Source organism: Kitasatospora sp. NPDC032757 (assembly GCF_055579305.1).
On sequence record NZ_JBVINN010000015.1, the window covers coordinates 111,919 to 159,867 of the forward strand.

The 47,949-nt window shown below is 73.5% G+C and carries 38 protein-coding genes and 1 pseudogene; 22 read left to right on the plus strand and 17 right to left on the minus strand.

Features of this window, described 5'->3' with window-relative positions; all coding sequences use genetic code 11:
• The first annotated feature begins 453 nt into the window (after positions 1-453).
• The 4 genes from ACZ5WK_RS19020 (at position 454) to ACZ5WK_RS19035 (ending at position 5,086) form a co-directional block, all read left to right on the plus strand.
• Positions 454-1,221: a uracil-DNA glycosylase family protein gene (locus ACZ5WK_RS19020; protein ID WP_465548547.1), complete on the plus strand. Its 768-nt coding sequence runs from the start codon at positions 454-456 to the stop codon at positions 1,219-1,221.
• Positions 1,221-2,801 (plus strand): amidohydrolase family protein, encoded by a 1,581-nt coding sequence (locus ACZ5WK_RS19025; RefSeq protein ID WP_465548548.1) that lies wholly within the window; start codon positions 1,221-1,223, stop codon positions 2,799-2,801. Before ACZ5WK_RS19020 ends, ACZ5WK_RS19025 begins: the two co-directional genes overlap by 1 nt.
• Positions 2,798-4,378 (plus strand): S41 family peptidase, encoded by a 1,581-nt coding sequence (locus tag ACZ5WK_RS19030; RefSeq protein WP_465548549.1) that lies wholly within the window; start codon positions 2,798-2,800, stop codon positions 4,376-4,378. Before ACZ5WK_RS19025 ends, ACZ5WK_RS19030 begins: the two co-directional genes overlap by 4 nt.
• Positions 4,379-4,606: 228 nt before the next feature.
• A complete protein-coding gene (locus tag ACZ5WK_RS19035; protein WP_465548550.1) occupies positions 4,607-5,086 on the plus strand; it encodes a hypothetical protein in 480 nt (159 codons plus the stop codon).
• A 724-nt stretch (positions 5,087-5,810) separates the two neighbouring features.
• Here ACZ5WK_RS19035 and ACZ5WK_RS19040 read toward each other — a convergent pair.
• Positions 5,811-6,431, minus strand: a complete 621-nt coding sequence (locus tag ACZ5WK_RS19040; RefSeq protein ID WP_465548551.1) for a TetR/AcrR family transcriptional regulator — start codon at positions 6,429-6,431, stop codon at positions 5,811-5,813.
• 82 nt (positions 6,432-6,513) lie between these two features.
• Here ACZ5WK_RS19040 and ACZ5WK_RS19045 point away from each other — a divergent pair, with 82 nt between their 5' ends.
• Together ACZ5WK_RS19045 and ACZ5WK_RS19050 are read left to right on the plus strand one after the other, a co-directional pair.
• Positions 6,514-7,338: a dienelactone hydrolase family protein gene (locus ACZ5WK_RS19045; RefSeq protein ID WP_465548552.1), complete on the plus strand. Its 825-nt coding sequence runs from the start codon at positions 6,514-6,516 to the stop codon at positions 7,336-7,338.
• Between the two features lie 333 nt (positions 7,339-7,671).
• Positions 7,672-8,163 carry an FBP domain-containing protein gene (locus tag ACZ5WK_RS19050; protein WP_465548553.1) on the plus strand — a complete coding sequence of 164 codons (492 nt, stop codon included), beginning with the start codon at positions 7,672-7,674 and terminating at the stop codon, positions 8,161-8,163.
• 198 nt (positions 8,164-8,361) lie between these two features.
• Here the strand turns inward: ACZ5WK_RS19050 and ACZ5WK_RS19055 are convergent, their stop codons facing one another.
• From ACZ5WK_RS19055 to ACZ5WK_RS19065, 3 genes are all read right to left on the minus strand, one after another.
• Positions 8,362-8,748, minus strand: a complete 387-nt coding sequence (locus ACZ5WK_RS19055) for a hypothetical protein (RefSeq protein WP_465548554.1) — start codon at positions 8,746-8,748, stop codon at positions 8,362-8,364.
• 166 nt (positions 8,749-8,914) lie between these two features.
• The gene (locus ACZ5WK_RS19060; RefSeq protein WP_465548555.1) at positions 8,915-10,492 is read right to left on the minus strand and encodes a phytoene desaturase family protein; all 1,578 of its coding nucleotides are present in this window, start codon (positions 10,490-10,492) and stop codon (positions 8,915-8,917) included.
• 106 nt (positions 10,493-10,598) lie between these two features.
• Entirely contained in the window at positions 10,599-11,654 is a 1,056-nt protein-coding gene (locus ACZ5WK_RS19065) for a magnesium and cobalt transport protein CorA (RefSeq protein ID WP_465548556.1), read from the minus strand.
• 252 nt (positions 11,655-11,906) lie between these two features.
• Here ACZ5WK_RS19065 and ACZ5WK_RS19070 point away from each other — a divergent pair, with 252 nt between their 5' ends.
• From ACZ5WK_RS19070 to ACZ5WK_RS19110, 9 genes and pseudogenes are all read left to right on the plus strand, one after another.
• Positions 11,907-12,686, plus strand: a complete 780-nt coding sequence (locus ACZ5WK_RS19070; RefSeq protein WP_465548557.1) for an SDR family oxidoreductase — start codon at positions 11,907-11,909, stop codon at positions 12,684-12,686.
• Between the two features lie 25 nt (positions 12,687-12,711).
• The gene (locus ACZ5WK_RS19075) at positions 12,712-15,603 is read left to right on the plus strand and encodes a BTAD domain-containing putative transcriptional regulator (protein ID WP_465548558.1); all 2,892 of its coding nucleotides are present in this window, start codon (positions 12,712-12,714) and stop codon (positions 15,601-15,603) included.
• Positions 15,604-15,638: 35 nt separating this feature from the next.
• Positions 15,639-16,865 (plus strand): FAD-dependent monooxygenase, encoded by a 1,227-nt coding sequence (locus ACZ5WK_RS19080; protein ID WP_465548559.1) that lies wholly within the window; start codon positions 15,639-15,641, stop codon positions 16,863-16,865.
• 253 nt (positions 16,866-17,118) lie between these two features.
• On the plus strand, positions 17,119-18,423 hold the full coding sequence (locus ACZ5WK_RS19085) for an aminotransferase class I/II-fold pyridoxal phosphate-dependent enzyme (RefSeq protein ID WP_465548560.1): 1,305 nt from the start codon (positions 17,119-17,121) through the stop codon (positions 18,421-18,423).
• An 87-nt stretch (positions 18,424-18,510) separates the two neighbouring features.
• Positions 18,511-18,729, plus strand: coding sequence for a hypothetical protein (locus ACZ5WK_RS19090; RefSeq protein WP_465548561.1), 219 nt, complete (start codon positions 18,511-18,513; stop codon positions 18,727-18,729).
• Positions 18,730-19,093: 364 nt separating this feature from the next.
• Complete coding sequence (locus tag ACZ5WK_RS19095; RefSeq protein WP_465548562.1) at positions 19,094-19,480, plus strand: hypothetical protein; 387 nt, start codon at positions 19,094-19,096, stop codon at positions 19,478-19,480.
• Positions 19,481-19,862: 382 nt separating this feature from the next.
• Positions 19,863-22,244 carry an FUSC family protein gene (locus tag ACZ5WK_RS19100; protein ID WP_465548563.1) on the plus strand — a complete coding sequence of 794 codons (2,382 nt, stop codon included), beginning with the start codon at positions 19,863-19,865 and terminating at the stop codon, positions 22,242-22,244.
• Between the two features lie 240 nt (positions 22,245-22,484).
• Positions 22,485-22,634: pseudogene (locus ACZ5WK_RS19105) on the plus strand (hypothetical protein); the annotation flags it as partial.
• Between the two features lie 169 nt (positions 22,635-22,803).
• Complete coding sequence (locus tag ACZ5WK_RS19110; RefSeq protein WP_465548564.1) at positions 22,804-23,427, plus strand: FkbM family methyltransferase; 624 nt, start codon at positions 22,804-22,806, stop codon at positions 23,425-23,427.
• Between the two features lie 21 nt (positions 23,428-23,448).
• On the opposite strand, the gene ACZ5WK_RS19115 is transcribed toward ACZ5WK_RS19110, so the two are convergent.
• Positions 23,449-24,612, minus strand: a complete 1,164-nt coding sequence (locus tag ACZ5WK_RS19115) for a low temperature requirement protein A (RefSeq protein WP_465548587.1) — start codon at positions 24,610-24,612, stop codon at positions 23,449-23,451.
• A gap of 186 nt (positions 24,613-24,798) precedes the next feature.
• The gene (locus ACZ5WK_RS19120) at positions 24,799-25,308 is read right to left on the minus strand and encodes a nuclear transport factor 2 family protein (RefSeq protein ID WP_465548565.1); all 510 of its coding nucleotides are present in this window, start codon (positions 25,306-25,308) and stop codon (positions 24,799-24,801) included.
• Positions 25,309-25,434: 126 nt separating this feature from the next.
• On the opposite strand from ACZ5WK_RS19120, the gene ACZ5WK_RS19125 reads away from it, so the two are divergent.
• Positions 25,435-26,343 (plus strand): LysR family transcriptional regulator, encoded by a 909-nt coding sequence (locus ACZ5WK_RS19125; protein WP_465548566.1) that lies wholly within the window; start codon positions 25,435-25,437, stop codon positions 26,341-26,343.
• A gap of 84 nt (positions 26,344-26,427) precedes the next feature.
• On the opposite strand, the gene helR is transcribed toward ACZ5WK_RS19125, so the two are convergent.
• The 3 genes from helR to ACZ5WK_RS19140 all read right to left on the minus strand — a co-directional run bounded on the left by helR (position 26,428) and on the right by ACZ5WK_RS19140 (position 30,749).
• Entirely contained in the window at positions 26,428-28,590 is a 2,163-nt protein-coding gene (gene helR / locus ACZ5WK_RS19130) for an RNA polymerase recycling motor ATPase HelR (protein ID WP_465548567.1), read from the minus strand.
• A gap of 385 nt (positions 28,591-28,975) precedes the next feature.
• On the minus strand, positions 28,976-30,169 hold the full coding sequence (locus ACZ5WK_RS19135; RefSeq protein ID WP_465548568.1) for an alpha/beta hydrolase family protein: 1,194 nt from the start codon (positions 30,167-30,169) through the stop codon (positions 28,976-28,978).
• Positions 30,170-30,392: 223 nt separating this feature from the next.
• Positions 30,393-30,749, minus strand: a complete 357-nt coding sequence (locus tag ACZ5WK_RS19140) for a hypothetical protein (protein WP_465548569.1) — start codon at positions 30,747-30,749, stop codon at positions 30,393-30,395.
• Positions 30,750-31,088: 339 nt separating this feature from the next.
• On the opposite strand from ACZ5WK_RS19140, the gene ACZ5WK_RS19145 reads away from it, so the two are divergent.
• The 4 genes from ACZ5WK_RS19145 to ACZ5WK_RS19160 are packed head-to-tail and all read left to right on the plus strand — an operon-like array spanning position 31,089 to position 35,347.
• Positions 31,089-32,366, plus strand: a complete 1,278-nt coding sequence (locus ACZ5WK_RS19145) for an ABC transporter substrate-binding protein (RefSeq protein ID WP_465548570.1) — start codon at positions 31,089-31,091, stop codon at positions 32,364-32,366.
• On the plus strand, positions 32,363-33,295 hold the full coding sequence (locus tag ACZ5WK_RS19150; RefSeq protein WP_465548571.1) for a carbohydrate ABC transporter permease: 933 nt from the start codon (positions 32,363-32,365) through the stop codon (positions 33,293-33,295). The genes ACZ5WK_RS19145 and ACZ5WK_RS19150 overlap by 4 nt, the downstream gene beginning before the upstream one ends.
• A complete protein-coding gene (locus ACZ5WK_RS19155) occupies positions 33,292-34,125 on the plus strand; it encodes a carbohydrate ABC transporter permease (protein ID WP_396320436.1) in 834 nt (277 codons plus the stop codon). Before ACZ5WK_RS19150 ends, ACZ5WK_RS19155 begins: the two co-directional genes overlap by 4 nt.
• Positions 34,126-34,159: 34 nt before the next feature.
• Positions 34,160-35,347: an ABC transporter ATP-binding protein gene (locus ACZ5WK_RS19160; protein WP_465548572.1), complete on the plus strand. Its 1,188-nt coding sequence runs from the start codon at positions 34,160-34,162 to the stop codon at positions 35,345-35,347.
• A gap of 121 nt (positions 35,348-35,468) precedes the next feature.
• Here ACZ5WK_RS19160 and ACZ5WK_RS19165 read toward each other — a convergent pair whose 3' ends face one another.
• From ACZ5WK_RS19165 to ACZ5WK_RS19190, 6 genes are all read right to left on the minus strand, one after another.
• Complete coding sequence (locus ACZ5WK_RS19165) at positions 35,469-38,030, minus strand: ABC transporter permease (protein ID WP_465548573.1); 2,562 nt, start codon at positions 38,028-38,030, stop codon at positions 35,469-35,471.
• A gap of 110 nt (positions 38,031-38,140) precedes the next feature.
• Complete coding sequence (locus ACZ5WK_RS19170) at positions 38,141-38,917, minus strand: ABC transporter ATP-binding protein (RefSeq protein WP_465548574.1); 777 nt, start codon at positions 38,915-38,917, stop codon at positions 38,141-38,143.
• 287 nt (positions 38,918-39,204) lie between these two features.
• The gene (locus tag ACZ5WK_RS19175; RefSeq protein ID WP_465548588.1) at positions 39,205-39,831 is read right to left on the minus strand and encodes a response regulator; all 627 of its coding nucleotides are present in this window, start codon (positions 39,829-39,831) and stop codon (positions 39,205-39,207) included.
• A gap of 47 nt (positions 39,832-39,878) precedes the next feature.
• Positions 39,879-41,606, minus strand: a complete 1,728-nt coding sequence (locus ACZ5WK_RS19180) for a sensor histidine kinase (RefSeq protein ID WP_465548575.1) — start codon at positions 41,604-41,606, stop codon at positions 39,879-39,881.
• A 196-nt stretch (positions 41,607-41,802) separates the two neighbouring features.
• A complete protein-coding gene (locus tag ACZ5WK_RS19185; protein ID WP_465548576.1) occupies positions 41,803-42,975 on the minus strand; it encodes an FAD-dependent oxidoreductase in 1,173 nt (390 codons plus the stop codon).
• Between the two features lie 244 nt (positions 42,976-43,219).
• Positions 43,220-43,960, minus strand: a complete 741-nt coding sequence (locus tag ACZ5WK_RS19190) for a hypothetical protein (protein WP_465548577.1) — start codon at positions 43,958-43,960, stop codon at positions 43,220-43,222.
• A gap of 388 nt (positions 43,961-44,348) precedes the next feature.
• Between ACZ5WK_RS19190 and ACZ5WK_RS19195 the strand changes: the two genes are divergently transcribed.
• The gene (locus tag ACZ5WK_RS19195; protein ID WP_465548578.1) at positions 44,349-45,035 is read left to right on the plus strand and encodes a hypothetical protein; all 687 of its coding nucleotides are present in this window, start codon (positions 44,349-44,351) and stop codon (positions 45,033-45,035) included.
• 508 nt (positions 45,036-45,543) lie between these two features.
• Here the strand turns inward: ACZ5WK_RS19195 and ACZ5WK_RS19200 are convergent.
• Both ACZ5WK_RS19200 and ACZ5WK_RS19205 read right to left on the minus strand, forming a co-directional pair.
• Complete coding sequence (locus tag ACZ5WK_RS19200) at positions 45,544-46,203, minus strand: rhomboid-like protein (protein WP_465548579.1); 660 nt, start codon at positions 46,201-46,203, stop codon at positions 45,544-45,546.
• Positions 46,204-46,211: 8 nt separating this feature from the next.
• Positions 46,212-46,529 (minus strand): hypothetical protein, encoded by a 318-nt coding sequence (locus ACZ5WK_RS19205; RefSeq protein ID WP_465548580.1) that lies wholly within the window; start codon positions 46,527-46,529, stop codon positions 46,212-46,214.
• Between the two features lie 368 nt (positions 46,530-46,897).
• On the opposite strand from ACZ5WK_RS19205, the gene ACZ5WK_RS19210 reads away from it, so the two are divergent.
• Positions 46,898-47,278 (plus strand): TipAS antibiotic-recognition domain-containing protein, encoded by a 381-nt coding sequence (locus tag ACZ5WK_RS19210; protein ID WP_465548581.1) that lies wholly within the window; start codon positions 46,898-46,900, stop codon positions 47,276-47,278.
• The last annotated feature ends 671 nt before the right edge of the window (positions 47,279-47,949 follow it).

The window sequence follows — 47,949 nt, forward strand, 5'->3', positions numbered from 1 at the left end:
CGGGCATTGTGCCGAAGGGCGGACGCGATGCCGGTCTTGCCGGTCGGGCGGCGGGCACCGATGGCCGGGTTGCGCCAGGTCGCCATCCCGGTGTGGGAGTTGAGATCCAGGCCGCCTGCTTCGAGAGGCGATCTTCGCGGCCGTGTCGGAAAGGGCGGCCGCGGGATCCGGTCACGGGATCCGGCCGCGACGCGGCGGTTTGCGGGGACGGGAGTCGTGTGATCCATTGGAAGGACACCGGATCGCCCGACACGCCCCGGTTCGACCCGTCGGACCACCCGGGTGCGGCGCTCCCCTCGAACCACCCGAGCCCCGACGGGCCGTGGCGCCGGACCCGTGGCGTCCGCGGCCGTCCGCGCCGCCGCAGCCCCCCGGACCGCCGCGGAGGTCACGGGGTCGTCAGGGCGCAGGCGGGCGGGGCGCGCGATCCGACCGGTGAGGAGGTGCTGACCGATGCCGGAGTTCGACCGCGGACCGACGACCGAGTTCGCGACGCTGCTCGCCCAGGTGCCCGACCCGCCCGTCGCCGAAGCGTTCTGGTCCGACTGGGGACCGATCTTCTACCGCGGCCGGCTCGACGGCTCGGCCCGCGTGCTGATCGTGGCCTCGGACCCCGGACCGACCGAACGGATCGCCGGGCGCAGCCTCGTGGGCAACGCCGGCCAGCGGGTACAGGGCTTCCTCGCCAAGCTGGGGCTGACCCGCTCCTACGTCTGCCTCAACGCCTGGGCGTACGCCGTCCACCCCGCACAGGCCCTGGCGATGAAGGAGCGGCTCGCCGACCCCGCGCAGGCGCAGTGGCGCAACGAGGTCTTCGGCCGGGCGGTGGGCACGGACCTGCAGGCCGTCGTCGCCATGGGGTTCATGGCCCAGGAGGCGGTGCGGCTCTGGAGCGACCGGCCCCAGGCCACGCTGGTGAAGGTGCCGCACCCGTCGAGTCATGACCCGGTGGCGTTACTGGATGCCTGGCGCGAGGCGGTCACGACGTTGCGCCCGGTGGTCGGGCCGGACGACGACGGGGACAACACCGGGCCCAACTACGGCGCCGCCTTCGAGGAGTCGGACTACAGCCCGATCCCCAGACGTGACCTGCCCTTCGGCGCACCGGCGTTCCTCGGTGACGACGCCTGGGTGCGCGCCACGCCGGGCGGGGTCCAGAACTCCGTCAACCGTCCCTCGCCGGACGACGGGCACACGCTGGTCTGGAAGGCGCCGGGCTGATGGCACTGGTGCTGCTCGGCACCGTGGTCACCTTCGACGGCGACCACCGGATCCTCGACCCCGGCGCCGTGTACGTCGGCGACGACGGCCGCCTGGACGCGGTGCAGCCGGCCGGGGCGGACTCGCCCGTGGGCTTCGCCGAGGCACCGCGGATCGACACGGGCGCCCTGATCCTCCCGGGGCTGGTCGACCTCCACAACCACCTCGGCTACAACACCCTCCCGCTGTGGGAGGCCGTCGGCGTCCCGTACCTGCACCACGACCGCTGGGTCGACGAGAAGCATCCGCCGGACTACTCGACGACGGTCACCTGGCCCGCCAGGGTGCTCGGCCAGGCCGCGCCCGAGGCGCTGATCAAGTACGTCGAGGTCAAGGCGCTGATCGGCGGGACCACGTCCATCCAAGGGCCGCCCCACTCGACCCGCCCGGTCGACGGCTGGCTGCTGCGGATCATCGACAACGAGAAGCTGCCAGCGGGGCGCGACCTGGTGCTGACCTCGGCGCTCCAGCTCGACGCCGACGTGCTGCGCGAGGAGCGGGCGCCGAAGCTCGACGGGACCCGTCTGCTGATCTACCACGTCGCGGAGGGCCGGCGCGTCGAGGAGGTGGACCCGGTGAGCCCGCAATCGGTCGTCCACCGCGAGTTCTCGGACCTCGAACCCTGCCTGAAGCCGGGGCTGATCGGTGTGCACGGCACCGCGCTGACCTCCGCCGAGTTCACGAGGTGGCGCGACTCGGTGGCCGCCATCGACGCCGCCGAGCGGGGCACCGTCGTCTGGTCGCCGTTCTCCAACTACTGGCTCTACCACGAGACGACGGATGTGGTCGACGCTGCGGGGAAGGGGCTGCGGATCGCGCTGGGGTCCGACTGGTCGCCGTCGGGGACCAAGCACGTGCTCGGCGAGCTGAAGGTCGCCGACGCCCTCAACAGCCACGAGTTCGGCCGCCACTTCGACGACCGGGACCTCTGCGACATGGTCACCGCCAACCCCGGCGACGCGCTGGCGACCGCCTGGGGGCCGCAGGTGGGGCGCCTGGAGCGCGGCAGCGCCGCGGACCTGCTCGTGCTCCAACGTCACGACCCGGCCGGGGACGTGTACCGCAACCTCATCGACGCGGTCGAGCGCCACGTGCTGCTGGTGCTGGTGCGCGGCCGGCCGTGCTACGGAACGTCGGCACTGATGACGGCCGCCGGGGCGACCGGCACCAACACGACCCCGGAAGCCGGGCCCGGGCGCAGCGTGGCGGTGCGCCAGCCGGGCCGGGCCGACGCCACGCTGGACTGGCGAGGCGTCAAGCAGGCGCTGGCGAAGGTCCGCCACGACCCGGTGGGCGCCTGGCGCGGTGCGCAGATCGCGCTGGCGGCCTGGGGAGGGCCGCCCGACGACCCCGGTGCGCCGCTCGCGCTGTTCGGCGACATGCCGGAGGGCGATCTGGGGGCCTTCGCCGCCACCGACGACATCCCGCCGGACCTGGTCATCCCGGGCCCGGACTCGCTGACCCACGACGCGGCCTACTTCGCCGCCGTGGCACGCAGCAGGGTGCCCCAGCTCGAACGCCTCAAGGCCTACTACACATGAGCCCGAGGATCACGGAGCCGCCGCGGCCCCTGCCGGGGTCGACCGGGCTCGACGAGTTCCTGGAGCAGGCCGCCGCGGACCCGCTGCCGGTCGCGGCCCGCTACCAGCTGGTGGCCGCCGCCCGCGTCCTCGTCGAGGAGCTCTACGTCCACCTGCCGCTCAAGCGGGCGAGGTACGCCACCGACCCGGTCCAGCGCCTGCGCCTGCTGGAACGCCGCGTACCCTCACTCAGCGAACCGCAGTTCCACTCCGAGCTCGCAGCCGTCTTCCGGGACCTGCGCGACCTGCACACCGTCTACCAGCTCCCCGACCCGTACCGCGGGCACGTGGCCGCGTTGGGATTCCTCGTCGAGCGCTACGTCGACGAGGGCGGGAGGCCGCACTACATCGTCTCGAAGACCGACCGATCGCTCGAACACGCGGACTTCGGCGCCGGAGTCGAGCTGGACTTCTGGAACGGGGTCGAGATCGAGCGGGCGATCGAGCGCAGCGTGATCGCACAGGTGGGCTGCAGCCCCGACGCCCGCCTGGCGCGCGGGCTCGAGTCGCTGACACTGCGCCCGCTGCGGACCAGCCCCCCGCCCGACGAGCGCCGGGTGCTGCTGTCCTATCGCACGCCCGACGGCCGCCCGCGGGAGACCAGGATCCAGTGGCGTGTGCGCGCCGCCGAGTGGCACGCCGGGCGGGCGCAGGACCCCGTCCCGACGCTCACGCCGCACCTCGGCATCGACGCCGGCAACGAGGCCACCCGCCACCTCAAACGTGCGCTGTTCACCCCGTACCGGGCACCGCGCTCGCCCGCACGCGGCCCCGGCGGCGTCCTGTCCTACCGGCTCGCACCGGGCCGCAGCGGTCCGTACGGCCACCTGCGGATCTTCTCGTTCAACGTGGCGAGCGCACGGCTCTTCGCCGAGCAGGTCGCGGAGATCGCCGCGAAGGCCCCCAAGGAAGGGCTGATCGTGGACATCCGCGGCAACCCGGGCGGCAACATCCTGGCCGCCGAGGCCGCCCTGAGAGTCCTGAGCGGGCACCCGGTCGCCCCGGTCCGCTTCTCACTGCCGACCACGCGCGCGGCACTCGCGCTGGCACGGTCCAACCCGGGCTTCCGGGACTGGACGAGCTCGATCCGCACCGCCGTGGAGACCGGCGAACCGTACTCGCAGGCGTTCCCGCTCAGTGACCCGGAGGCGATCACCGCCGGGCTGCCGCACTATCCGGGCCCGAAGGTCCTGATCATCGACGCCCTGACCTACTCGGCCGCCGACATCTTCGCCGCCGGCTTCCAGGACAACGGGCTCGGGAGCATCCTCGGGACGTCCGAGTTCACCGGGGCCGGCGGCGCCAACGTGTGGACGTACGACCTGCTGGGCGTGTGGCTGCCCGAGCTGCTCGGTCCGCTGCCGCGCGGTGCCGGGTTCCGCGTCGCACTGCGGCGCGCCACCCGGGCCGGCCGCAGCGCCGGGCTCGCGCTGGAGGACTTCGGCGTGCAGGCGGACGAGGTGCACCGCCTGACCCGGCGTGACCTCACCCTGCGCAACAAGGACCTGCTGACGAGGGCCGCCGCACTGCTGTCCTGAGCCGGCGCTCCCGTGAACCGGCGCTGCGGGGAGGAGCCCCGACGGGCGGGCCGGCGGTCGGTTTCGGTCACGAGGGGATGGTTTACGGACCGTTCCACCGATGGTTGCCCGGATGCGTCCTGACGGCTCCGCCGCCATGGGAGCATCGATGTCAGATGTGACATATCACATTGCTTACAGGGTGTCGGCCCCACACGGCATGCCTTGCCGACTCTCAGGAGAAGACCCGTGAACCGAACCGTCCCCGTCCTTGCCGCCGTTGCCGCCCTCGGCCTGCCGGTCGCGGCCGCCCCGGCGGCAGCCGCAGCCCCGGCGGCCGCCGCCTCTTCGGCGCCCGCCTCCGCGGCCGCCCCTGCCGCAGTCGCCTCCACCGCGACGACGACCTGCGGCCCGTCGGTGCGGATGATCAACCGGCTGAACACCGTCTGCGTGACGGTCGACGGGCCGTCCGTCCGCGTCCAGGGCATCAGCACGCAGCTGATCGCCGGGCCCGGTCGGAGCTTCATCTACAAGCTGTCCGCGAGCGTTGTCGACGGCGCGTCGCTCGGTACGGAGAGCGACTCCGCCTTCCTCGGTTCCGGATCCGCCTACCTCAGCGGTCCGAGCGCCGTCGTCCCCTGCGGCTCGACGGTCCGGGCCTCGTTCTCGCTGACGGACTTCGGCACGCCCCCGCCCACCTCGGTCGTGGACGTGGTCGTCGCCTGCTGACGCCGGCCGGTCGTCAGGGGCCGCCCCGGGGTGCAGGTGCGCACCTCGGGGCGGTCGGCTGCGACCGGGGTTGGGCTCCAGCCAAGGTGAGCCCAGAAGGGGCAGTGGGATGATCTTGGTTGGGTCGCTACTCGTCTGCGCCCGCGGCGACGGGGGGCCCTCTTGGTGATCTGCTCCACCATCGCGGCCCACTGCGGGTCGGCCTCGCGAATCCGCTGCCACCGCTGCTCGCGCCGCACCGGCCAGTACTCCTCGGTGCGGCGAAGGGCGGCCGGCAGCCGCTCGGGGGCCAATCCAGGTAAGCCCGAAAGCCGACATGAGTTGATCTTGAGGTCCTGAGCCAACCCGTGGGTACAGCTGCGCGGGTCAGGAGTCTTTGGTGAGGCGTTCGATGGCAGTCTGGCGGTCCTGCCGGGAGGGTGGGGAGTAGCGGCGGGCGGTTTCCACCCCGATCCCGCAACCGTGGCCGACCTGGGCGACGTGCGGCCGCTCCGGCTCACCCGCCACAGCTGGAAGGGCCGGCTCTCACACTGCAACCACTCGTGGGGTCTGCCGCGGAGCTTCACGGTGATCGGCTCCCTGCCCCGATGGTGACCGGGCCCTCGCGCGCCTACGCCTCCAACTGGGGCCCGGTTCAACGGCCGAGAAACAACGGGGAGCCGGCGGTCTTGCATCGGTCCGACGATCCGCTCGTTGCCGGAGATGGCGCCTTCGAGCGTCGGCGTCAGGCGCTGAGCACGTCCAGGGAGAGGCGTTTGGCGCGGTCCAAATCGGTATCGTCGCCGAAGAGTTGGTAGCGGGTGTTGGCAGCGCGCAGGTAGGCGTCGATGCGGAAGGCGTCGTCGGCCGGGAAGCGGCTGCCGGCGGCGGACAGTTCGGACTCCAGCAGGTGCAGCCACTCGCGGACGAGGTCGCGGACGGCGTTGGCGACGGGGCCTTTGCGGCGGCCGTATTCGACCGAGGTCGTGGTGATGAAACACCCGCCGGGGAAGACGTCGTCGCGCAGGTAGGCGACCCAGTTGTCGAGCAGGGCGCAGAGCCGGGGCCGCCCCGGGGCGGCGGGCCACGACGGCTCGACGACGTGCCGCAGGTACAGGGTGCGGGCCTCGGCGACGGCGGCGATCTGGATTGCTTCCCGGTTGGCGAACACCGTGAGGATGCCGCTCTTGCTGTGCCCGGTCCGGGCGGCGAGCGCGCCGACGGTGATGGCGTCCAGCCCGTGCACGGTCGCGGACATGGCTGCCTGCCGGGCGACTTCGTGCCGTGTCCGGTCGCCGCGGGCGCGGCGGCCGTCGGCGCGCGGCGCGGGGGAATCCGCGGCGGAGTCGGGGGTGTCCGGGGCCATGCGCCGATTATATGCGACCGATTGGTCGTGTAGTGTGCCGCAATAATTACGACCGGTCGATCGCATAGTGGAGGTGCAGATCATGAGTGTCGACGGCGGCGCCGGGCTGGACGGCTTTGCGAAACGCGTGCTCTCGCTGTCCGGGGGCGAGAAGACCGTCCACGTGGCCGGGAACGGGCCTGCGGTGGTCGTGATGCCTGAAATGCCGGGTATCAGCCCCGACGTAGTGCGCTTCGCCGGGTGGGTGCGCGATGCGGGGTTCACCGTCTACGTGCCCTCGCTCTTCGGTGTCGACGGGGCGTATCCCACCGTCGAGCTCGCCGAGCCGATCCTCAAACGGGCGTGCGTCAGCGAGGAGTTCAGGGCGTTCGCGGGCGGTGGCACGAGTCCGGTGGCGGTGTGGCTGCGCGCACTGGCCAGGACCGCGCACGACGAGTGCGGCGGACCGGGCGTCGGCGCGGTGGGGATGTGCTTCACCGGCAACTTCGCGCTGAGCATGACGCTGGAACCGGCCGTCATCGCCCCGGTCCTCGGCCAGCCCTCGTTGCCACTGGACGACCCGGCCGCCCTGGAGCTGTCGCCCGAGGATGAGGCCGCCATCCGCGAGCGGTTCGAGCGCGACGGGCTCACCGCACTCGGCCTGCGCTTCGACACCGACAAGTGGTGTACCGGCCAACGCTTCGCCGCCTACGCACAACTGCTCGGCGACCGCTTCGACGGCCGCGTCCTCCCCGGCGAGTACGCGAACCCGGAACCACCGCCGTTCTTCCGCGACCTGGTCCAGACCCCCCACAGCGTGCTCACCGCGCACCTCGTCGACGAGGAAGGCCACCCCACCGTGCAAGCCCGCGACGAAGTCCTCGTATTCCTGCGCGCCCGCCTGCTTCCCGACCGCACCACGGCCTGACGGCCGGAAGCAGCTTGATCGCGACGGCACGCCGGCCGCGGTCCGCCGACGCGGTCGAGTTCGAGGTTCGTCAGGACGGGTAGGGCGCGGAGCAGGTCGGTGGCGCGGGCGGGGCTCGTGCGGAGGTTGGTGAGGATGCGCACGACCCGCCCGGCCACCACCAGCTCATCACGCTCGACCCGCGCATCGGCCAGCACCAAGATCAACTGATGGCGGCTTCTGGGCTCACCTTGGCTGGACCCCGGGTTCCGTCCGGGCCGTGGTCCTCCGCCTCCCCGGCATCATCTCTTATTCATTTGCCTAAAGGGTTTAGGCAAATTAGCCTTCCGTGTCATGAGGCCGCTGACCGAACAAGACATCCGCAACTCCTTCCTGAACTGCAGCAAGGGTGAGGCGAAGCGCCTGAACCTCCCCCGTGACCTGGCCGAACAGCCCTGGGACGACCTGGACTTCCTCGGCTGGCGGGACCAGCAGGCCCCGGACCGCGCCTACCTCGTCACCGAGCTCGACGGCCGTCCGCAGGGGCTCGTGCTGCGTAGCCCGGCAGCCGCCGCATGGCAGGCCCGGCGCAGCATCTGCTCCCTGTGCGTCACCACCCACACCGGCGGGGTCTCCCTCATGGTCGCGCCGAAGGCCGGGCCGGCCGGTCGCCAGGGCAACTCGGTGGGCGCGTACATGTGCAGTGACCTGGCCTGCTCGATGTACGTGCGAGGGAGCAAGGACGCGGGCGCCGGCTCCCGGCTGCACGAGTCGCTCACCCTGGAGGAGAAGATCCGGCGCACGGTGTCGAACGTCGCCGCCTTCATCGCCAAGGTCACGGCCTGACCGCCCGCGCAGGGCTGCTGGTCCGGCGTGGGGCGGCCCGGCGCCCGTCGGCGGTGAGCCCGCACCGGCAGGTCGCGATCGCCCGCCTGCCGGTGCGGCACGCAGCCGGCGGTGGGGGAGGTGGGTGCGGCGGGGGAGTCCGGGCGGACCGGCGCGCGGGGGAGGAACACGGCCCGGACGTCTGGGGCCGGACGGGACTCACGGCCAGCCCGTCGGCTTCGAGGTGACGGTGGCCCGGGCCGCGAGGATCGAGGCGCAGGCCTGCCCGACCGCTGTGGCCACCCAACCGGACGGCAGCGGCCCCTGCGCCCTGAGCGCGGCGGCCTGCCGCTGGAGCTCGCGGAGTGCGCCGCCCTGAGCGCTGGAGAGGCCCATCTCCTGGTAGTCGCCGAGGTCCGCGCCGCCGTCGAGGGACGTCTGCAGCCACGGCGTGATGCTTGTGACGCAGTCCGCCAGCGGGCTGTTCGACGGCTGCGGCTGCGGCTGCGTCGTGACGGCCGCGCTGGGTGCCGCGGCCGGCGCGCTTGCGCCGCACCCGGACGCCGCCGCGACCACGACCAGGCCGCACAGGAGCCGTTTGCGCATGCCCGCATTGTGGCTGCCGTCGGCCGGTCGCACCAGAGGCCGTACCGCCGCGGTCGCCGGAGGCCGTTCCCCCGCGCGGCGGCGCCCCGACGCCCCGGCCCCGCACCTGACCGGCCCGGGTGCCCCGCAGGGCCCACGCCCGACCACCCGCCCTCCACGACGGCGGCTACCGGGCGAGGTCCTCCAGGACGGCCTGCGCCGCGTTGTGCCCGGGGATACCGCTGACGCCGCCGCCGCGGACCGCCCCCGCGCCGCACAGCAGCACGTTCGGGTGCGCCGTCGCCACGCCCCAGCGGGCCGCGGCCCCTTCCGGATCCCCGGTCGCGAACGGGAACGAGAGGTCCTGATGGAAGATGTGACCGCCCGGCAGGCCGATCTCCCGCTCCAGGTCCAGCGGCGTCCTGGCCTCCACGCAGGGCAGCCCGGCGGCGTCCGGTGCCAGGCAGTCGGCGATCGGCTCGGCCAGCACCTCGTCCAGCTGCGCCAGGCTCGACGCCAGCGCGCGCTCCTTGGCCGCCGGGTCGGTGAACAGCCGTGCGGGCATGTGCAGGCCGAACAACGTCAGTGTCTGGAACCCCTGTCGGACCGCCTCCGAACCCAGGATCGACGGGTCGGTGAGTGTGTGGCAGTAGATCTCCGACGGCGGCGCCGAGGGCATCCGGCCCGCCTCCGCCTCGGCGTAGGCCGTCTCCAACTGCCCGTAGGACTCGGCGATGTGGAAGGTCCCCGCGAAGGCGTCACGCGGATCCGTGGCGGCGTCCCTGAGTCGCGGCAGCCGGCGCAGCACCATGTTGACCTTCAGCTGGGCGCCCTCCGGTGCGGGCCCGGGCTCCTCGCCCAGCAGCCGTGCCAGGGTCGCCGGGGCGGCGTTCACCAGGACCCGGCTGCCCACTGCCGCCGCCTCCCCGCCCTGATGACGGTAGGTCACCTCGGCCTCGCCGACGCCGTCAGTGGCGATGGCGGTGACCTCGCAGCCGGTCCGGATCTCCGCCCCGGCCGCCAGCGCCGCCCCGGCCAGCGCGCCCGTCACCGCGCCCATGCCGCCGACCGGGACGTCCCAGTCGCCCGTCCCGTTGCCGATCACGTGGTAGAGGAAGCAGCGGTTCTGCCGCAGTGAGGGGTCGTGGGCATGGGTGAAGGTACCGATCAGGGCGTCCGTGAGCACCACTCCGCGCACCAGGTCGTCGGCGAAGGTCCGTTCGATCGTCTCGCCCAGCGGTCGTTCGAACAGCGCCTCCCAGGCGGCGTCGTCCGCGACCAGCCGGCGCAGCCCGGCGCGTGAGGGCAGCGGCTCGGTGAGCGTCGGGAACACCTGCCGGGCGACCTGCCCGGTCATCCCGTAGAAGCGCTGCCAGGCGCTCCACTCGCGCTCCGAGCCGGTCAGCGCCCGGAACGAGTCCCGCGTCCGGCCCGGGTCGGCGGCGTCCACCAGCAGTCCGGTGGGCTTCCCGTCCCGGACGGCGGGGGTGTACGAGGCGATCCGGCGCCGGCGCAGGTCCAGCCGCAGCCCCAGCTCCCGGATCACCTTCCGCGGCAGCAGGCTCACCAGGTACGAGTAGCGCGACAGCCGGGCGTCCACCCCCGCGAACGCATGGGCCGACACCGCCGCCCCGCCCACCTCGGGCAGCCGCTCGAGCACCAGGACCCGTTGCCCGGCCCGCGCGAGGTAGGCCGCCGCCACCAGTCCGTTGTGCCCACCACCGACGATCACCACGTCGTACCGGGCCGACGAGTTCGTGTTCACCCGGCCACGCTACGGCACGGCGGAACGCCGGGGAACAGCCGCGCACCGACGCGTTGCGCCCGGATCCCGGCGGGTGACGCGTCGCCCTCGCCGGGTCGGGACATCCTCACTCGGTGGGGGATCGCGGCGTGTGACGGACGCCGTTGTTCACCTCCGGCGTCGATGTGGCCGGGTGGGCGCGCCGCCGGTGCAGCCACACGTACAGCAGCAGGCACGGCAGCAGCAGGCCGACGACGCTGAGGGCGATGAACGCCGCCAGGCTGTCGATGTGCTCGACCAGCCAGCCGAAGTTCTGCCCGAAGAAGCCGACCACGAAGGACAGCGGGAGGAACACGGTCGCGATGATCGTGAGCCGCTCCATCGTGGCGCTCTGCCGGAGGTTGATCCTGTTCTGCTCGACGGAGATCACCGCGATGTTCGCCTCCAGGACGGTGGTCAGCAGGTCGCGTTGGGCGGCGACCTCCTCGTTGACCAGCAGGAGGTGGTCGTGCACGTCGCGGAAGTACGGGAGCAGTCCGGCCGCCGACCTGCCGCCCCGGAGCCGCCTGGCGAGCACGGTGAGAAGGGGGTGGACGGCACGGTAGAAGTCGGTGGCCTCGCGACGCAGGAAGTAGATCCGCTCGGTCGGGGCGACCGCGCCGGAGAACACGGTGGCCTCGATCTGCTCGATGTCGCGCTCGAGTTCGGTGACGACGGGTGCGTAGCTGTCGACCACCTGGTCGAGGATCGCCCACAGTGTCGAGGCGCTGCCGGTGCGCAGCAGTTCGGGGCTGCGTTCGAGCCGGCCGCGGGCACCGGCCAGCTCGCTGGCGATGCCCTGGCGGACGGTGATCACGAAGTGTTCGGCCAGGAAGATGCTGATCTCGCCGGTGTCGATCTCCTCGCGTTCGTCGTCGTAGCGCGCGGTCCGCAGGATGATCAGCTCGGTGCCGTCCTCGTACTGCTCGGCCTTCGGTCGCAGGTGGAAGGCCTGGGCGTCCTCGACGGCGAGCTCGTGCAGCCCGAAGCTCTCGCGGACCCTGGCCAGTTCTTCGGGGCCCGGCTCGAACATGCCCAGCCAGACGAATCCGCCCAGCGAGCAGCGCGCGGCCGCCTCCTCCAGCTGCATGGGGCCCTCGTGCTGCCGGCGTCCGTCACGGTAGTGCGCGCAGTCGACGATCATGGCCTTCCTCCTCGCACCCGGCCGACCACGCCGTGTGCCGCCCCACCGGCGGCTCGGCGCGCCGTGGTCGCCTCCCCGCAATAGATGGTCCTCCGATCCGGCCGGACGTGCTCCATGGCGGGCCGGGGGCCCGGGCCGCGCAGGTGTTCGCGGCGGTGAGCGGGCGGTGAGGGTGCGGTGAGCGGTCGTCGGCAGTCTTCGGTTCATCGCCGGAACCGCCGAGGGGCCGGCCACGACCGAGGGAGCATGATCATGGGTGAGCTGACCGGCAAGGCGGCGCTGGTGACGGGCGGATCGCGCGGGATCGGCCGGGCGGTCGCGCTGCGGCTGGCCGCCGAGGGCGCGCTGGTCGCGGTGCACTTCGGCGGCAACGAGGCTGCCGCCGAGGAGACCGTGGCCCGGATCGGGGCCGCGGGCGGCCGGGCGTTCGCGGTGCGGGCCCGGTTCGGCGAGAGCGGCGCGGTGGACCGGCTGTTCGAGGGGCTGACCGCGGGGCTGGCGGAGCACGGGGTGAAGGGCCTGGACATCCTGGTCAACAACGCGGGCATCATCTCCGGCAGTTCGATCGGGCAGGTCACCGAGGAGGAGTTCACGCGGCTGCTGGCGGTCAACGTGAGCACGCCGTTCTTCGTGATCCAGAAGGCGCTGGCGCTGCTGAACGACGGCGGGCGGATCATCAACATGGGGTCGACGGCCAGCCGGTTCGCCGTCTCCACGCAGATCGGCTACACCGTCACCAAGGCGGCGCTGGAGTCGATGGGCCCCTCGCTCGCCAACGAGCTGGGCCGGCGCGGGATCACGGTCAACACGGTCGCGCCCGGTGCGGTGCGGACCGACATGACCGCGGCCTACACCGGGATTCCCGAGGTGGTCGCGGGCCTGGAGTCGATCACCGCGCTGGGCCGGCTCGGCGAGCCGGAGGACGTCGCCGACGTCGTGGGCTTCCTGGCGGGCCCGCAGGGGCGTTGGGTGACCGGTCAGACGGTCGACGTCTCGGGCGGCACCTACCTCGGCCCCATCGTCCCGGCGTGATCATCTCTGGTGGATAATCACCCGCATGCGGTTCGGAATCCTCGGCGATACCAAGGCGTGGCGCGACGACGGGGCCGAGGTCCCGCTCGGCGGGCCGGCCCGACGGGCACTGCTGGCACTGCTGTTGGTCCGCCCCGGCGAGGTGGTCTCCGCCGACCGGCTGGCCGAGGAGGTCGACCCGGCCGCCGAGTTGTCGGCGCACGCGGTGCAGTCCCAGGTGTCCCGGTTGCGGACGGCCCTGGGACAGACGGCCGCGATCGAGCGCGCAGGGGCGGGCTACCGGATCGTGGTCGAGCCGGACGCCGTGGACGCCTGCCGGTTCGAGAGGCTCGCCGGCGAGGGCCGCGCCGCTCTGCGGGACGGCGACGCCGAACAGGCCGTCGCGCTGCTGCGGGAGGCGCTCGGGCTGTGGCGAGGTCCCGCGCTGGACGAGGTCGCCGAGCGCGAGACGGCCCGGGCGGCGGCGGCACGGCTGGAGGAGCTGCGGCTCGCAGCGCTGGAGGACCGGTTCGAGGGGGAGCTCCGTCTCGGCGAGCACCGCGCGGCCGTACCGGAACTGCGCGAACTCGTCGGCCGCCACCCGCTCCGTGAGCACCTGGCGGCGCTGCTGATGCGCGCCCTGTTCGCCGAGGGCGGCCAGGCCGAGGCACTGGTGGTGTTCGAGGAGACCAGGCTCCACCTGGCCGAGGAGCTCGGCGCCGACCCCTCGGCCGAACTGGCCGCCCTCCACCGGGAGTTGCTGAGTGCCGATCGGGCGCCGGCGCCGGCCGCGCCACCGGCGCAGCTCACCTCCTTCGTGGGCCGCGCCGACGAGGTGAACGAGACCGCGGAGCTGCTGCGGGTGGCCCGGCTGGTCACCCTGGTCGGCCCCGGCGGTGTGGGGAAGACCAGGCTCTCCGTCGAACTCGCCGGCAGCGTCGCCGACGAGGTGTGCTTCGTCGAGCTTGCCCCGCTGCGCGACGGCGCCGCGCTGCCGCAGCTGCTGCTGGGCGCACTCGGCCTGCGCGAGAGCGGGCTCCACCTGGACGGCGCGCGGGCACCGGTCGACCGCCTGATCACGGCGCTGTCGGACCGGGTCCTCCTGCTCGTCCTGGACAACTGCGAGCACCTGGTCGAGGAGACCGCGACGCTGGTGGCGCGGCTGCTGGCGACCTGCCCGCGGCTGCGGGTCCTGGCCACCAGCCGTGAGCCGCTCGGCATCATCGGCGAGAGCCTGCAGTACGTCGGGCCGCTCGACGAGGACGCGGCGGTACGGCTGTTCACCGACCGGGCCGCCGCCGTGCGGCGCGGCTTCGCCGCCGATCCCGCTCTCCTGCGGAGGATCTGCACGGCGTTGGACGGCCTGCCGCTGGCCATCGAACTGACCGCGGCCCGGCTGCGCACGCTGGAGGTCGCCGACCTCGCGGGACGCCTGGACGACCTGCTCGGGATCGCCGCGCGCGGCGCCCGTACGGCCGACCAGCGCCACCGGACCCTGCGCTCGGTGGTCGCCTGGGGCTGGGACCTGCTCTCCGAACCCGAGCGGCGGGCCGCCCGGCGGTTCGCGGTCTTCGCCGGCGGAGCGTCGGCCCAGGCGGCGGCGCAGGTGTGCGACGCCGACGGCGAGACGCTGGAGTCGCTGGCGGACAAGTCCTTCCTGCAGGCCGGCCGCGGCCGGTACCGGATGCTGGAGACGATCCGCACCTTCGCCGCCGAACAGCTGGCGGCGGCGGGTGAGCAGGACGTGGCCGGCCGCGCCCACGCCCGGTACGTCCGGCAGCTGGTCCGGACCGCCGACCCGTACCTGCGGACGGCCGAGCAGCTGGAGTGGCTGCCGGCCGTCTCCGCCGTGCACGACGACCTCCTGGCGGCGGTGCGTTGGGCCGTCGCCGCGCAGGAGGCCGAGACGGCCCTGGAGCTGCTGGCCTCAGCCTCGGCCTACCTGTGGATCCGGGGCGCCTCGGCGTCGGCGGCGCCGCACGCCGCCGCGCTGCTGCAGCAGATCGGCGACCGGCCCCCGTTGGGGTGCGGTGAGGAGTACGCGGTGTGCGTGCTGCTCGCGGCGTCCGGCAGCGCCGGGCGGCCGCTCTGGCAGCGGCACCGTGCCACGGCCGAAGAGGCGCTGGCCGCGGCCTGGCCGGGTGAGCGGGCGGGCCGGTACCCGGTCGCGCTGCTGGTGTGGATGATGCGCAGCGCCGGCCAGGCCCGGGCCGAGGACCGGCAGAGCGCCTTCGAGCTGGTCTCGGCCCAGCTTGACTGCCCCGAGCCGTGGGCACGGGCGGTGGCCCGGTACGTGTCCGGATTCGGCTTCCTCGGTGCGGGCGACACCCCGGGGGCCGAGCACGCCTTCGGGCTGGCCGTCGACGAGTTCGGTGTGCTCGGCGACCGCTGGGGAGCCGCCTTGGCCCTGGACATGCTCGCCGGAGTGGCGGCCGGGCGCGGTGACCGGATGGAGGCGGTCGCGCTGACCGATCGGGCCATCGCCCTGACCGAACAGCTCGGCGCCCTGGAGGACGCCGCCGACCTGCTCGTCAACCGGGGTGACCAGTTCGCCGCCGACGACCGTCCCGCGGCCGGAGCCGACTACGCGCGCGCCGCGGAGCTGGCCGTCGGCGCCGGCAGCGCCGACGGCCTCGCGGCCGCCCTGCGGGGGCAGGCCGACCTCGCCCTGTCCGACGGCGACCTGACCGCGGCGGAACGGCTCTACTCCGAGGCGCTGGAACGGATCGACCCGCACTGGATCAAGGCCCTCGGCAACCGGGTGCGCGCGCTCGCGGGGCTCGCCCGCATCGCCGAACTGCGCGGTGACCACGCCACGGCCCGGACGCGCTACCGAACGGCCGCCGAGTCCGCGGCCGAGGTGGGCCACGACGCCCCCGCGCTGCTGCGCCTGCTCGGCCTTCCCGAGCCCGTCGTGGAGGCGGTGAGCCGGCGGTGAGCCCGCGGTGAGCACCCCCGGGCAGGCTCACCACCATGAAGAACCGCAACGTACTGATCTCCGGCGCCTCCGTCGCCGGCCCCGTCCTCGCCTACTGGCTCCACCGCCACGGCTTCAACCCGGTCATCGTGGAGCGCGCCCCCGCGCTGCGCGACGGCGGCTACGCCGTCGACTTCCGCGGCGAGGCGCACCTGTCGATCCTGCGCCGGATGGGCATCCTGGCCGAGCTCGAGAGCGCCCGTACCGGCACGGGCTCGATGTCCTACGTCAACAGCGCCGGAAAGCCGCAGGCCAAGCTGCCCGCCGACCTGTTCGCCGGGGATCTCGAGATCCTCCGCGGAGACCTCGCGCGCATCCTGTACGACGCCACCACGGACCACACCGAGTACCTCTTCGGAGACTCCGTCACCTCGCTCACCGAGGACGCCGACGGTGTGACCGTCACCTTCGAGCGTGCCGCCCCCCGCAGGTTCGACCTGGTGATCGGCGCCGACGGGCTGCACTCCAACACCCGCCGCCTGGCCTTCGGCCCCGAGGAGGAGTTCGTCAGGCACCTCGGCGTCTACTGCGCGATCTTCACCACCGACAACCACCTCGGCCTCGACCATACCGGGCACGCCTACCGCACCGCCGGCAAGCTCGTCGCGATGTACAGCGCGCGCGACAACGCCGAGGCCAAGGCCGTCTTCTATTTCGGCTCGCCGCAGCTGGGGCTGGACCGCCGGGACGTGGTGCGCCAACAAGCCGTCCTGGCCGAGCACTTCACCGGCAACGGCTGGCAGAGCGACCGGCTGCTGCACGACATGCGGTACGCGCCCGACTTCTACTTCGACTCCGTGGGGCAGGTGCACATGGACGCCTGGACGCGTGGCCGGGTCGCGCTGGTCGGCGACGCCGCCTACTGCCCCTCCTCCCTGTCGGGGATGGGCTCGGGCCTCGCCCTGGTCGGCGCGTACGTCCTCGCCGGCGAGCTGGCCGCCGCCGACGGTGACCACCGCGTCGCCTACGCCCGCTACCAGGAGCAGGTGCGCGCGTACGCGACCGGCTGCCAGAAGATGGGCGACGGCGTCGCCAAGCTCATGATCCCGGACAGCCGCCTGATGGCCTCCGTGCTCAACCGCTACTACAAGGTCATGCCCTACCTGCCGGGCAAGAACATGGCCGCCAAGATCGCCCGCAAGGCCGCCGAGAACATCACGCTCCAGGACTACCCGGCCGGACTGCCGGGAACCTTTCCGCGGCGGGGCACGGCAGTCGGCTAGGACCTGGGGCTTGTCCGGCAAGCTCCGGGGGCGGCGGGCTCGGCCGGGTCCCTTCGAGGGCTCCGGCCGCCGCCCGGCCCCCCGGGGGCATGGGCGGTTGAGGGTCCGGCGGTTCCGCGCCCGAGGGCGTCCCCGCTGCCGGAGACGTGCGGGAGGGGCGCGCCGCCGGCTTTTCCCGACTCCCCGTAACTTCTGCGTGCGCGCACCGTTTATCCCATAGTCCGACCGACTTATGGGCTGAGGGGAATCCGCCGTGGCCACCGTGCCGTACCAGACGTCCGCCGACACCGCCGAGAGGCTGATCGCTGAGGCGATGAAGCAGGGCACCAGCCATCTGACGACCGGGCTGGACGCGCCACCGGGCACCCACCTGCGGATCGGGGGCAGGGATCTGGTCAACTTCGGTACCTGTGGCTACCTCTCCCTCGAACAGGACGAGCGCATCCAGCGTGGCGCCATCGACGCGATCAAGCGCTTCGGCGTCCAGTTCTCGGTCTCGCGGTCGTACGTGGCGTCCGGACTGAACCTCGAACTCGAAGAACTGCTGCGGGAGATGTACGCCGGTCACCCCGTGCTCGTGTACTCCTCGACATCGCTGTGCCACATCTCCGTGCTGCCGGCCCTGCTCGGGGCCGGCGACATCGCCGTGCTGGACCAGCAGGTCCACTTCAGCGTCCAGACGGCCGCCCAACTCGTGCGGCAGCAGGGCGTCGAGCTCGCGATGGTGCGGCACGGCGACCTGGGCGCGCTGGAGCGGCGGCTGCGGCGCGCGGAGGCCACCGGCGAGAGGGTCTGGTACCTGATCGACGGCGTGTACTCGATGTTCGGTGACGTCGCGCCGGTCGAGGACCTCGTCCGGCTGATGGCGGCGTACCCCTCGCTGCACCTCTACGTGGACGACGCGCACGGCATGAGCTGGTACGGGCGGCACGGCGCGGGCTACGTCTTCGAGAAGCTCGGCCGGCGCCTCGGCGAGCGCGTGGTGCTGGTCACGACGCTCGCCAAGGGGTTCGGGACCATCGGCGGCGTGGCCGTGTTCCCCACCGAGCAGGCCTTCGGCAAGGTCCGGATCAACGGGGGGCCGCTGATGTACTCCCACCCGTTGCCGCCCCCGATGCTCGGGGCGGCGATCGCCTCCGCGCGGATCCATCTCTCCGCCCGGATCGAGGCCGTCCAGGCGGACCTGGCGCAGCGCCGGGACTACTGCAACGAGCTGCTGGCCGCCGCCGGCCTGCCCGTCGTCTCCGACCCCCGGACGCCGATCTACTTCATCGGCCTCGGCGAACCGGAGGTGAGTTACGCCATGGTGCGGCGGATGCTCGACGAGGGGTTCTACGTGAACCAGTCCTCCTTCCCCGTCGTCCCCCTGAAGAAGTCGGGCCTGCGCTTCACCCTCACCCGGCATGTCGACCGTGACCACATCCGGGGGCTGGTCGAGGCCGTGGCGCACCACCTCCCGCAGGCGCTCGACGAGGCCGGCCGCACCATGGCCGACGTCCGGGCCGCGTTCGGGCCCATGCTGCCCGAGGCCGGCGCGGCCCTGGCGCGGACGGATTAGGGGCGCCCCGGCCGCGGGGTGGCGGAGCGGGCGGCCGTCGCCTTCCGGCGGCGTCAGGCCCGTTCCGCCGCCAGGAGGGCGGCGGCGATGCGGCGTGCCCGTCGCGCGGGTTCCGTGGTGCCCGTCCCCGGCTACACCCTCAGCGATGCCGACGGCGTCCCGCGAGAACACCTGACGGGTGTCCGGTTCGCGATCGAGGGCGGTTTCGTCCACGTCGCCGTGCTGGGAACGGCGGACATCCAGGTCGTCTCCGCGCCGGCCGTCCGCCTGCTCGGCTACCCCGCCCCGGCACCGGGGGAGGGCTGACGAACGGGCGAGGCCCCCGGCATCCCACCCTCCCGGGGCCGTCCGTACCGGGCGCCCAGGACTCCGCCGGCCCCGGCCCTCACTCCGGCAGGGCCTGACAAAGCCCTGCCGGGGCGTCACCACGCCCGTACCCGAGACCCCGCGGCCGTGACGTCGCCGTGTCGCCCGGTTGGCGCCGGCCGGCGGGACAGGCTTCCGCCGGACGGTGCAATGGCAGACGAGGGTGGTCAGGGCCACGCCGAGATCCGGCTGCCGGAACCGCCCCGGAATGGACGGCGAAGTGTCCACGAGCAGTTCTGAGGACGTTGCCCGCGAGGCAGGCCCGCTGTTCCGCCTCGGGAGACAACTCGCCGTGGAGGATGCGATGCAGCGGCGGCTTCACTACCACCTTCTGCGGCTGACGGTTGTCGGCCTCACCCAGGAGGACATGACGGAGCTGAGCGAGCTCGGCCGCCTCGCGCTCTCGAACGCCGGCACCTCCGAGCAGTCGGCAGGGATCAGGCAGCGGGCCGGTGCGAGCGCTCTCGCCGTGGCGATCGCCGGCATCGTCGAGGAGACCGGGAGCGGGCAGGCCATGCTCGGCGCGGTCCTCGGCGCCTACGCGGCGATCGGCGCGAACTCCGGGGACAACCGTGAGGCGGCGGCGGTGATGGGCGCGGTCGGCGGTGCGACGGCCGCGTCGGCCGGCCCCTTCGTCCTCGAGCGGATCGGCGAAGTGGGCCTGCCCCAGTACCTCGGCACGCCGGAGTGAAATCACCCCTCGGGGCCGGGCCCGATCCGAGGGAGCCCCACTCCGCCGGACGCCCGGCGAGTGCCGCGGTGATCCACCGGCCGGCCGTCCTCGGCGATCACGCCGACGGGCCTGCGCCCGGCGTCGAGTCCCCCTAGGGTGGAGATGTGTGGCGCCCAGGGCGGCCGGTGTGCCGGCGGGTGCCCGGGACCAGGCCGCAGCCGGACGTCGACGGCACCGTCCTCGACGACATCGTCCTCGGCTGTACCGCGCCACCGCGTCGGCCGCGCCGACCCCGGGCGGGTACGGCAGCCGGGGTCCTGACGCCCCACGGGAGCGAGGTGCGATGCGCCGCTTGCCCGGCCGGCCGGAGCACCCGCGCCGAGCCCGCCCCGATCCGGCGGTGCTACACCGCGCGGTCCGGGTCACCGCGGCCGCGTGCGCCGGCTTCTACACCTTCCGCTACGGCCTCCACCAGCCGGTGACGGCCACGTACGCGCTGTTCGGGGCGGTGGCGGTCGGTGTCCTGGCCCGGGTGGAGGGCGACGCGCGAAGCCGGGCGCGCACGCTGCTGCTGACGCTGCCGTTCGCCTGGGTACTGGTGTGCCTGGGCACCGTCCTGGCCGTGCACACCGGGGCGGCGGCGCTGGGGATGGCGGGCGTGGGCTTCGCGGTGGCCTTCGGCTCGGTGGGCGGGCCGCGGCTGGTCGGGCTGGCGAACGGGCTCCAGCTGTTCTACATCCTCCCGTGCTTCCCTCCCTACGCCCCGGACACCCTGCCGCAGCGGCTGACCGGCGTGGCGGCGGGTCTGCTGCTGCTCGCCGCGGCGGAGCGGCTGCTGTGGCCGGAGCCGCCGCCGCCGGACTACCGCGGCCATCTGGCCCGCGCCGCCGAGGCGCTGGCGCGGCTGGCGGACCTGGCCGCCGCCGACTGCGCCGGCCGCCCGCCCACAGCGGCCCCGCCCACGGCGCCGTCCGACGGCCGCGCACCGCCGGGCCGGGCCGGCGCGCCCCGGACGGCGCCCGGCAACCCGGCCGAGGCGCCGGACGACGCTGCGAACGGGACGGCGGACGTGCCGGAGCAGGCTCTGGCCCTCCTCGACCAGCTGCGGTTCTCCCGGATCCCGACGATGGAGCGGCCCGCCGGGCCGGGCGCCGTCGATCGCGCCCTCACCCACTGCGCCACCACCCTGCACTACATCGGAGCCGAGTTGCTGCGGGTCCGCCGGCTCGGGCCCGTCGGCGGGCCCTACCCGCAGGCGGCCGTTCTGGTGGCGGCCACCGCTGACGCCCTGCGCGCGGCGGGGGCCGGGGTGCGGGCGGGCGGGCCGGTCCCCGCCACGGCGCCGATCGAGGCGCGGATCGCCGCGTTCGAGGCCGCCCGCACCTCACCGGGGCCCGCCCCCGGCTCGGCCCTCGGCTCAGGCACCGCCCCCGGCTCGGCCCTCGGCTCTGGCCCCCGCTCTGGCCCCCGCTCTGGCCCCGGCGCCGACTCGGGCCCCGACGCGGTGGCAGGCCACGCGCGGACGGCGGCGGCCCGGCTGGGGCTCGGCACGGTCGCCCTGAACGCCGCCGAGGGAGCCCGCTTCCTCACCCTCGCCACCCGCACCGCCCGCCACGCGCCGCCACCGGCCGACGACACGCCTCCCGACCAGCGGCCCGGCCCGTTCTGGTACGCCCACGAGCCGGTCGCGATGCTCTGGTGGCGCCGCATCCGCGGCAACCTGACGACCCGCTCGGTGTACTTCCGCAACGCTCTGCGCACGGCCGGAGCCCTGAGCGCCGCCCGCCTGGTGGTCGGCGCCCTCGACCTCACCCACGGCTTCTGGGTGCTGCTGGCGACCCTCACCCTGATGCGCACCAGCGCCGCCGACACCCGGATGACACTGCGTCCGGCCCTGGTCGGCACGGCCTGCGGCGCCGCCGTGACCGCCGCGGTGCTGCTGGCGGTCGGTGAACACCCGGCCTTCTACGCCGCGGCGCTGCCGCCGGTGATGCTGTTCGCGTTCGCCGTCGGCCCGGTGCTCGGGCTGGCCTGGGCGCAGGGGCTGTTCACCGTCGTGGTGGCCATGGTCTTCACCCAGCTGGCCCCGGCCAGCTGGCGGTTGGCCGAGGCCCGGCTGTTCAACGTGGCCACGGGCGCGGCGATCGGCATCCTCGCCGGGCTCTGCGCCTGGCCCCGCGGCGGTGGCCAGGACCTTCGGCGGCGCACCGCCGAACTGCTCGACCAGAGCGCCGCGGCCCTGTGCGAGACGGTCGCCGTGGTCACCGGGACGGGCCCGGCGCAGGGAGCCCTGGGCCGGGCCCGGCACTCCGCGCTGCTCACCGAGGCGCTGTACGCCCAGTACCGCAGCGAGCGGCACGATCCGGCCGAGGACGGGCCGAACTGGCAGGCCGCCGTGCTCACCGGGCAGCACACCGTTCGGGGCGCCGAGCCGCTGCTGGCCCGTATCCCGCCCGGCACCGCGGCCACCGGCCCGGACGGGGCGGCGAGGCTGGTGGGCCGTGCGGAGCAGGTCGCCGCGGCGTTCCGCCGCCAGGGCACGGCGCTGCTGGAGCGCGGCCCCGCCGGCACCGCCGACCGGGCCCTGGCCGACGCCCGTGCCGCGCTGCGCGACGAGCGTGCGACGGCCACCCGGATGCCCGCCGACCCGGCGTCACTGCACACCGTCGATGTGACCCTCTGGCTCACCGGGCTGCTCGACGACCTGACCCGGGTGCAGGGCAACACCCGCTCGGCCCTCGGTGACACGGACGGACACCGCCCGCAGACCCGGGGACCATGACGGGTCCTTGACGGATCGTCAGATGACCGTCCAGAGGCGGGGGCGCCGTCGGTCCGTCTCGCCCGGCAGGCCGCAGGACCGTCGCGCACGAGGTCGCCGCCGTCCGTACGCGGCTGCCCGCCGCCCGGTCGCGGCCGACGAGCTGGACGGACGAGCATCTGCGACGCCGTCCGCGACCGCGGCTACACCTGGCGGGTCTCCGCCCGGGTCGACTGCGTGGACGCCGACCTGCTGGAGCGGATGGCCGAGGCCGGATGCGTCGCCCTCTACCTGGGCATCGAGACCGGCTCGCCGCGCCTGCAGCAGGTCATCAAGAAGCGGCTGGACCTCGGACTCCTCGAAGAGGTCCTCGACCACACCGAACGCCTCGGCATCGCCGCCACGGTCTCCTTCATCACCGGCCACCCCGAGGAGGAACCCGCCGACCAGGACGCCACTCTCGACCTCCTCGGCGACTGCCTGCGCCGGCCGCGGAAGGCCTGCACCACCCCGCTGCACGTCCGGCGGCTTCTTCCTCGACTCCGGGGCGTCCGACGGCGTCGAGGTCAGCAACACCCGCGTGCTGGAGCGTGCGTTCGGCTGGACGGGCATCTGCGTCGAGCCGAACGCCGCCCTGTACGCCGAGCTCGTCGCGAACCGGTCCTGCCACTGCGTCAACTGCTGCCTCTACGAGCGGGACGACGACGTCGAGTTCGTCGAGGCCGGGACCATCGGCGGCATCCTCGACGAGTACCACCCCGCCCTGCTCGACCGGGCCCGCGGCCTCCTCGGCGCCGCGCCCGGCGGGCCGCCGCCGACCGTCCGCAAGCCCGCCCGCACCGTCCGCTCGGTGCTGCGCGGGTACGGCGCGCCGCCCGTCATCGACTACTGGAGCCTCGACACCGAGGGCTCGGAGCTCACGATCCTGCGCAGCTTCCCCTTCGACGAGTACACCGTGCGGGTCCTGACCGTCGAGCACAACTGGTCGCCCTCCCGCGCGGTCCTGCGGCGGTTCCTCGAAGCCCGGGGCTTCCGCTGGGCCGCGGCGCTCGGCTGCGACGACTGCTACGTGAGCGGCGCGGTGGCCGGCGCCGGCCCGGGCTTCGGCCCCGGGGCGGACGGGCCGGACAGGACGGACGGCGGTCTCTTCGGCGAGCGGGCCGGCGGCCATGCCTGGCGCAGCTCGGTCTGGCGCCGCCGCTGACGCTCCGGAGCAGGGGGCCGCCTACGAGGCGGCCGCTCCGGCGGCTCCTCGCCGGGCGGCGCTGCGGTGCTTGGCGAGCTTGGCCAGCGCGAACACCACGACGGCGGCGCAGCCCACGGCGGCCCACGCCGGCAGGAACACCGACGCGGGAACCAGGCCTGCCGAGGTGAGCAGCAGGCACGGCAGGTACCAGCCGAGAACGGTACGAAGGGCATCCCCGTACCGCAGCGAGATGGCGGCGTTGGCGGAGTAGAAGGCGAGGATGCCGCCGCACAGCGCCCACCGGGAGCCGGGCGGCAGCGGATGGTCGGGCTCGGCCACCGCGGTGCCGAGGGCGGCGGCGATCACGGTGATACCGGAGACCAGAACGAACGGCAGGTACATCACGGTGTCGCGGATGGCGCGGTCCGACCCGCCGGCCTGCGCCCGCAGGAGTCCGCGGGCGGCCTCCGCGGTGCCCCAGACGAAGAAGATCATCGCGAGTTCGGCCACCACCACGAAACCGAGCAGCGCGGCGGCGCCGGACGGACCGGTGAAATGGTCGGCGAGGGTGACGACGACGGTGAAGACGCTCTCGCCGAGCACGATGACGACGAACAGGCCGATTCGCTCGACCAGGTGCTCGGTGGAGAGCCGGGCGTAGAACTGCGTGCTGATGCCGGCGCGGATCACCAGCAGCGTCACCTCCAGCACGACCGCCGCGATCCAGAGCACGAACCTGCCCGGGCTCGGCACCGCGGCCGAGACCGCCCAGAGCACGGCCGGCGTCAGGCAGTACAGCACCGGCCGCCAGAGCGGCAGCGGACTGCCGGGCTGCCGCGCCCGGCCGAACCAGATGCCGAAGAACGCGAGCCGCACCCCGGCCGCCCCCAGCGCATACGCCCACGCCCGGTCGCCCAGCCCGTCCGGCGCCGCGGCCGCCATCAGCCCGAGGGCGGGCATCGCGCCCAGCAGCATTGCCTGGCTGCCGGGACGGTCGGAGCCGAACACGTTGATCGTGATCGTCAGGTTGGCCCAGGCCCACCAGGCCGGGAAGAACAGCACCAGAAAGGTGCCGAACTGTTTCGCCCCGGGATCGCCGTGCAGGTCGTGCGCCAGCACACTCACGGTGACGACGAACACCAGGTCGAAGAAGAGCTCGAACCAGCCCGCCCGCTGCTCCTCCGGCACCGCCTCTTGTGCCATCACCTCACCACTGTGCCCGCCCGCCGGCGCCCACCGGCGGAGGGCGCGCCGTCGGGCCGGGGCACCGACCGGCCCACGACCCCCTGAACGGGGACACGGGACGGCCCGGCGGGTGGAGGCGGGCGGGCGCGCGAGCCAGGGCGCATCCCCGGCACAGGCCGGCGGCCGCCGCAGGCCGTGCTGCCGTCAGGCGCCGAAGACGGCGACGGGGTCGCCGGTGAACCAGGTGTTGTCGATGCGCATCCGGCGGATGAGCCAGCGGCTGCCGTCGCGCACCAGGTCCACGGTGTAGGGGTTCTTGAGCAGGGCGTGCGTGCCCGGGTCGGCCGTGAGCAGGTGCTGGGCCTCGACGAGCGCGGTGAGGCGGGCGGTGTCCCCGTCGATGGTGATCCGCGGGTTGGTGACCTGGTGGGTGGTGTCCACCCGGCCGGTGAACATGGCGAGGATGGCGTCGACGATGGTGTCCCGGCCGCTCATCAGCGGCGGCTTGCCGCCCCAGCGTGCGGCGGCCGGGCGGAAGTCGAGCTCCGCGTCGGCGGTGAAGGCCGAGGCGAACAGCTCGCGGTCCTTGAGGTCCTGGCCGAGGCCGAACCGGTAGAGGGCGTCGGTGATTTCGGCGCGGTCACGCAGTTCGGCGACCACCGCGGCGGTGTCGGCGGGCTGCGCGGCCAGGGCGTGGTGGGCGGTGGTGTCCATCGGGTCCTCCGGTGAGTGACTGACGTCGTGTTCGACGTCACCCACTCTGGCGCAGTGATCACTGGCGACCAACGGCCGTGTGCGCAATGATCGTGAACCCGGGCTTAACGGCAGGAGGGGCGGCACGTGATCGAGCGGCACGAGGTGGAGGCGTTCCTGGCGCTCGCGGAGGAGCTGCACTTCGGCCGCACCGCCGAGCGGCTGCACGTGACCACCGCCCGCGTCAGCCAGACCATCCGCAAGCTGGAGCGGAGGGTGGGTGTGCCGCTGTTCCGCCGCACCAGCCGCCGCGTCGAACTCACCTCCACGGGCGCGCAGTTGCAGGAGGAGCTGCGCCCTGCCTGGGCGGGAGTGCGGACGGCGGTGGAGCGGGCGGTGGAGGCGGGACGAGGCGTGTCCGGCACCCTGCACGTCACCTTCGTCAGCGCGGCCGGCGCACAACTCCTGGCCGGCGTGACCAAGCTGTTCCGCGAGCGGGTCCCCGACTGCGAGGTGCGCATCCGGGAGGTGCAGGCGGGGCAGTTGCTGCACTGGCTGCACTCCGGCGAGGTGGACCTCGCGCTGAGCGCCCTCCCCGTCGGCGAACCCGGCATCGCCCATGGCCCGGTGCTGGTGCGCGAGGCGTGGATGCTCGCCGTCTCCACGGACCACCCCTTCGCCCGTCGCAGCAGCGTCCCGGTCGACGACCTGGCCCGCGTCCGCCTGGTGCAACTGCCGGATCACGCTGCCGTACCGTCACGGCAGTCGGGCCGGTCGCCGGCCGTCGCACGCAGTGCGACGTCCGTCATGCCCGTCACTCCCGGCCCGGCAGCCGGGACGTTCCAGGAGGCACTCACACTCGTCGGAGCCGGGCAGGGGGCCCTGGCCGTCGGCGCGCACACCAGGCGCTACTACGCACGCCCCGACGTCGCCTACGTACCGATCAGTGACGCCCCGCCGCTGCAGTGGGGCCTGATCTGGCCGGCGGACCGCGGTACCGCCCGTGTCCGGGCGTTCGCCGAAGCCGCGGTCGACCTGGTCGACGGGCAGGGCTGAAGGCCGGGCCCGTCGTGGTGGCGGCCTTGGTCGGCGGTGGTCCCCGTGATCGTCGCAGCGGCGATCACGAGGACCTCGCCGGGCTCAGGGAGTGGTCAGGACGACGAGCCGCTGGGTCGCCCGGGTCATCGCGACGTAGCGGTCGACCGCTCCTTCGATGCCCTCGCCGAACGTCTCCGGGTCGATGAGGACGACCAGGTCGAACTCGAGCCCCTTCGACAGCTCGGGCGTCAGCGACCGGACCCGGGGCGACGCCCGGAACGCGCCGTCGTCGAGGTCACCGGCGGCGATGACGCAGGCGACCCCTTCGGCATGCGCATCGAGCCAGGTGCCGAGGACCGAGTCCAGATCGGCGACGGACCCGTGCACCACGGGGATGCCGCTGCTGCGGATGGAGGTCGGCACGTTGGCGTCCGGGAGTGCGGCCCGGATGACCGGCTCGGCCTCCGCCATGACCTCCTCCGGCGTCCGGTAGTTGACGCTCAGGGAGGCCATGGTGATCCGGTCGAGCCCGACCCGTTCGAGCCGTTCCTGCCACGACTCCGTGAACCCGTGCCTGGCCTGGGCGCGGTCCCCGACGATGGTGAAGCTCCGCGACGGGCAGCGGAGCAGCAGCATCTGCCACTCGGCGTCGGTCAGCTCCTGCGCCTCGTCCACGACGATGTGCGCGAACGGGCCCGCGAGCCGGTCCGGATCGGCGGCGGGCAGGGCGGTCTCGTCGATCAGGGTGTCCTGGAGGTCCTGCCCGCGCAGCATCGTCACCGCGCCCTCGCCGTCGTCGTCGGCCTCCAGCAGGCCGGAGATGACGTCGGCCCGGCGCGCACGTTCGGCGGCGACGGCGGCCTCGTGGCGACGCTTGCGGACCGACGCCTCGGCGTCGCCGAGCCGCTGCCGTGCGGCGTCCAGGAGCGGCAGGTCGGACACCGTCCAGGCCTGGGCGTCCTTGCGCTGCAGCGCGCGGATCTCGTCGCGGCTGAGCCAGGGCGCGCACTTGCGCAGGTAGGCGGGGACCGTCCAGAGGTCTCCGACGAGGTCGGTCGCCTCCAGCATCGGCCAGGCGCGGTTGAGGGCCTTGATGAAGTCCCGGTCCTGCAGCAGGGACCTGCGGAGCAGCTCGGGGGAGGCGTCGCTGTCGTCCTTCTCCATCAGGATCGTCAGCAGCTCCTCGCGGATCTGGTCGCGCGCCTCGTTGTGCGGGGTGCCGGGTTCGACCGCTTCGAACGCGGTCGCCCAGTCGTCGGCGGACAGCCAGAGGTCCGACCAGTGGCTCGAGACGGTCATCCCCTCGGTGGGCGGCTCCTCGTAGATGCCGACGGCCGGTTCGATGGCCTTCACCATGTCCGCGGACGACTTCAGGCGGGCCACCTCCGGGTCGGTCTCGACCGGTGCCTTGGCGCCCTCGGCGACGAGCTCGCGCACGGTGCAGGTCTGCACGCCCTCCTCCCCGAGACTGGGCAGGACGTCGGCGACGTAGGCCAGGTAGGGCTGGTGCGGACCGACGAACAGGACCCCGCCCCGACGGTGACCGAGACGGGGGTCGGAGTAGAGGAGGTGGGCGGAGCGGTGCAGGGCGACGACGGTCTTGCCCGTACCCGGACCGCCGTCGACGACGAGAGCGCCGCGGGAGCCCGCGCGGATGATCGCGTCCTGGTCGGCCTGGATGGTGGCGAGCACGTCCCGCATCCGGGACGACCGGTTGCTGCCAAGGCTGGCGATGAACGCGGACTGGTCGTCGAGCGCGGCGTGCCCCTCCAGCCCGTCGGCGGTGAACACCTCGTCCCAGTAGTCGCTGATCCGGCCGCGGGTCCAGCGGTACCGGCGGCGGCTCACCAGACCCATCGGGTTGGCGTGGGTCGCCGCGAAGAACGGCTCGGCCGCGGGGGAGCGCCAGTCGAGCAGCAGCCGGCGGCCGTCGCTGTCGGTGAGGCCGAGCCGTCCGACGTAGACGGGCTCGGAGTCGTCCGCACCGACGACGTGCCCGAGACACAGGTCCAGGCCGAAGCGACGCAGGGCGCGCAGGCGGCCGGACAGCCGGTGGATCTCCGTGTCCCGGTCCATCGCCTCCCGGCCGATGCCGCCGGGCGACCTGCGCACCTCGTCGAGGCGGTCGGACAGTTCGGCGATCGCCTGCTCCAGGCTCTCCTCGATCGCCGCGAAGTGCTGCTCGTCGGCGGAGATCAGCGCAGGGGCGGCCTTGGCGGAGAGACGGTCGGGCAGGTCGAACGCGCTGGTGGTCAGAGGGTCCATGTCAGCAGCTCCGATCCGAGGTCGTTCCCGCGAAGTCCGGTTGCGCGCACTCCCGCATCTCGGCGCCGAGTGCCCGCAGCCGCGGCGCGAGTCCCACCCCCGCCTCGACGTCACTGCACGACCCGTCAACCGACGCCAACACACGCACCTTGTGAATCTCCCGTTTCTGCAGGTAGTGGCCTTGGCCCGCGATTCTGCCCCACTACGGGGGCCTTGCCGCAAGCCCCCCGGTGCGCTATAAGTTGAGAGTGGCAAGGAGTGGGTTCTCCTCTTTGCCCTCCCTCCCTCCGTCGCACCCGGGGAGCCACGGCGCACGGGAGGCGCACCGGAGGCCACTGCGGACGCGGGCCCCGATGCCTCTCTCACCACCCCGCCGCAGGCTGGATCACAGGGCCTGGGAGTGGAAGCCGATCTCCGGGTTGCCCGGGGTCGGGCCGTCCAGGATCGGCTGCTCGACGCCCTTGAGGTGCAGGTCGAAGAAGGCCGCGACGAACGACCGGGTGAGCTCCACCGACCGCTGGGCGGAGATCGTGGTGCCGGGCGGACTGGGGATGCCGAACTTCTCGGCCAGCAGCGGGACGTCGGTGAAGGTGCCGTGGTTGGAGCCGGCGACGGTCAGCCAGCGCTTCCAGCCGTCGAGGTTGGCCCAGCTCCGCGTCCAGGTGGAGTCCTCCCCGCCGTCGTCCAGCGGGTGGCCGAGCATCATGAACGGCTTGCCGTCGAGCCCGGTCGCGGGCACCTCGAAGTCCATGGTGCCGTCCAGGTTCACCCCGGCGAGGATCCGGTCGTCGGTGAGCAGGGCCGGGACGGCCGCCGCACCGCCCAGCGAGTGCCCGGCCGTGCCGATCCGGTTGGAGTCGATCATGCGCGCGTAGCGCCAGGCCGGGTGGGGGTGGGCGGTCAGCCGGTCGATGACGAAGGACATGTCCTTCGCACGGCTCGCGGACACGGCCTCGGGGCCGCCCTCGGGGAACCGGTCGCAGATGACGCAGGGGAGCGTCGTCCCGTCGGGGAAGGTCGTCCCGGTGTTCTCGTAGGTGTGGTCGATCAGCGCGATGACGTACCCGCGGCTGGCCAGGTCCTCGGCGAGGCTGGTCAGTTCGGTGCGCGGCATGGTGAAACCGGGGGAGAGCAGCACCAGCGGGAACCGGCCGGGGGCCGGGCGCGCGTCGGACTCCGCCCACGTGCGGGTGGTGGTGAGCGCCTCGGTGGGGATGGTGTTGCCCGGCACCTTCCCGTCGAGCATGAGCCGGGCGGCCTCGGGGGTCATGTAGGGGGCCGGCCCGCCCGTCCCGCGCTTGGCGGGGTAGTACACCGACACCATCAGCTGGCGCGGGCCCGCCGCCGGGACCCACGGGTCGGTCCGGTCCTGGTCGACGAGGTGCAGGATCTCCCGGCCGACCGCGTACGGGCCGGTCGGGCGCGGCAGTTCGGCGTGGTCGCCTGCCGGCAGGGCGGCCGGTGCGGTGGCGACGGTGCCGGGCGCGGGCGCGGCCAGCGCCGGAGCGGCGGCGGCGAGGGACAGGGGGAGCGCGAGCAGCAGGGCTGCCGCGGCGGCAGTGCGGCGGGTTCCGGTCATACCCAGGACGGTAGTTCGGGCGAAAGGGAGTTGACGTCAGCTCAGGAGAGTAGGGGGTGCGCCTGAGGGGACGGCCCACCGCCCCCGGGATGCCCCCCGGGTGCCCCTTAGGGGACTCGGCGGGTTCGGGTCCGGGCCCGGCCCCATGCCGACGGGCGTCCCGCCGGGGAACCGTTCGGGCGAGGTTGGCGGGCCGGCCCTCCTGTGCACACCGGTCGGCCGGTCACCGGGTCTTCGCGGGCTCCCGGCGGGTGGCCAGCAGGGTGGCGCCGGCTGCCGCAGCGATCGCCCCGGCCGTCAGGAACCCGCCGGTCGAGCGCCAGGACAGCACCGACCAGCGGGAGCCGGCGGAGAGCAACGAGCCGGTGCTCAGCCAGGATCCGGCCGAGAGAAGCGAGAGGGCGGAGCCGAGCGATCCCACCGACAGGGCGCTGCCCACCGAGCCGACGGAGAGCACCGAACCGACGGACCCGATCGAGAGCACCGAACCGACCGAGCCGATCGACAGCACGGAGTTCTTCGATGCGAGCGACAGGAACGAGGCGTCCTCGTGGGGCTGGGCGGAGCAGTGGTCGGCCATGGGGGTCATCCTAGGCTGTGTCCGGCCGGCGCGCCGGGGCCGCTGCGGGGAACGGGTGGAGGGGTGGATGCCGGTCCGGGCCCGGGCGAGGGGTGCCCGGGCCAGGGCGGTCCACGCGTGCGGCTCGGGGAACTCGGGCCCCCGCGGGAACAGCGTGCGGCGCGGGTGCGCCGGGCGGAGCACCCGCTGGCGGATGAACTCCCCGAGGCCGTGGCCGCTGACCGGCACCGGCGGACCGGACTGCTCCGTTCGGCTGATCGACCGGCGCGGCGCGCACCGGCCCCGAAACCGCACGTGGCTACAGTCGGGAGGTCCGTTCAGCTTCACGTCGGGAGATCGATGGCGAAGGGCCGCACGTTCCGCTCGCGGTGGCTGGGCGTCACCATGGGGTTCTGCGTGGTCGCGTCCGTCCTGGCAGGCTGCGGGAGCAGCGGGCAGGGCGGGCCGGTGACGTTGAACTGGTACAACTTCCCCGACGACTCCGGGGCTCTCCAGGCGGCCGCCGACCGGTGCGGCCGGCAGTCCGGCGGCCGGTACGCCATCAAGTACAACAAGCTGCCGCGCGGGGCCGACGGCCAGCGCCAGCAGCTCGTCCGCCGCATGGCCGCGCACGACGCGGGGGTGGACATCCTGGGCCTGGACGTCACCTGGCCGGCCGAGTTCGCCGAGGCCGGGTGGATCCGGGAGTGGACCGGGCCGATGAAGGAGCAGGCCGTCGCGGACACCCTGACGGCGGCGGTGCAGACCGCGACCTGGCAAGGGCACCTGTACGCGGCGCCGTACAACTCCAACACGCAGCTCCTCTGGTACCGGGACGACCTGGTACCGGCTCCGCCGAAGACCTGGGCGGAGATGCTGGCCCAGGCCGACGCGCTGGCGAAGCAGGGGAAGCCGCACTACGTCGAGATCCAGGGCGCCCAGTACGAGGGACTGACGGTCTGGTTCAACACCCTGGTGACCAGTGCGGGCGGCTCCATCCTCACGCCGGACGCCCAGGCGCCCTCGTTAGGTCCGCCCGCTGTCGCCGCCGCCGGGGTGATGCACGACACCGCCACCTCGGCCGCCGCCGACCCCTCGCTGCCCAATCAGATGGAGGACCAGAACCGCTTGGCGATGGAGTCCGGAACGGCCGCCTTCGAGCTCAACTACCCTTTCGTGTACCCGTCGATGAAGGCCAATCAGCCCGAGCTGTTCCAGCACTTCCGCTGGGCACCGTACCCCGCCGTCCTGCCCGACCGGCCGGCCACCGTCACCATCGGCGGGATCGACCTCGCCGTGGGCGCGTACGGCCGTAGCCCGGACCTCGCGTTCGAGGCCGCGCTCTGCCTGCGGGACCGTGAGAACCAGCTCACCAACGCGCTGAAGGGCGGGCTGCCGCCCTCCCTGCGCAGCCTGTACCAGGCGGCCGAGCTCACGTCGAGCTACCCGTTCGCAGCGGACGTGCTGGCCGCGCTGGACAACGCCAGCGTGCGGCCGCAGACCCCCGCCTACCAGAACGTGTCCATCGCCATCTCGCACTCTCTCTCACCGCCCGCCGACATCCGGCCGGAGAGCACCATCGCCGGTCTCCGCGGGCAGATCGAGGACGCGCTCGGCTCCAAGGGGCTGATTCCGTGACACCGTCCACCGTGCCCGCCGACACCGGCGGGCACAAGACCGAGCAGCTGTCCGAGGGCGCCCGGCAGGAGCGCCGGCTGGGCCTGCTGCTCTGTGCGCCCGCCGCGATCGTCATGCTGGCGGTCACGGCGTACCCCATCGGGTACGCGGTCTACCTCTCGCTGCAGCGGTACGACCTGCGGTTCCCGCAGCAGGCCCGCTGGGTGGGGCTCTCCAACTACGGCGCTGTCCTCAGCTCGCCGTTCTGGTGGCAGGCGCTGTGGGTCACCGTGCTGATCACGGTGGTGTCGGTGGCGATCGAGCTGGTCCTCGGCATGGTCCTGGCCCTGGTGATGCACCGTGCGGTGTTCGGGCGCGGCACCGTCCGCACCGCGGTCCTGATCCCCTACGGCATCGTGACCGTGGTCGCCGCCTACTCGTGGCAGTACGCCTGGACGCCGGGAATCGGCTACCTCGCCGACCTCCTGCCCGAGGGCAGCGCCCCGCTGACCGACCAGTGGCAGGCGATCGGACTGATCATCCTGGCCGAGGTGTGGAAGACCACGCCGTTCATGGCCCTCCTCCTGCTGGCGGGCCTCGCCCTCGTGCCCGAGGAGACGGTCCGGGCGGCGATGGTGGACGGCGCGACCTTCGGACAGCGCATGCGCCTGGTGGTCCTGCCCCTGATGAAGCCGGCGATCCTGGTCGCCCTGCTCTTCCGCACCCTGGACGCCTTCCGCATCTTCGACAACATCTACGTGCTGACCGGTGGCTCCAACGACACCGGATCGGTGTCGATCCTCGGCTACGACAACCTCTTCACCGCCCTCAACCTGGGAATCGGCTCGGCGATCTCGGTGCTGATCTTCATCTGTGTGGCGGTCATCGCCTTCGTGTTCATCAGGGTCTTCGGTGCCGCCGCGCCGGGTGGCGAACCGGAGCGCCGATGAGCAGCCGCCGGACGCGCACGCTGACCGGCTGGGGCATCGCCAACCTGGTCGTCATCCTCTACGCGCTGTTCCCGGTGTGGTGGATCGTGGCGCTCTCGTTCAAGGACCCGAGCACCCTCACAGACGGCGACTTCGTCCCGCGCAAGTGGACCTGGGAGAACTACCGGGGGATCTTCCAGACGTCGGAGTTCACCCGCGCCCTCGTCAACTCGATCGGGATCGCGGTGATCGCCACCACGATCGCCGTGGTGCTCGGCACCATGGCGGCCTACGCGGTGGCCAGGCTGAGGTTTCCCGGCAAGCGGCTGCTGATCGGGGTGTCCCTGCTGATCGCGATGTTCCCGCCGATCTCGCTCGTCTCGCCGCTGTTCAACATCGAGCGCGTACTCGGCCTCTTCGACACCTGGGCCGGTCTGATCATCCCCTACATGACGTTCTCCCTCCCGCTCGCGATCTACACCCTGTCGGCCTTCTTCCGTGAGATCCCCTGGGACCTCGAGAAGGCGGCGAAGGTGGACGGCGCCACCCCGTGGCAGGCCTTCCGCCTGGTCATCGCGCCGCTGGCCGCCCCGGGCGTGTTCACCACCGGCATCCTCGTCTTCATCTTCTGCTGGAACGACTTCCTGTTCGCCATCTCGCTGACCTCGACGATCTCGGCCAGGACCGTGCCGGCGGCGATCGCCTTCTTCACCGGGAGTTCGCAGTTCCAGCAGCCGACCGGCTCGATCGCCGCGGCCGCCGTGGTGATCACCATTCCGATCGTGATCTTCGTTCTGCTGTTCCAGCGCCGCATCGTCGCCGGCCTCACCGCCGGCGCAGTCAAGGGATGAGACCGCCCCACCGGGCGGACCAGGAAGGCGAACCGTGGCCGAGATCGTCCTCGACGGCATCACCAAGCGCTACCCGGACGGCGCCCTGGCCGTCCGCGACTTCAACCTCACCATCGCCGACGGCGAGTTCGTGATCCTGGTCGGCCCGTCCGGCTGCGGCAAGTCCACCACCCTCAACATGATCGCCGGGCTGGAGGACATCACCGAGGGCACCCTGCGGATCGGCGGACAGGTCGTCAACGACCGCGCCCCCAAGGACCGGGACATCGCGATGGTGTTCCAGAGCTACGCGCTCTACCCGCACATGAGTGTGCGGGAGAACATGGGCTTCGCGCTGCGCCTGGCCAAGGTGGACAAGACGGCCATCGCGGCCAAGGTCGAGGAGGCCGCCCGGATCCTCGACCTGACCCAGCACCTCGACCGGAAGCCCGCCAACCTGTCCGGCGGGCAGCGCCAGCGCGTCGCGATGGGCCGCGCCATCGTCCGGGACCCGAAGGTGTTCCTGATGGACGAGCCGCTGTCCAACCTCGACGCCAAGCTGCGCGTCCAGATGCGGACCCAGATCGCCGCCCTGCAACGGCGGCTGGGCACCACGACCGTCTACGTCACCCACGACCAGGTCGAGGCCATGACCCTCGGCGACCGGGTGGTCGTCATGCGCGGAGGCGTCGTCCAGCAGGTCGGCAGCCCCCAGCACCTGTACGACGCGCCCGTGAACCTCTTCGTCGCGGGCTTCATCGGCTCGCCCGGCATGAACTTCCTCGGTGCGGTCTTGGAACAGAACGTGTTGCACACCTCGCTGGGCGACCTCCCGCTGGACGACCGGAAGCGGCAGGCCCTGGAGCGGGCCGACGCGCCGCGCGACCTCATCGTGGGCATCCGCCCCGAGGACTTCGAGGACGCCTCGCTGGTCGACGGCCACGGCACTGGCCTCATCGGCACCGTCACGGTGGACGTCCGGGAGTCCGTCGGCTCCGATGTGTACGTCCACTTCGCCGAGGAGGGCGGGCCCGCCCGGACCGAGGAACTCGCCGAGCTGGCCGCCGACTCCGGCCGGGCGGACACGGGGATGCAGGAGCACCACGTGGTCGCCCGGCTGAACACCGCGACCCGCGCCGCCGAGGGCGAGGCCCTGCGGCTGTGGGTCGACACGGCCCGGATGCACGTCTTCGACCCCGGCACCGGGGCCAACCTGACCCGGCCGGAGGACCCCGGGGCCTGACCGTTCGGCCGCCGGGCCCCGAGGCGGGGCTCGGCGGCGGCGCGGCTGCCGCCGACCCCTGTCCGACCGGGCGGGTTGCGGGGGAGCGGCCCGGCCGTCACCGACGGCGGCCCGGTGCGGGTCAGGCCTCGGCGACCGCCTGGAGGGGGCCCAGAGCGGCGGCCCGGCGGGCCGGGAGTGCGGCCGCGGCGGCACCGACGGCGAGCGAGAGCACGACGGTGAGGGCGAGGGTGCCCCAGGGGAGGGCGAAGGTGTACTGGGGAATGGCCCCGTTGGCGAGTCCGCTGACCCTCCAGGCTCCGAACAGGCCGCCGGCGAGGCCCAACAGGGTGCCGTAGGCGGCGACGGTGAAGGATTCGAGGCGGATCATCTGGCGGATGCCGCTGCGGTCCATGCCCACGGCGCGCAGGACTCCGATCTCCCGGGTCCGTTCGGTGACCGACATCGCGAGCGTGTTGATCATTCCGAGCGCCGAGATGATCACGCCGATGGCGAGCAGCCCGAGGCCCATGGTGAGCAGGTCGCCGGCGACGCCGGCTTGTTCCCGGACGAGCTGGGCGCGGTTCTGGACCTTCAGCAGGGGGCTGTTGTCGACGGCGCCGCGCAACTGCCTCTCGCGCTCCGGGGAGGCGGTGTCGGTGGTCACGAGGATGCGCTGGACGGAGTCCCGCAGGAAGCCGTGCTGCTGGACATCGCCGCGGTAGGCGAGGACGTCCTGCGCGGTGGGGTTGTCCTGGTAGATCCCGACGACGGTGTAGGGCCGGTCGCGGTCGCCCTGGCCGGGACCGATGCTCGCGTTGATCCTCCCGCCGGTGCCGATCCGGTTGTCACGGGCGAAACTGCTGGAGACGGCGATCCGTCCCGGTCCGAGGTCGGCGACGGATCCGCTGGTGAAGTGGAGCTTCATGACGGCCCCCACGGTCTTCGGGTCGACACCGGAGACGTGCCGGACGAAAGCGCCGGTGGAGATGGTGGAGTCCGCGACGGCGGAGGCGGTCGTGATGCCGGGCAGGGCCGCGACCCGTCGGACGGCGCCCGGGTCGATGGCGGTGGTGGTGTTGCGGGTGCTGATGACGTAGTCGGCGCTCAGGCCGGCGGCGGCCTGGGAGTCCAGGGCCCGGCCGGAGGAGTGGTCGATGGCGGCGAGTCCGGAGACCAGCGCGGTGCTGATCATCAGGGCGGCGGCGGTGGCGGCGGTGCGGCGAGGATCCCGCAGGGCGTTCTGCCGGGCGAGCTCGCCCACGACGCCGAACCGGGCGGTGAGCCGGCCGAGGGGGCGGATCACCGGGCCTGCCAGCAGCGGGGCCAGCATGATCAGCCCGGTCACCAGGACGCCGCATCCGACCATCGCGGTCCGCAGGTGCTCGTCCGAGGCGTCCTTCGCGTCGCTCAACGAGACGAGCAGTCCCGCGCCGAGGAGGAGCAGGGCCGCGCCGGCCGCGCCCCTGAGCCGGGACAGCGCCGCGGAGGGAGGCTGTTCCGCGGTGCGCATCGCTTCGATCGGCGCGATCTTGGCCGCGCGACGGGAGGGCAGCCACGCGGCGAGGACCGTGACGCCGACACCGACGACGAGGGAGGCGAGGACCGGCGCCGGTCCGACCACCAGCGGGCCCCGGGGCAGCGCGTCGTGCGCGGTGCCGAGCAGGGTGGGCAGGACGCCGGCGACGGCGAGTCCGAGGGCGAAGCCGAGCACGGAGGCGCCGAGGCCGACGAGGGCCGCCTCGGTGAGCACGGAGCCGACCACCTGGCGGCGGGTGGCGCCGATCGCGCGGAGCAGCGCGATCTCCCGGGAGCGGCGCGTGACCAGCATGGTGAAGGCGTTGACGATCAGGAACGAGCCGATGAAGAGCGACACCACGGCGAAGACCATGGGCAGCCGGGAGTAGCTGCTGGTCTTGGTGGCGATGAAGACCGACTGCTGGTCGAGCTGCGCGGTCGCGGTGGTCGCCTCGGCGCGGTCGGCCGGCAGCAGCGCGCCGACGCGCCGGGCCAGGTCGAACTGGTCGGTGCCGGGCGCCGCGGACAGGTTGATTCCGGTGTAGTGGCCGGGGGTGGCGAACAGTTTCTGCGCGGTGGCCCTGTCGAACACCGCGAGGGTGCCGCCGGAGGTGACCCGGGTGTCGTCCGTGGCGACGGTGCCGACGAGCCGCAGCCGCAGGACGGGGCCGTCGGTGGCCAGGGTGACGATGTCGCCCAGGGAGTAGGCGCCGGCCGCCGCGGTGGTGCGGTCCAGGGCCACCTCGTCGCCGGCGCGCGGGGCGCGGCCGGCCGTCAGCGGGTAGCGGCCGTCCTTGCCGTCGGCACCGGGGAGGTAGGCGGCGGCCAGCCTGCCCATCGCGTTGTCGGCGCGCATCGGGGTGCCGTCCTTGGCGGCGAGGGTGACTGATCCGTCGACCGCCGGACGGGCCGCCGTGACGCCGGGCACGGCCGCCAGCCTGGCCACGAGCGCGTCGTCGAGGACGGTGGTGCGTTCGTCGGCGGGGGCGCCCGGGGGGTACTTCGGGTCCACGGTGACGGCGATGCCGGCGTAGTTCTTCGCCATGGAGGCGCGGTAGGCGGCGGTCGTGCTGTCGGCGAAGACGAGCGAGCCGGAGATGAACGCGACCCCGAGACAGACCGCGAGGACGGTCATGATCAGACGGGCCTTGTGCGCGAGGACGTTGCGCAGGGCTGTTCGCAGCATGGTGGGCTTTCGGCGGGTGTGGGTTCGGCGGGCATGGGTTGGGCGGGTGCGGGCACGGCGGGTGTGGCTTCGACGGGCGCGAGGCGGCGCGGGCGGGGCGGCGAACGCGGTCAGGAGGTGCGGCCCTGGGCCTCGAACGCGAGCATCCGGTCGAGGACGGCGCCGGAGGTCGGCTCGTGCAGCTCGTCCACCAGGCGGCCGTCGGCGAGGAACACCACGCGGTCGGCGTGGGCGGCGGCCACCGGGTCGTGAGTGACCATCACCACGGTCTGCCCCAGCTCCCGCACCGAGTCGCGCAGGAACCCGAGCACCTCGGCACCGGCACGGGAGTCGAGGTTGCCGGTCGGCTCGTCGGCGAAGACGATCTCCGGACGGGAGACCAGGGCGCGGGCCACGGCGACGCGCTGCTGCTGGCCGCCGGAGAGCTGGGACGGGCGGTGGGCGAGCCGGTCCGCGAGGCCGACGGTGGTGACGACGGTGTCCAGCCAGGCGGCGTCGGGCCGCCGTCCGGACAGCCGCAGGGGCAGGGTGATGTTCTCCAGCGCGGTGAGGGCCGGCAGGAGGTTGAAGCCCTGGAAGACGAACCCGACCTTCTCCCGGCGCAGCCGGGTGAGCTGCCGGTCGTTCAGGGAGGCCAGCTCGACCCCGCCGATCCGGGTCGATCCCGCGGTCACCGGATCCAGGCCGGCCATGCAGTGCATCAGCGTGGACTTGCCGGACCCGGACGGGCCCATGACGGCGGTGAACCTGCCCCGCGCGAACTCCACGGTCACCGCGTCCAGCGCAGTGACCCGGGTCTCGCCCTTCCCGTAGGTCTTGGTCAGGCCCGACGCGCGGGCGGCCGGCTCCGTGAGAGCGGTGCTGGAGGAAGGGAACGTCTGGGACATGGATACTCCGGCTGGCGTGCGACGGCCCGCGAGGAGTTCCGCGAGCCGGGGGATGCGTCCATCCTCACGGCCCTGAACTGCGAAAAGGTCGTTCTGAAGGCGGGAGTTGACCTCTGCCGAAGGGACAAGGACAGCAGGCCCGTCTCTGCCGAAGGGACAACGGCAGCAGGCCCCGTCTCTGCCGAAGGGCAGAGACCCGGCCGGCGGCGCCAGGCCCCGCGGCGGGGACGGCGAGAGCTTCGCCGCCGCCCCGGGCCGGCCGCGGACGGGGCTGGTGAGCGGTGCCGTCAGGTGGCCAGGCCGGTCCGGTGGGCCAGCAGCGCGGCCTGGACGCGGCTCGCCGAACCGGTCTTGTCCAGGATCGCGCCCACGTGGGTCTTCACCGTGCCCGTCCCGATGCCGAGCCGCCCGGCGATCTCCTGGTTCGACAGCCCCTCGCCGAGCATCGCCAGGACCTCCCGCTCCCGGCCGGTGAGCCGGGCGATCCGCTCGTCCGCGAGCGCGCCGCCCGCCTGCGGTCCGTCACCCGCGCGCAGCATCCGCGAGATCACCGCCCCCGTCACACCGGGGGAGAGCACGGCGTCCCCGGCCGCGGCCGCCCGTACCGCGCTGATCAGTTCCTGCGGGCCCTCGTCCTTCAGCAGGAACCCGGCGGCGCCCTCCCGCAGCGCCCGGACGACGTTGTCGTCGTCGCCGAAGGTCGTCAGCATCACCACGCGCGGTGCGGGATCGAGGGCGAGCAGCGGGGCGATCGCGGCCAGCCCGTCGCACGCCGGCATCCGGATGTCCAGCAGGACCACGTCGGGGCGGTGGGCGGCGGCCAGCTCGACGGCCTGCCGTCCGTCCGGGGCCTCGGCGACGACCTCGATGCCGTCGGCGTGCCGGAGGATGAGGCGCACGCCGTGCCGGATCATCGTCTCGTCGTCGGCGAGCAGGACACGGATCGGCGGGGTGGATTCGGTCACGGGGTCTCCCAGGGTGCGGCGTCCCGGACCGACGGGACGGTGAAGCGGTCGACGGCGATGAGCCGCTGTGCGGCGTCGAAGCAGTAGCGGGCGATGGTCAGGCCGCCGGGGCGGGACTCGGTGGCGCCGTTGAACGGGTAGATGCAGCCCACCGTGCCGGCGGGGCGCGGGGGTTCGTGGCCGGTGGCCGCGGCCCGGACCGCCAGGTTGTCCAGGACACCCGACCCCGCCACGTCTGCGTAGGTCATGCCGAGCCGGGGCAGCGGGCGCGGTCCGGCGTCCTCCCGCGGCGCGGTGGCGTAGACGAAGGCCGTCCCGAGGGCCATGAGCACGCTCACCGCCACCAGCCCGAGGGCGAGCGCCACCACCTGCGCGGTCCGGCGGTCGGGAGGGACGCCGCCCTCGTCGCCCGCCTCGTCGCGGGTCCGGCCGTCGCCGGGCGTGTCCTCGCCGGGCACGTCGTCCGTTCCCGCAGGTCCGGTGGCGGGCCGCCCGGGGCCGGGGGCGTCGCCGGGCTCGGCCGGCAACGCCGCTTCCACCAGGAAGCCGCCGGAGGGCAGCGCAGCGGCCTCGAACGTCCCGCCCAGCAGCCCGACCCGCTCCCGGAGACCGGTGAGACCGCGGCCGGTGCCCACGCTCCCGGCGGAGCCCGGGGCGGTGGGCGGGGCGCCGTTGCGGACGGTGACCCGCACCGTCGCGTCGTCGTGCACCACCGTCACGGTGACGTGCGCCGCGCTCGCGTACCGGTGCACGTTGGTCAGCGACTCCCGCACCACCCGGTGTACCGCCCGGCGCACCCGTGCCGGGCGGGTGTCGAGGTCCGGCCCCGTCCAGACGAGCCGCACGGCGATCCCCCCGCCCCGGGACTCCGCGACCAGCGTCTCGAGGTCGGCGCGGGTACCGGTGGCGTCGGTGAGCGCCTCCGTCCCGGTGTCCCGGCCCAGCGGCCCGAGCACCCCGAGGGCCTGCCGCAGCTCGTGCATCGCGTCCCGGGTGGTCCGCCGCACCAGGACGGCCTCCTCACGCAGCTCCGGGTCGGCCTTCTCCAGGGCCAGCTCCAGCCCGCCGGCGTGCAGCGAGATGAGGCTGAGCCGGTGCCCCACCAGATCGTGCATCTCGGCGGCGATCCGGGACCGCTCATGGAGGCGGGCCTCGCTGTCGGCAAGCCGGCGGGCCTGCTCCGCCGCGTCCGCGCGCTCACGCAGCGCCCGCACCAGCCGCCGTTGCTGCCCGTACGACGTGCCGACCAGCCCGGGGACGATGACGGCGGTCGGTGTGAGGATGAGGCCGAGCGCCAGCCCGTACGGCACCGATCCCGGGCCGAGCCAGGGGGCGGACAGCGTCGCGCACAGCACGAGCAGAGCGGCCGCCGCGGCCGGCAGGCGGGCACGCCTGCGCGCCCCGGTCGTCCGCCGCGCCACCGTGTACGCGGTCGCCGCCGTGAGAGGTCCGACGCAGGACGCCAGACCCGTGAGCCCGGCGAGGGCCAGGAGCACGGCCGCGGGGAAGCGGCGCCGCAGCGGGAGGAGCGCCGCACCGGCGGCCAGCACCGCCAGCTGCAGATATGGGTGACGCAGCAGCCCGAGACCGGCGACCGCCCCCCACACGCCCAGACCCGCGAGCACCACCCCGGCCGTCTCCGCCGCCGCGCGGCCGGCCGCGCTCGGAAACCCTCCGAGCGGACGCGTGCGGACGGAGCGACGGAAGGGATGATGACGAGCCACGCTGACCAGTATCGGTACCGGGCGTCGCGACGGTGTGCGCCTCACGGCGGATCCGGCCTCTACCGAAAGACAGAGACGCGAGGGTGACGGCACGGCGGTTCCGCGTCTGGCCTGCCCCATCGGGAGCCGCACCCCGCCCCTGGGTACGGCCCGGTCCGGCGGCGTCCACGCAGGCGGGTGCGCCGCCTCGTGGGCTTCAGGGCAGCGGGGTGTCCCAGGTGAGGAGGTGCAGGAGTTCCTCGCCGGGGCGGGAGGCCGGGCGCTCGGAGCCCTGCGGCGGGGCCGCGGCGGAGGGCCGGCCGGAGGTGGGGCCGGTGGTGAGGCGGGCGCTGGCGGCCATGTTCTGTTCGGTCCGGGGCCGGCGGTGGTGCTCGTAGCGGGCCAGGGCGGCGGCAGGGGAGGGCGTGTCGCGCAGGGCCTTGGCGAGGACGACGGCATCCTCCAGGGCCATCGAGGCGCCCTGCCCGGTGGCCGGGGAGGCGGCGTGGGCGGCATCGCCGATCAGGACCGCGCGCTCGGTGCGCCAGCGGGTGCCCGGCCCCAGGTGGAGGGCGTTGGTGACCATCAGCCGGTCGCCCGTCGTGGCGACGATGCGCGCGGTGGGCGTGTCGTCCGGGTGCAGCAGCAGGCCCAGCTGCTCCCGCCACTGGGCGGGAGTGGTGCCGGCGGCCTCCTCTGCGGTCACGGGCGGGCCGGGCACGCGGGCGAACCAGAAGGTCTCGCCGGAGGGGGAGACCAGGTAGCCGAAGGCGGTGGCGCTGCCGCGCACCATGGTGATCCGCTCGGTCGGGCCGGGGGGTGGCGGGGTGGCCGTGCTGTACCCGTAGAAGACGCGCTGGCCGGCGTAGCCGGGGCCGGGCGCGGTGGGATCGAGCCAGGCACGGACGGCGGAGCGCAGCCCGTCGGCGCCGACCAGGAGGTCGCCGGTGGCGGTGGTGCCGTCGGCGAAGTGGGCCGTGATGTCGGCGGCGGTCTCCGTGACGGCGGTGAGCCGGGCACCGTGCCGGATCGTGATGCCGCGTCGGCGGACCTCGGACCGGAGGGACGTGCCGAGTTCCGCGCGGCGCAGGCAGCGGTAGCGGGTGAGCGGGTCGTCGGGCTCGCCGAGCGGGGCGGTGGCCAGCTCGGCGCCGTGCTGGTCGATCACGTGCATGACGGTGACGGGGAAGCCGAGGGCGGCGACGTGTCCGGCCGCGTCGACCTGGGCGAGCGCGCGCATGCCGTTGGAGGCCAGGGTCAGGAAGGCGCCGATGTCCTCCCCGGTGTCGGGGTGCGCCTCGTGGACGGTGACGTCGAAGCCCGCCTTGTGGAGCGCCAGGGCGGCCGCCGCCCCGGCGATGCCGCCGCCGATGACCAGGATCCGGGTCAACTCGCGTCCCCCTCGGACGTGTTGTCCCGCCACCGGCCGGGACGGCTCGGGGCGGGTCGAACTCCTCGCTCGGGTCGGAAGTCTAGCGAGACGAGTGGCTCCGCAGCTGGTTGCACCCGCAAGGCCGGCTCCGCCCCGAACAGCGTGGCGGTCGCACCACGAGGGCGGCACGGCCCGGATCGGCCGGCACGGCCGCCGCCGATGACGTGCGCGATCCGGCACGACCGCACCACGGCCGGACCCGCTACCCGCTCACTGATCGCTGACGACCACTGACCGACCGGAGGGTGCGGCGTGCGGCGCCCAGGACGAGCAGGGCCCAGAGGAGGCCGACGCCGGCCACGACGTGGACGCCGCCGACGAAGGGGAGGTCTTCGTCCGTCGCGGCCGGCGGGGCCCAGCCCTCCGGGTCGACGAGGGCGGTGATGGTGGTGCCGACGTCGGCCGGGCCCGAGCAGCCCGGGCCGTCGTACGAGGCGTGCGGCAGCGGCCGGCCGTCGGCCCGGCGGATGCCGCACGTCCAGCTCACCCGGCCGCTCCTGTCCTTCTCGCGGTGGGCCGAGGCGATCACCACCTGGGTCTCCACGCCGCGGTGGGCGATCAGCGCCGCGCGGAGGCTGGCCGTCGGTGTGACCAGCAGGAGGATGCCCAGCAGGACGCCGGGCCAGAGCACCCAGCCGCTGGTTCGTACCACCATCAGCCCGCCGAGCGCCACGATGAGCACCAGGACGGCGAGGACCGCGCAGGGGGCCTCGTAGTCGGGGTCGGTGGCGATCGCGAGCAGCCCCACCATCAGCACCGGGGTGAGCACCCCGGTCAGGAGCGCCGCCCTGCGGACGGTACGCGGGGACGGCCGGCGGTCGTTCCCGCTGCGCTTCCTCCCGGCGCGCTTCCTCCCCGTGCCCTTCCCTCCGGCGGGCTCCGGGGGCCGAGCCGTCCCCTCGGCCAGCGGTCGCTTCTGCTTCTTCGTCCGGCTCCGCGCCATGCCGCCCCCGTTCGGTCGTCGACCACCCGCGCGCCTGACCGCCCGCGCCGCCACAGTCTGACGCAGGCTTCGGGCGCCGGGAAGCGCTCGCCGGTTCGGCGGCGCGGGCGACAGCACGTGGGCGGAGGACGGGCATGGATCTCTCCCGGGCGACGGCGCCGGCTCCGGGTACGGCCACGGAGGAGCCGTCGTGCACCGGTCCGGTTCGGGCCGGCGCGCGAGGGACCGGAGCGGACCACCGCACAAGCGCGACCACCGGATCGGTGCGAACCCGGTTCCCGGCCCTGCCGGGCGGGTACACCCGCAGCGACTGCCGCCCGGTGGTGCGCCGCTCCCCGGCCGCGCCGCCCGCGGCCCGACAGCCTCAGCGCGTCAAGGGGGCCGTTCCATGTCCGATCACCCCTCAATCGACCACCAGGCCCAGGACGAGCAGACCGTGCGACGCCTCCGCCTGGGCATCGGCGTCCTCGGCCTGCTGCTGCCGATCGTCCTGCCCGTCGGCAACAGCCTCACCTCCGCCCGCATCGCCCTGCTCAGCTCGATGAGCGCGTCGTACTACACCCACATGCGCAACGTCTTCGTCGGTGGCCTCTGCGCCATCGGCGTCTTCCTGATCTGCTATCGCCACGACCGCCGGGAGGACCGCCTGAGTTCGGTCGCCGGCGTCCTGGCGATCCTGGTGGCACTCTTCCCCGCCGAGCCACCGGGGTCGGTCGCACCACACCCGACCACCGCGCAGACGACCATCGGAACGTTCCATCTCTGCTTCGCCGCAGGCCTGTTCGGCGTACTCGCGTACTTCTGCCTCCAGCTCTTCGCGGATTCCCCGTCCAGCGGTGGGCGGCGGCCCGCGCGCGACTGGGTGTACCTGGTCTGCGGCTGGGTGATCGTGGCGTGCGTGGTCCTGGTCGCGGCCGGAGCCGTCCTCCACCTCACCTGGGACTCGCCCCTGACCTTGATGTACGCCGGCGAGGCGGTCGCCGTCCTCGCGTTCGGGGTCGCCTGGCTGGTGAAGAGCGAAGCCGTCGTCACCTTCGCGCCGCGGGCCGCACCGGACGCCGTCACCGAGTCCTGAGCCGCTCCGGGGCGGGCAACGGGGCGGCTCCGGGATGATCCGGACCTGCCCCGGCCGCACGGCCCGGCTACGGGGCGAAGCGCTCGTGGTCCCGGGCCGTGGCTCGGCAACGCTGCCCCCACGGAGCCGGAGACGCGTTGGCGCCGACAGTCCGGCACCGACGCCTCGACGCCGCTGCACCGCTGTCGGCGACCCGGCAGTGGTCACGCGAGCCGCCGCTCCTCCGCCACCACGACGAGGGTCCTCCGCCCGGAGGACGCCCCTCGCGAGAGAGACTTCCTCACCACTCACTACGGCCAGAACCCCTGGATCCTGACGTCGAACGGCAGCGGCGGCTGGACCTGGGAGGGCGTTTCCGCGACCACGTACATGGACACCCAGGTCAGGTCCGACCGCGGCGTCCTGATCATGGTCGCCGCCTACAACTACGAGACCGGCACGTACATGGACGCCAACGCGCACTGAACCCGGCGCACAGCGGTGGCCCCGCGCGCCGCGGTGCGTCGGTTCACGGCCCGGCCGGTGCGGGGCGGGCGGGCCGGCGGGCCACCGGTGGCAGGCCGAGCCGGTGGGCTCCCGCGATGGCCAGGCCGGCGGTGAAGGCGAGCACGTGGCCCACGGCGGACACCTCGCCGTCCCCGATCCCGGACAGCAGGTCGGGGGCGGCCACCGCCAGCATCACCAGCCACGCCGCGCGTGACCACACCGGACGGGCCCGTCCGATCGCCACCGCCAGCGCGGCCACGACGACGTAGGACGGGCCGGTGTCCAGCACGTGCGTCTCGGCGTCCGGCAGCGAGCCGTGCTCGATGCGCCACCACACCAACGCCTCCGTCAGCCCGGTCGCGGCCACGTGGGCGAGGGCCAGCGACGCCACCGCGCGGCGGGCGCCGAGCACCGACACCACCGCGAACACGGACAGCGCGAAGACCGGCCACACCCAGACGGTGTTCTGCGGCACGAACACGGACACGACCAGCGACTCGACCGGGTGGCCCGACGGCCACGGGCGCAGGTTGTCGAGGTTGGTCGACGCCCACTCCCGCAACGCCAGCACCCGCTCGGGCGGCAACAGTCGCAGGACCGGCCACATCGCGGCGAGCACGGCGACGTACCAGAACGCCGGGTTGCGCACCAGGCGCCGCAGCGGAGGGAGCGTCGGACGCATGCCGGCCACTACCGGGCGCGGCGCCGCGGCCGCGGGCCGCCGGCGAGTGCCGCACCCGCGGTGAACGCCGCGACACCGGCGGCCGTCAGCCCGTGCCGGGAGCGCCAGGACAGTACCGACCACCGCGAGTTCACGGACAGCGGCGATCCGAGGCTCAGCCACGAGCCGGCCGACAACGCGGGCAGCGTGGAACCGGCCGAGCCGGTCGACAGCACGCTGCCGACCGACCCCACCGACAGCACCGAGCCGACCGAGAGGACGGAGTCCTTGGACCACCGGGCCGACGTGGGTGAGGACGAGGAGGACGACGAGGATGCTGCGGACACCGAGGCCGACAGGGGCAATGACGAGGAATCAGTACGCTCCGACACCCGCCGATCGTATGCCGCCGCTTCCGCCCGTCAGCCGCGCCCCGCCCCTGGCGGCGTCCGCTGACGGGCGGATCCACCCGCAGGTGGTCCGGGAGCCGGTCGCCCGCGGCTCTGGTCCCCGCCGTCGCGACCGCCGGTTCCCCACGGCGGCACCGCTGCAGACGACCACGCCGGAGCGCTGGATCCACGCTCAATTAACAGCTTGCCGACCCGGCGGGTCTGTGTCACTGTTCCGCCTGATCGGCAGTTGGTCAATGCCGGCATGTTGGCCGCCTCTTGGGGAATCCGCTGAAGAGGCGTAAGAATCATGAGAATTGGTGCCCATGGGGAATCAGTACGAAGATGAGTGTCGCCGGTCGTTGGCAGGAGAGCAGGCGAAAAGCCTTGCCGAGACCAACAACTGGGGGCACGTGGACAGGAACCAGGTCCACCAGGACTGGGACGTGCTGTACAGGGAGATCGCGGCTTGCCTGGACGACTCCCTGCCCGGGGACCGACACGTTCAGGAGCTCGTTCGCAGGCACTTTGACATAGCCTGCCGATTTTACGTCCCCACGAGGGAGGCCTACGTCGGAATGGCGCTCTTCTACGCAGAAGACGACGCCATGAGGGAGTTTCATGATTCCTACCATCCCAGGATGGTGGAATTCCTGGGTGATGCAATGAAAATACTTGCTGAACGAGGGGTCGGCTTCGCCTCGTAGGGCGGGATCCAGGCCGGATCGCAGCCCGACACCTGGAGATCGAACGGATCCGCAGGCAGCTTCAGCAGCCGGCAGCACCAGTGGCCGTGCCCAACGCGCCGCGGGTCGTGCCTGGCGTGCCCAACGGCCCGGTCAGCGGCAGGCCGTGACCACCAGCGGACCGAGGGCGCAGCATCCGCCGGGACGTGACCTCGATTGGCTCCGGCGGGCCGCCGAGGCCGCCGAGGCCGGCGACGCCGGGACCTGGTGCAGGGAGCCGGGATCCACGAGCAGCGCGGGTCCCACCGTCAGGCCGTCAGCTGGTACCGCTGGGCGCAGGAGCACGGTGACGCCGACGCACTCCGGCAGACCGCCCGCCCGGAGGCCGAATACCCCGAGCGGCCGGGTACGTTCTCTGACGCTTCCTCCCGGTCGGTAGCGTTCCACGCGGGTGAACTGATCACGGGTGAACCGATCACCGGTCGACTGATCATTCGCAGGGTCGGTGAACCCAGGGGCCGACCCTCCTCACAGGGGTGGGGGGGGGGGGGGGGGGGGGGGGGGGGAGGGAGGAGGAGGGGGGGGGGGGAGGGGGGGGGGGGGGAGGGTCCCACCCACCCCCCCACAAAACCGGAAGGGGCGGAGAGAAGGGTGGCCCCCCGTCACAAAGACCGCAAACTACGAACGCCACC

Bases quoted from the DNA above. Each gene is read 5' to 3' on its own strand.
- ACZ5WK_RS19190 (WP_465548577.1), bottom strand. From the start codon at position 43,960: ATGGCGCGGAGCCGGACGAAGAAGCAGAAGCGACCGCTGGCCGAGGGG.
- ACZ5WK_RS19065 (WP_465548556.1), bottom strand. From the start codon at position 11,654: ATGATCGTCGACTGCGCGCACTACCGTGACGGACGCCGGCAGCACGAG.
- ACZ5WK_RS19140 (WP_465548569.1), bottom strand. From the start codon at position 30,749: ATGGCCGACCACTGCTCCGCCCAGCCCCACGAGGACGCCTCGTTCCTG.
- ACZ5WK_RS19075 (WP_465548558.1), top strand. From the start codon at position 12,712: ATGCGGTTCGGAATCCTCGGCGATACCAAGGCGTGGCGCGACGACGGG.
- helR (WP_465548567.1), bottom strand. From the start codon at position 28,590: ATGGACCCTCTGACCACCAGCGCGTTCGACCTGCCCGACCGTCTCTCC.
- ACZ5WK_RS19155 (WP_396320436.1), top strand. From the start codon at position 33,292: ATGAGCAGCCGCCGGACGCGCACGCTGACCGGCTGGGGCATCGCCAAC.
- ACZ5WK_RS19145 (WP_465548570.1), top strand. From the start codon at position 31,089: ATGGCGAAGGGCCGCACGTTCCGCTCGCGGTGGCTGGGCGTCACCATG.
- ACZ5WK_RS19165 (WP_465548573.1), bottom strand. From the start codon at position 38,030: ATGCTGCGAACAGCCCTGCGCAACGTCCTCGCGCACAAGGCCCGTCTG.
- ACZ5WK_RS19030 (WP_465548549.1), top strand. From the start codon at position 2,798: ATGAGCCCGAGGATCACGGAGCCGCCGCGGCCCCTGCCGGGGTCGACC.
- ACZ5WK_RS19055 (WP_465548554.1), bottom strand. From the start codon at position 8,748: ATGCGCAAACGGCTCCTGTGCGGCCTGGTCGTGGTCGCGGCGGCGTCC.
- ACZ5WK_RS19095 (WP_465548562.1), top strand. From the start codon at position 19,094: ATGCAGCGGCGGCTTCACTACCACCTTCTGCGGCTGACGGTTGTCGGC.
- ACZ5WK_RS19135 (WP_465548568.1), bottom strand. From the start codon at position 30,169: ATGACCGGAACCCGCCGCACTGCCGCCGCGGCAGCCCTGCTGCTCGCG.
- ACZ5WK_RS19090 (WP_465548561.1), top strand. From the start codon at position 18,511: ATGCGGCGTGCCCGTCGCGCGGGTTCCGTGGTGCCCGTCCCCGGCTAC.
- ACZ5WK_RS19050 (WP_465548553.1), top strand. From the start codon at position 7,672: ATGAGGCCGCTGACCGAACAAGACATCCGCAACTCCTTCCTGAACTGC.
- ACZ5WK_RS19040 (WP_465548551.1), bottom strand. From the start codon at position 6,431: ATGGCCCCGGACACCCCCGACTCCGCCGCGGATTCCCCCGCGCCGCGC.
- ACZ5WK_RS19195 (WP_465548578.1), top strand. From the start codon at position 44,349: ATGTCCGATCACCCCTCAATCGACCACCAGGCCCAGGACGAGCAGACC.
- ACZ5WK_RS19020 (WP_465548547.1), top strand. From the start codon at position 454: ATGCCGGAGTTCGACCGCGGACCGACGACCGAGTTCGCGACGCTGCTC.
- ACZ5WK_RS19175 (WP_465548588.1), bottom strand. From the start codon at position 39,831: ATGATCCGGCACGGCGTGCGCCTCATCCTCCGGCACGCCGACGGCATC.
- ACZ5WK_RS19080 (WP_465548559.1), top strand. From the start codon at position 15,639: ATGAAGAACCGCAACGTACTGATCTCCGGCGCCTCCGTCGCCGGCCCC.
- ACZ5WK_RS19210 (WP_465548581.1), top strand. From the start codon at position 46,898: ATGGGGAATCAGTACGAAGATGAGTGTCGCCGGTCGTTGGCAGGAGAG.
- ACZ5WK_RS19200 (WP_465548579.1), bottom strand. From the start codon at position 46,203: ATGCGTCCGACGCTCCCTCCGCTGCGGCGCCTGGTGCGCAACCCGGCG.
- ACZ5WK_RS19115 (WP_465548587.1), bottom strand. From the start codon at position 24,612: ATGGCACAAGAGGCGGTGCCGGAGGAGCAGCGGGCGGGCTGGTTCGAG.
- ACZ5WK_RS19045 (WP_465548552.1), top strand. From the start codon at position 6,514: ATGAGTGTCGACGGCGGCGCCGGGCTGGACGGCTTTGCGAAACGCGTG.
- ACZ5WK_RS19025 (WP_465548548.1), top strand. From the start codon at position 1,221: ATGGCACTGGTGCTGCTCGGCACCGTGGTCACCTTCGACGGCGACCAC.
- ACZ5WK_RS19170 (WP_465548574.1), bottom strand. From the start codon at position 38,917: ATGTCCCAGACGTTCCCTTCCTCCAGCACCGCTCTCACGGAGCCGGCC.
- ACZ5WK_RS19120 (WP_465548565.1), bottom strand. From the start codon at position 25,308: ATGGACACCACCGCCCACCACGCCCTGGCCGCGCAGCCCGCCGACACC.
- ACZ5WK_RS19070 (WP_465548557.1), top strand. From the start codon at position 11,907: ATGGGTGAGCTGACCGGCAAGGCGGCGCTGGTGACGGGCGGATCGCGC.